At 70.1% G+C, this 57671-nt stretch carries 41 protein-coding genes and 1 pseudogene (1 of these 42 running past the window's edge); 28 read left to right on the forward strand and 14 right to left on the reverse strand.

Going from position 1 to position 57671, the window contains the following annotated elements; translation table 11 throughout:
* Positions 1 to 231 precede the first annotated feature (231 nt).
* On the forward strand, positions 232 to 1368 hold the full coding sequence (locus tag AB0I15_RS21275; RefSeq protein WP_358097919.1) for a PQQ-dependent sugar dehydrogenase: 1137 nt from the start codon (positions 232 to 234) through the stop codon (positions 1366 to 1368).
* Between the two features lie 91 nt (positions 1369 to 1459).
* On the opposite strand, the gene AB0I15_RS21280 is transcribed toward AB0I15_RS21275, so the two are convergent.
* Positions 1460 to 2302 (reverse strand): helix-turn-helix transcriptional regulator, encoded by an 843-nt coding sequence (locus AB0I15_RS21280; protein WP_358097922.1) that lies wholly within the window; start codon positions 2300 to 2302, stop codon positions 1460 to 1462.
* Positions 2303 to 2448: 146 nt separating this feature from the next.
* Between AB0I15_RS21280 and AB0I15_RS21285 the strand changes: the two genes are divergently transcribed.
* Both AB0I15_RS21285 and AB0I15_RS21290 read left to right on the forward strand, forming a co-directional pair.
* Entirely contained in the window at positions 2449 to 3486 is a 1038-nt protein-coding gene (locus AB0I15_RS21285; protein ID WP_358097925.1) for an aldehyde reductase, read from the forward strand.
* Between the two features lie 188 nt (positions 3487 to 3674).
* The gene (locus tag AB0I15_RS21290) at positions 3675 to 4856 is read left to right on the forward strand and encodes a hypothetical protein (RefSeq protein WP_358097928.1); all 1182 of its coding nucleotides are present in this window, start codon (positions 3675 to 3677) and stop codon (positions 4854 to 4856) included.
* Positions 4857 to 4993: 137 nt separating this feature from the next.
* On the opposite strand, the gene AB0I15_RS21295 is transcribed toward AB0I15_RS21290, so the two are convergent.
* Both AB0I15_RS21295 and AB0I15_RS21300 read right to left on the reverse strand, forming a co-directional pair.
* Positions 4994 to 6673 (reverse strand): ADP-ribosylation family protein, encoded by a 1680-nt coding sequence (locus tag AB0I15_RS21295; RefSeq protein ID WP_358097931.1) that lies wholly within the window; start codon positions 6671 to 6673, stop codon positions 4994 to 4996.
* 85 nt (positions 6674 to 6758) lie between these two features.
* Positions 6759 to 7028, reverse strand: coding sequence for a hypothetical protein (locus tag AB0I15_RS21300; RefSeq protein WP_358097934.1), 270 nt, complete (start codon positions 7026 to 7028; stop codon positions 6759 to 6761).
* A 303-nt stretch (positions 7029 to 7331) separates the two neighbouring features.
* Here AB0I15_RS21300 and AB0I15_RS21305 point away from each other — a divergent pair, with 303 nt between their 5' ends.
* From AB0I15_RS21305 to AB0I15_RS21325, 5 genes are all read left to right on the forward strand, one after another.
* Complete coding sequence (locus AB0I15_RS21305; RefSeq protein WP_358098426.1) at positions 7332 to 7757, forward strand: VOC family protein; 426 nt, start codon at positions 7332 to 7334, stop codon at positions 7755 to 7757.
* A 436-nt stretch (positions 7758 to 8193) separates the two neighbouring features.
* Positions 8194 to 8490, forward strand: coding sequence for a hypothetical protein (locus AB0I15_RS21310; RefSeq protein ID WP_358097937.1), 297 nt, complete (start codon positions 8194 to 8196; stop codon positions 8488 to 8490).
* Between the two features lie 238 nt (positions 8491 to 8728).
* A complete protein-coding gene (locus tag AB0I15_RS21315) occupies positions 8729 to 9445 on the forward strand; it encodes a helix-turn-helix domain-containing protein (protein WP_358097940.1) in 717 nt (238 codons plus the stop codon).
* Positions 9442 to 10110: an arsenate reductase ArsC gene (locus AB0I15_RS21320; protein WP_358097943.1), complete on the forward strand. Its 669-nt coding sequence runs from the start codon at positions 9442 to 9444 to the stop codon at positions 10108 to 10110. Before AB0I15_RS21315 ends, AB0I15_RS21320 begins: the two co-directional genes overlap by 4 nt.
* The gene (locus AB0I15_RS21325) at positions 10107 to 10847 is read left to right on the forward strand and encodes an MIP/aquaporin family protein (RefSeq protein ID WP_358097946.1); all 741 of its coding nucleotides are present in this window, start codon (positions 10107 to 10109) and stop codon (positions 10845 to 10847) included. The genes AB0I15_RS21320 and AB0I15_RS21325 overlap by 4 nt, the downstream gene beginning before the upstream one ends.
* 10 nt (positions 10848 to 10857) lie before the next feature.
* Here the strand turns inward: AB0I15_RS21325 and AB0I15_RS21330 are convergent, their stop codons facing one another.
* The 3 genes from AB0I15_RS21330 to AB0I15_RS21340 all read right to left on the reverse strand — a co-directional run bounded on the left by AB0I15_RS21330 (position 10858) and on the right by AB0I15_RS21340 (position 13145).
* Positions 10858 to 12111, reverse strand: coding sequence for a GNAT family N-acetyltransferase (locus tag AB0I15_RS21330; protein WP_358097948.1), 1254 nt, complete (start codon positions 12109 to 12111; stop codon positions 10858 to 10860).
* A gap of 12 nt (positions 12112 to 12123) precedes the next feature.
* Positions 12124 to 12459 carry a metalloregulator ArsR/SmtB family transcription factor gene (locus tag AB0I15_RS21335; RefSeq protein ID WP_358097951.1) on the reverse strand — a complete coding sequence of 112 codons (336 nt, stop codon included), beginning with the start codon at positions 12457 to 12459 and terminating at the stop codon, positions 12124 to 12126.
* 110 nt (positions 12460 to 12569) lie between these two features.
* Positions 12570 to 13145, reverse strand: coding sequence for a dihydrofolate reductase family protein (locus AB0I15_RS21340; protein WP_358097953.1), 576 nt, complete (start codon positions 13143 to 13145; stop codon positions 12570 to 12572).
* A gap of 213 nt (positions 13146 to 13358) precedes the next feature.
* Between AB0I15_RS21340 and AB0I15_RS21345 the strand changes: the two genes are divergently transcribed.
* From AB0I15_RS21345 to AB0I15_RS21365, 5 genes and pseudogenes are all read left to right on the forward strand, one after another.
* Positions 13359 to 13817 carry a SigE family RNA polymerase sigma factor gene (locus tag AB0I15_RS21345; protein ID WP_358097956.1) on the forward strand — a complete coding sequence of 153 codons (459 nt, stop codon included), beginning with the start codon at positions 13359 to 13361 and terminating at the stop codon, positions 13815 to 13817.
* A complete protein-coding gene (locus tag AB0I15_RS21350; RefSeq protein ID WP_358097959.1) occupies positions 13814 to 15106 on the forward strand; it encodes a hypothetical protein in 1293 nt (430 codons plus the stop codon). Before AB0I15_RS21345 ends, AB0I15_RS21350 begins: the two co-directional genes overlap by 4 nt.
* Positions 15107 to 15580: 474 nt before the next feature.
* Positions 15581 to 15712 (forward strand): annotated as a pseudogene (locus tag AB0I15_RS21355) (LuxR C-terminal-related transcriptional regulator); the annotation flags it as partial.
* A 213-nt stretch (positions 15713 to 15925) separates the two neighbouring features.
* The gene (locus AB0I15_RS21360) at positions 15926 to 17107 is read left to right on the forward strand and encodes an Ig-like domain-containing protein (RefSeq protein WP_358098429.1); all 1182 of its coding nucleotides are present in this window, start codon (positions 15926 to 15928) and stop codon (positions 17105 to 17107) included.
* A gap of 80 nt (positions 17108 to 17187) precedes the next feature.
* Entirely contained in the window at positions 17188 to 17370 is a 183-nt protein-coding gene (locus AB0I15_RS21365; RefSeq protein ID WP_358097962.1) for a hypothetical protein, read from the forward strand.
* A gap of 34 nt (positions 17371 to 17404) precedes the next feature.
* Here the strand turns inward: AB0I15_RS21365 and AB0I15_RS21370 are convergent, their stop codons facing one another.
* Both AB0I15_RS21370 and AB0I15_RS21375 read right to left on the reverse strand, forming a co-directional pair.
* The gene (locus AB0I15_RS21370; protein ID WP_358097965.1) at positions 17405 to 18283 is read right to left on the reverse strand and encodes a DUF4429 domain-containing protein; all 879 of its coding nucleotides are present in this window, start codon (positions 18281 to 18283) and stop codon (positions 17405 to 17407) included.
* A gap of 26 nt (positions 18284 to 18309) precedes the next feature.
* On the reverse strand, positions 18310 to 19758 hold the full coding sequence (locus AB0I15_RS21375; RefSeq protein WP_358097968.1) for a hypothetical protein: 1449 nt from the start codon (positions 19756 to 19758) through the stop codon (positions 18310 to 18312).
* A 611-nt stretch (positions 19759 to 20369) separates the two neighbouring features.
* Between AB0I15_RS21375 and AB0I15_RS21380 the strand changes: the two genes are divergently transcribed.
* On the forward strand, positions 20370 to 22154 hold the full coding sequence (locus AB0I15_RS21380; protein ID WP_358097971.1) for a thioesterase domain-containing protein: 1785 nt from the start codon (positions 20370 to 20372) through the stop codon (positions 22152 to 22154).
* A 49-nt stretch (positions 22155 to 22203) separates the two neighbouring features.
* Here the strand turns inward: AB0I15_RS21380 and AB0I15_RS21385 are convergent, their stop codons facing one another.
* On the reverse strand, positions 22204 to 23106 hold the full coding sequence (locus AB0I15_RS21385; protein WP_358097974.1) for a ParB/RepB/Spo0J family partition protein: 903 nt from the start codon (positions 23104 to 23106) through the stop codon (positions 22204 to 22206).
* Between the two features lie 724 nt (positions 23107 to 23830).
* On the opposite strand from AB0I15_RS21385, the gene AB0I15_RS21390 reads away from it, so the two are divergent.
* From AB0I15_RS21390 to AB0I15_RS21415, 6 genes are all read left to right on the forward strand, one after another.
* Positions 23831 to 24658, forward strand: a complete 828-nt coding sequence (locus AB0I15_RS21390) for a diiron oxygenase (protein ID WP_358097977.1) — start codon at positions 23831 to 23833, stop codon at positions 24656 to 24658.
* An 11-nt stretch (positions 24659 to 24669) separates the two neighbouring features.
* Positions 24670 to 25491, forward strand: a complete 822-nt coding sequence (locus tag AB0I15_RS21395; protein ID WP_358097980.1) for a hypothetical protein — start codon at positions 24670 to 24672, stop codon at positions 25489 to 25491.
* 14 nt (positions 25492 to 25505) lie between these two features.
* Positions 25506 to 25754: an acyl carrier protein gene (locus AB0I15_RS21400; RefSeq protein ID WP_358097984.1), complete on the forward strand. Its 249-nt coding sequence runs from the start codon at positions 25506 to 25508 to the stop codon at positions 25752 to 25754.
* 2 nt (positions 25755 to 25756) lie between these two features.
* Positions 25757 to 30715, forward strand: a complete 4959-nt coding sequence (locus AB0I15_RS21405; RefSeq protein WP_358098432.1) for an amino acid adenylation domain-containing protein — start codon at positions 25757 to 25759, stop codon at positions 30713 to 30715.
* 4 nt (positions 30716 to 30719) lie between these two features.
* The gene (locus AB0I15_RS21410; RefSeq protein ID WP_358097988.1) at positions 30720 to 31544 is read left to right on the forward strand and encodes a hypothetical protein; all 825 of its coding nucleotides are present in this window, start codon (positions 30720 to 30722) and stop codon (positions 31542 to 31544) included.
* 69 nt (positions 31545 to 31613) lie between these two features.
* Positions 31614 to 32357 carry a 4'-phosphopantetheinyl transferase superfamily protein gene (locus tag AB0I15_RS21415; protein ID WP_358097991.1) on the forward strand — a complete coding sequence of 248 codons (744 nt, stop codon included), beginning with the start codon at positions 31614 to 31616 and terminating at the stop codon, positions 32355 to 32357.
* On the opposite strand, the gene AB0I15_RS21420 is transcribed toward AB0I15_RS21415, so the two are convergent.
* Genes AB0I15_RS21420 through AB0I15_RS21440 form a run of 5 tightly spaced genes read right to left on the reverse strand, consistent with a single transcriptional unit; the run spans position 32339 to position 38219 of the window.
* A complete protein-coding gene (locus AB0I15_RS21420) occupies positions 32339 to 33715 on the reverse strand; it encodes an aspartate aminotransferase family protein (RefSeq protein ID WP_358097994.1) in 1377 nt (458 codons plus the stop codon). The genes AB0I15_RS21415 and AB0I15_RS21420 overlap by 19 nt on opposite strands.
* Positions 33712 to 35091, reverse strand: coding sequence for a methylaspartate mutase (locus AB0I15_RS21425; protein WP_358097996.1), 1380 nt, complete (start codon positions 35089 to 35091; stop codon positions 33712 to 33714). Before AB0I15_RS21425 ends, AB0I15_RS21420 begins: the two co-directional genes overlap by 4 nt.
* Positions 35092 to 35107: 16 nt before the next feature.
* Entirely contained in the window at positions 35108 to 35563 is a 456-nt protein-coding gene (locus AB0I15_RS21430) for a cobalamin-dependent protein (RefSeq protein WP_358097998.1), read from the reverse strand.
* A gap of 27 nt (positions 35564 to 35590) precedes the next feature.
* Positions 35591 to 36799 carry a fatty acid desaturase gene (locus tag AB0I15_RS21435; protein WP_358098001.1) on the reverse strand — a complete coding sequence of 403 codons (1209 nt, stop codon included), beginning with the start codon at positions 36797 to 36799 and terminating at the stop codon, positions 35591 to 35593.
* 4 nt (positions 36800 to 36803) lie between these two features.
* Positions 36804 to 38219: a pyridoxal-dependent decarboxylase gene (locus AB0I15_RS21440; protein ID WP_358098004.1), complete on the reverse strand. Its 1416-nt coding sequence runs from the start codon at positions 38217 to 38219 to the stop codon at positions 36804 to 36806.
* Between the two features lie 427 nt (positions 38220 to 38646).
* On the opposite strand from AB0I15_RS21440, the gene AB0I15_RS21445 reads away from it, so the two are divergent.
* The 8 genes from AB0I15_RS21445 to AB0I15_RS21480 all read left to right on the forward strand — a co-directional run.
* Positions 38647 to 39861: an ACP S-malonyltransferase gene (locus AB0I15_RS21445; RefSeq protein WP_358098007.1), complete on the forward strand. Its 1215-nt coding sequence runs from the start codon at positions 38647 to 38649 to the stop codon at positions 39859 to 39861.
* Positions 39861 to 40799 carry a 3-hydroxyacyl-CoA dehydrogenase family protein gene (locus tag AB0I15_RS21450; RefSeq protein WP_358098010.1) on the forward strand — a complete coding sequence of 313 codons (939 nt, stop codon included), beginning with the start codon at positions 39861 to 39863 and terminating at the stop codon, positions 40797 to 40799. The genes AB0I15_RS21445 and AB0I15_RS21450 overlap by 1 nt, the downstream gene beginning before the upstream one ends.
* 20 nt (positions 40800 to 40819) lie before the next feature.
* The gene (locus tag AB0I15_RS21455) at positions 40820 to 41089 is read left to right on the forward strand and encodes an acyl carrier protein (protein WP_358098013.1); all 270 of its coding nucleotides are present in this window, start codon (positions 40820 to 40822) and stop codon (positions 41087 to 41089) included.
* 11 nt (positions 41090 to 41100) lie between these two features.
* Positions 41101 to 42291: an acyl-CoA dehydrogenase family protein gene (locus tag AB0I15_RS21460; RefSeq protein WP_358098016.1), complete on the forward strand. Its 1191-nt coding sequence runs from the start codon at positions 41101 to 41103 to the stop codon at positions 42289 to 42291.
* Positions 42292 to 42309: 18 nt separating this feature from the next.
* Positions 42310 to 44226: an amino acid adenylation domain-containing protein gene (locus AB0I15_RS21465; RefSeq protein ID WP_358098018.1), complete on the forward strand. Its 1917-nt coding sequence runs from the start codon at positions 42310 to 42312 to the stop codon at positions 44224 to 44226.
* Positions 44223 to 50327 (forward strand): amino acid adenylation domain-containing protein, encoded by a 6105-nt coding sequence (locus AB0I15_RS21470; protein WP_358098020.1) that lies wholly within the window; start codon positions 44223 to 44225, stop codon positions 50325 to 50327. The genes AB0I15_RS21465 and AB0I15_RS21470 overlap by 4 nt, the downstream gene beginning before the upstream one ends.
* On the forward strand, positions 50320 to 54321 hold the full coding sequence (locus AB0I15_RS21475) for a beta-ketoacyl synthase N-terminal-like domain-containing protein (RefSeq protein ID WP_358098023.1): 4002 nt from the start codon (positions 50320 to 50322) through the stop codon (positions 54319 to 54321). Before AB0I15_RS21470 ends, AB0I15_RS21475 begins: the two co-directional genes overlap by 8 nt.
* Positions 54321 to 57671 carry part of the coding region annotated (locus AB0I15_RS21480; RefSeq protein WP_358098026.1) for an aminotransferase class III-fold pyridoxal phosphate-dependent enzyme on the forward strand (this coding region is incomplete at its 3' end). 2565 nt of the annotated region lie beyond the right edge of the window, so 3351 of the 5916 annotated nt are shown. The genes AB0I15_RS21475 and AB0I15_RS21480, both read left to right, overlap by 1 nt.

The raw sequence follows: 57671 nt of genomic DNA on the forward strand, positions 1-57671 counted from the left end.
GCTGACGGTGCGCGTGGTCACTCCTTCGCGGCCCTTGTCCCGGAGCAGTTGGGCCGTGGCGTCGATGATGCGCCGCCGGACCTCTTCCCGATCACCCACGAACCGATGATAACGGGATTCCGACATCGACAGTTGCGCGTTAGCGATAATCGCGTAATAGTGTTAGCGTTGATATCAAGACTGCCGGAGAGGTGACCGATGAACCGATCGCCGACCACGAGATTCGTTCAGATGCTCCTGCTCGCGGGGGCCATGAGCGTCGGCCTCGCCGCGTGCACGACGTCCGTCGCCGAGTCCGGCGCCGCTGCGACCCGGCCGAGCCGGCCGACGACCGCGCCGACTCCCGGCAGATCACCATCGTCGGCGGCGGTGGGGGAGCGCACGGAGCTGGTGACCGGGCTGCAGGCGCCCTGGGGCCTGGCATTCCTCCCGGACGGTTCCGCGTTGGTCTCTTTGCGGCTGTCTGGAGAGATCGTCCGCATCCCACCGGACGGTGGCGCGGCCCAGCCCGTCGGCAAGGTGCCGGGCGTCGTGACCAGCGCCGAGGGCGGGCTGCTCGGCCTCGCCACCTCGCCGCGGTTCGGCTCCGACTCGACCGTGTTCGCGTACGTGTCCGGCTCGCCCACCAACCGCGTGGTCGCGCTCCGGATCGCCCCCGACTATCGCTCGCTCACCCAGACCCGCGTACTGATCGACGGCATCCGGACGGCGGATCGGCACCACGGCGGCCGGTTGCGCATAGGGCCGGACGGCAACCTGTGGATCGGCACCGGCGACGCGTTCCTCCCCGAGAACGCCGCCGACGACGCATCACTGAACGGCAAGATCCTGCGGATCCGTACCGACGGGACGATCCCCGCCGACAATCCGTCCGGCACCGCCATCTACTCCGGCGGGCACCGCAACGTCCAGGGCCTCACGTTCGGCCCCGACGACACGATGTACGCCTCCGAGTTGGGCCATCGCACCTGGGACGAGGTGAACGTGCTCACGCCGGGCGCGGACTACGGCTGGCCCGAGACCGAGGGCGTCGCCGGCGACACCGGGCGGCCGCCCCTCTTCACCCTCCACCCCGACGACGCCTCCCCGTCGGGGATCGCCTATGCCGCCGGCTCCTTGTGGATGGGCGCCCTCGGCGGGCAGCGCCTCTGGCAACTCCCCGTCCAGGGGCCGCGCGCGGCCGGCGAGCCGATCGCGCACTTCGTCGGCGAATACGGCCGCATCCGCACCGTCGAGGTGGCCCCGGATGGCGCCCTGTGGCTCGTCACGTCCAACACCGACCAGGCCACCTGGGGCGGCACCGACCCCCGCCCCGGCGACGACCGCATCATCCGCGTCGAACTCCCCGAACTTCCCGCGCAGAACTGACGAAGCCGAAGAAGGGAACGACCCATCACGAAGATCGGGGGAGTCCCGGAATGCCCCGGCAAGGGTTGCTCAAGGAGGGGTCGCGGTCGCGCTATGACCTGATGGACGCGGAGTCGTCGCTGTGCGCGGCCATGGAGGCGAGGAGAGCGAGCTTTTCGCTGCTGTCCGTCTGGGGCTCGGGGTGGTAGACGACGAGCATCGCGCCCTCGGTGCCGCTGATGGCGAGTTTCTCGCGGTCGAGCCGGATGGCGCCGACCTGCGGGTGGTGGAAGGTCATGGTCGCTCCGGCGCGTGGGCCGACGTCGTGACGTGCCCACAGGCGGCGAAACCCTGGGCTCGCGAGCGTGAGCTCACCGACGAGCTCGATGACCCGTGGGTCGTCGATCTCGCCCCCGACCGACCGGCGGAACCCGGCGAGCAATCCGGCTGCGGCGCCCTCCCAGTCCGAGAAGAGGGCTTGTTCCGCGGGGTCGAGGAAGACGTCACGAAGCCGATTCCCGCCTACCTGCAGCCGCGGTGAGATCGCCGCGGCGAGCGGGTTGGCCACGAGCACGTCCAGGTACCGGCCTTCGATAAAAGCAGGAAACGGAAGCTCTGCAACAAATCGGGCGGTGCTCGCTGGAACGGTCTCGCGCCGGCCCTTCCCTCGATTCCGCCGCGGTCGCTCTGCCGCGAGGCCGAGCAGGTACGTGTCGTCCTCGAGCTGCAGGACACGTCCGATCGACTTGAGCACCTGGACCGACGGGTTGCGGTCGCGGCCCTGCTCGAGGCGCAGGTAGTACTCCGCGCTGATCCCAGAGAGCATCGCGACCTCTTCGCGGCGCAATCCCGGGACGCGGCGGGTTCCGCTCACCGGGATCCCGACCTGCTCGGGAGTGACGAGCTCGCGGCGGGCTCGGAGGTACTCGCCAAGAACGTTCGGTTCATCGGTCATACCGCCCACGGTAATCGCGGGGTGACTCCGCCTGGCCAGGCCCTGCCACTACCAGTGTCACGGGGAGCCTGGTCCGCCGGCGCCGGCCCGCGGAACGTTGATCCCGGCTGGAAGACGCAGCCGTTCACCTCGAAAGGAATGGGCCCATGACCCGGGAGCGCGTTCTCGTCACCGGCGGATCCGGCTTCGTCGCCGGGCACTGCGTCCTGCAGTCGCTCGAACGGGGCTACGACGTCCGCACCACCATTCGCTCCCTCAGTCGCGAGGACGAGATCCGTGCCGTTTTCGAGAGGGCGGGGATGCGCCGCGGTAACGCCCTGAGCTTCGTGGAGGCGGACCTGACCAGGGATGCCGGCTGGGCCGAGGCGGTCGAAGGCGTCGACTACGTCCTGCACGTCGCCTCACCGATCCACATCGAGAACGTGACGGATGAGAACGAGGTCATCACCCCGGCACGCGAGGGCACCCTGCGTGTCCTCCTGGCCGCTCGCGACGCCGGTGTCAAGCGTGTCGTGCTGACGTCGGCCTTCCACGCCGTCGGGTTCGGGCATGGCCACATCGACCACGTCTTCACCGAGAACGACTGGTCGCCCCTTGACGGGCCGGGCGTCGATGCGTACGGCAGGAGCAAGATCCTCGCCGAACGGGCGGCCTGGGGCTTCATCCGTGCTGAGGGAGGCCGCACCGAGCTGGCCACGATTTGCCCGGTGGCCATCATGGGACCCGTCATGGGCAGGGCCGTCTCCGGCGCGAACCACATCGTCCAGCGCATCCTGAACGGGGAGTTGCCCGGATACCCGGACATGTACATCCCGGTGGTCGACGTTCGCGACGTCGCGGCCGCGCATGTGGTGGCGATGACCGTACCGGGTGCAGCCGGCCAGCGGTTCCTCGTCGCAAGTGATGAGGCCGCTCTCGCGATGAAGGAGATCGGCGCCATCCTCCGCGAGCGTTTCGGCGACGCGGCCAAGCGCGTCCCGACCCGCTCCATCCCCGATGTGGTCGTCCGTCTCGCCGCGCTCTTCAAGGCGGAGTTCAAGCCCGTCGCCGCGGACCTCGGTTACGTCAAGCGCGTGTCGAACGAGAAGGCGCGCAGGCTCCTGGGACTGCAGCCGCGAACGCCTGTGGAGGCGATCATCGCGTCCGCCGAGAGCATGATCGCCAAATCGCTCGTCAAAGCCTGACCCGCTCCATCAACCGGGATCCGCAACCGCGTGCCGCACACCGTTGCAGGGGGCGGTGCTTCTCCATTTCCGACCGGTTGAGGAGGGCGGCCGACATTGACAGCATCGTCAAGTTAGCGCAAACATGGCCTCGCCCGATCAAGAACGCTTTGACAGCATCCGACCTTTACGCAGGGAGCAGGGGGCTCATGCTACGCCGACTGTCGATCATCTCCTTGACCGCGGTGATCGCCGTCTCCACGGCCACGTCGACCTCCGTGTCCGCCCAGGCACGGCCCGTGTCCGCTCGCGAGCTCGACCGCGCGTACGGCGCCCTGGGCGCCAACTTCAACCAGAACATCGACGCCCTGGACTACGCCGAACTGCGCAAGGCCGGGGCCAAATGGGTACGCGGGTTCTTCCCGATGCCCGCCACCGACCAGGGCGACCCCGGCGGGCACATCGCCATCCGCACCCTCAACGAGGCGTCCGGGCGCGGCTACCAGACCATCCTCAGCCTGAAGTTCCCCTACACCAGCACCTCCTTCCCCGCGCCCGGCAGCGCGAAGCTGGCCGCCGAACTGGCCCGGCTGGACAAGGTCCTGCCCACGGTGATGGGGAAGGTGGACATCCTCACGATCGGCAACGAGCCCTTCATCGAAAGCCTGCCCGCCGAACGCGACCAGCGCCTCAACACCTTCTACGAGGCCGTCGCCCGGCATGTCGTCGACCACCGGCGCAAGCAGTGCGGCACAGGCTGCGGCACCGCGCTCTACATGGGCGCGCTCAACCGGCTCGACCAGGCCGGCTGGCGTTCACCGGCCGCCGTGCGCTGGATGACCTTCGTCCGCGAGACGGCGGACATCGAGGGCGTGGACATCCACCCGCACCTCCCCGGCCCCAGGAGCGCCCAGCCGTTCCTGGACTTCATCCTGCCGAAGATGCGTCCCGAGCAGACGTTCCTGGTGACCGAGTTCTCCCTCGTCCGGTACTGGAAGGAGCACCTGCGGGACAAGATCCCGGCCGGCTTCGCCAGGCAGTACGGCTTCGCCCCTGGCACCCAGGTCTGGCAGGTCATCAAGGCCGCCATCGACGAGCCGTTCGCCGAGAAGAAGTGGGACGCCTTCCTGACGTCCAGCCCCTGGTTCAGGAGCCAGTCCGGCTTCCTGCGCGACCAGATGAAGCTGTACCGGGGCACCGGGCGGCTGGCGGTGGCCACGTACGGGTTCAAGCAGGACGACGCGATGGTCACGAACTTCGGGCCGGACAAGGACCCGTGGCTGCTCAACAGCGTGTTCGCGCCGTACACGGTCAAACCGCGTGCCTGGTCCGGGCTGTCGGGGCGGGGCTTCTCGCTGGAAAGCTTCAAGGCGGCGCAGAAGACCTCCTGAATCGCCCGCCAGCCGCCCGGCGAAGGCGAGCCATCCGGGCCACGGCAAGGGCCCCTACGTCCGTAGCCAGATGCCGGCCAACGCCGCCGTCCCTGTCCTTCTGCCTGACAACGGCGTGGCGGGAGGGGGGCGTGCGATCAGCCTTCTTCGAGGACGTGCACCTGAGGGAGAGCGCGGTGGCGGTGATGGGCTTGGGCGATCGCGGCGAGATTGTCGCGTCCCAGGGCACGGTAGGCCATGGTGAGCAGCTCGGTCGCATGGCGTTCGAGTTCGGGGTCTCCCGCGCTGATCCAGTGCAGGTCACGGCCAAGGGTGAGAGCGTCGGCGGGGTGTCCGGCGGCGCAGCGGCGCCGTGCCTCGGCGACGTGGGCTTCGCGGGCGGCCGGGTCGTCGGTCAGCTCCTTGCGCAGGGCCGTGCAGAAGTCGTAGTCGTTCCAGGGTTTCTGCCGGCCGCGCTCAATAGTGGTGTCACCGTCGACGAGCGCGCCGCCGCCGTCCAGGGTCTCGATCCGATCCGGAGCTCCGTGCTCGAGCACTTCTGGCGAGGGTTTGTAGGTGTCGTGGTAGTCGTTGCCCTGTTCGTCGCGGTCGCCGGTCTCGAAGGTCATCAGGGTCTCGCGCAGCAGCCGTAACCGATTCCGTCGTACGGCCACCTCGGGATCCATGGGATCGGCCGGCTCGTCATCCCCATCTCCGACGTGGCACCATCCCGTTTCGAGGGTGTGCCGGACGGCCTCGAGAGGGGTGCGCGATGGCAGGCCCACGCCGCCACCGTCGTTGTTGTAGTAGGAGGCGACGCCGGTGCAGGTGCGCCCGTCGTCGTACCAGAGCCCGAAATGCAGCCCGTCGGTGCCGCCGTGCATGAACGTGAGGAACTCGGGCGGATCGCGGTAGTAGCGGCCGTGGACGCGCACATCGACGCCGGCCCGGGAATCGCGAGCGGGATCATCGAACAGGTCCATGATCCCGAACGGGACCAGCTCCAGGTCGTCGAGGGCCTGCTTTTCGATCGGGCCCAGGGACAGCAGGAAGGCCCGGAACCGGAAGATCGAGTCGGGCAACTGCAATCCCCAGTCGCGGGCAAGGCGTTCCTCGATCGCGGCGCGCTCGTGCTCCACCTGGGCCACGGCGGCCGACCTCACCTGCTCGTAGTGTCCCTGTGGCCGGTTCGTCGCCTTCCACGCCGCGTAGTCTCGCAGGTCGGCGGCGGAACGCGACGCGGCCCGGCGACGGTGGGCCCGTTCCCACAGCCCCGGCGGCGGATCGGGACGCCCGAACACCGTTGCCAGCAACTGGTCTTCGGCCTGGGAGCGGTCGATGCCCGGATAGCGCGACCGGCGCTCTTCCCGGGCGGTCGTGGCCGGCATCCAGCGGCCGGAGTCGGCCGTCACCCGCCTTCTCGCCTCCCCGGCCGGCAGGGGAGCGATCTCCTGATCGAACGCGCGCAACGCCACCGTCCTGCGCCGTCGCACGTGCGCGTCCACCTCGGCGCACAACGCGGTGTAGGTGTCCCATTCCTGGGCTGGATCCTCCTCGGGAAGATCGGCCCGCTCGAGAAAGAACTCGAACTTCTCCCCATACCCGAGGTCGTCGTATTGCGCCGCGATCCGCTCCCGCAGCCCCGCGAGGACCTCCCTGTCGTCCTCCTCCTCGCCGAACCACAGCGCGGGGATGTCCTCGGGATGCTCCAACTGGTCCCGATGGAGCTCCACCGCCGTCTGCCGGCCGAATACGCTCACACGCGCCGTCAACCTGACACCGTCCACAGAGACGAGTTCCGCGTCGAAGCCGGCGAACGGGCCGTCGACGATCCTCACGAACTGACGCTCCACGATGGGTCCCCTGTCGCCACGGACGATCTCTGGGCAGCATGATAGAGATCGCCACCGACATGCGGGGACCTCAGGGCAGGGCGTGCATCAGAGCGGTGACATAGGCATCCAGCCGCTCCTCCACGGCACGCGTCGTCAACTCTGCCCTCCCCGCCTCCCTCCACGGCCGCGACACCACCCGCACCTCTTCTGAGCACGCCAGCCCGTCCCGCACCCGCCAGTACAGCCGCTCACCCGCGGTCGCGGCCAGCACACCGCCGGCCTCCTCGTACGCCTCCGCGAACCGCAGACCCCACGCCGGTCCGTGCAGGAGCGCGAGATTGGTGGAGCAGTGCGCCACGTCGAGATCCGCCGGCCCCCAGGAGGCCGCCGCCCAGGCGACGACGCCATCGCGCCATTTCCGATCACGACCACTCGAACCCGTCGGCGAACGCCCACAGCCTCAAGGCCGGCGTCACATCTGCGCGAACACCATTTTATCGCGATCTACCCGTGGCCCGCCTGTCAGACGTCCCCGCGGCCTGATCGCGCAGGCCCTCGGCACACCTCCCGTGTCGAGAACGTGCTGCCGGCTCCGTCCCAGGTACGCCAGCGGCCACAACGGGCCGCGCGACGAAGGAGAACCACCATGACGCTCCAGCGGATGGACAACGTCGGCATTGTCGTCGACGACCTTGAGGCCGCCATTGCGTTCTTCGTAGAGCTCGGCATGGAACTGGAGGGCAAGGCGCAGATCGAGGGCCTCTGTGCGGACCGCACCGTCGGGCTCGACGGAGTCCGCTGCGACATCGCGATGATGCGAACCCCAGACGGCCACGGCCGGCTGGAACTGGCGAAGTACCTGACCCCCGCGGCGATCGACGCCAGTCCGCACAACCCGCCGCACAACACGCTGGGCATGCATCGCGTCATGTTCGCCGTCGGCGACATCGAGGACGTCATCGCCCGCCTGCGCACTCACGGCGCCGAACTCGTCGGTGAGCCGGCCCAGTACGAGGACAGCTACCGGCTCTGCTACGTCCGCGGCCCTGAGGGAATCATCATCGCGCTGGCCGAGCGGCTCAACTGACAACCCGTCGCGGCCGACCTGCGACTGGACGGACCAAGAAGACGAACCTGGAACGGCACGGAGATCGTCGTGTGCACGCCGAAGAACGCCCCGAAACTCCAGGCCCTGCGCGAGAACCGCGGCCGGGCATAACTCGGCGCCGTCGACGACTAGTACCTCCGGACGACCACCACCTACGGGCACCGATCTCGAAGAGGCACCGGTCAGATCATCCGCGACGACCTGGTCGTCCGCTGCCGTGCCGGAGGCGATGGACAGGACCCGCGCAGCCCATGAGTGTGATCCACCTTAAAGCTCGCTATGGAACCTAAATCGGACTTCCGAACGTCCCTTTGATAGAAGGAATCAGCGATCGCCTACCTACCGTATCCGTTCCGTGACAGCCCGCAGGCCGACTCCGCTGGAGCACTCCCGTTCGACACAAGGAGTACGACTCGTGAATCCGCACGCACTTGCCCATCGGGCACACCGACACGGCTGGGATGTGGAGACCATTCCGCGATCCTCCGGTCCCGTGGTCATTCTGCAACGTGAAGGCTGGCGTCTGGAAATCGCATTCGATGGTCACGCCCCCAAGGAGGCCACCGCCAACCAACCCGGGCAAAAGGTCGGCAGCCAGCTCAACCTCCGCTCGATCAACGACTTCGTTCATCGGCCCGGAATGGATCGGTTAACCAAGCCATGCCGAGATCGGCGCCGGGCAACTCGCCGCAAAAGCGGCCAGGAAGGGTGAGCATCGCGCCGGACACGGCAAGCGCGGGGCCCAACGGCATGGCGAAGTCCAGCACCCCGGTGAACGCCCCGAGGGCGGCAGGTCGTAGGTGCTCGACAGCAGGCCCGAAGCCCTGGGCGGCCTTCGGCCTGGCTGACCACCGCGGGGCCGCCTGGGCCCCTGACTGCTAGGGATCGGCGGTGGCCGCGCTGCGGCAGGTTTGACATCACAGTTTATCTCAGCAAATATTGACTCAATCATGATTGAGATATCTGAGCTCGAGCAGCGAGCCGCCGGGCATGCCGCGCTGGGAGACCCGATCCGGCTGGCGATGGTCGATGAACTGCTCCTGGGCGACCGCTCGCCCGGCGAACTCGGCCAGGCCTTCAACCTGTCGTCCAACCTGCTGGCCCACCACCTCAAGGTGCTGCAGGACGCCGCGTTGATCACGCGGGCGCGTTCGGAGTCCGACCGGCGGCGCAGCTACGTCCGGCTGCTGCCCGACACGCTGGCCGGACTCACCCCCACGCCGTCGATCCCCATGGCGGCCGAGCGCGTGGTGTTCGTCTGCACCCACAACTCCGCCCGCTCCCAGCTGGCCGCCGCACTGTGGGGGCGGCGCAGCCACCTGCCCGCGGCCTCGGCCGGCACCGAGCCCGCCGCACACGTGCACCCACGCGCGCTGAGCACCGCCCGCCGTCACCGCCTGCGCCTGCAGCCTCGCGGCACCGCCCACGTCGGCGACACCGTCCGCGCCGGCGACCTGGTGGTGGCCGTCTGCGACAGCGCCTATGAACACCTGCCCGCCCGGCCGCCGCTGCACTGGTCGGTGCCCGACCCCGTCCCCGCCGACACCGACGACGCCTTCGAACGCGCCTACACCGACCTGTCCGGCCGCGTCGACCGGCTCGCCACCGCCCTGACCCCCGCCGTCATCCCGGTCGAGCACCACCGTCCCGCGAAGGACACGCCATGACGCAGCCCGTCTACCGCCGCGCCGACCTGACCATCGACCAGCAGCACGCCCTGCTGACCGCCGCCCGCACCCTGGCGGGCGAGTTCGACGGCACCTTCGGCGCCGAGACCATCGACCGGTTCCTGCACACCAGCTACGAGCAGTTCGCCGGCCGCGCCACGGTCGCCAACTTCCTGCCCCTGATGGCCGAGCGGTTCGCCCGCCAGCGGCTGCGCGCCCTGGCCCGCGTCGAGGGCAAGGACTCCTCCGGTACGCCGATCGTGCTGTTCCTGTGCGTGCACAACGCCGGACGCTCCCAGATGGCGCTCGGCTTCTTCACCCACCTCGCCGGCGAGCGAGCGATCGGCTGGTCCGGCGGCTCGGAGCCGGGCGAGCAGATCAACCCCTCCGCGATCGAGGCGATGCGCGAACGCGGCATCGACATCACCGGCGAATACCCCAAACCCTGGACGCACGAGATCGCCCAGGCCGCCGACGTCATCATCACCATGGGCTGCGGCGACGCCTGCCCCGTCTTCCCCGGCAAACGCTACGAGGACTGGAGCCTGTCCGACCCGGCCGGGCAGTCGGTGGAGGCGGTACGGCCCATCCGCGACGAGATCGAACGCCGGGTACGAACCCTGCTGGCCGAACTCGGCGTACCCGCGGCTGCGGGCAGCGCGTGAACGAGCTGGCGCGGCGAGCAGTCGCCGAAGGGGTCGGGACCGGCCTGCTGGTGACCTCGGTCATCGGCTCGGGCATCATGGCCCAGCGACTCTCCCCGGGCGACGCGGGCCTGCAACTGCTGGAGAACTCCACCGCCACCGCCTTCGCCCTGACCGCGCTCATCCTCATCATGGGCCCGGCCTCCGGTGCCCACTTCAACCCCGTCGTCTCGCTGGCCGACTGGCTGCTGGGCCGCCGCACCGGCGACGGCCTCACCGGGCGTGCCCTGCTGGCCTACCTGCCCGCCCAGGTCGCCGGCGCGCTCGGCGGCGCGGTGCTGGCCCACCTGATGTTCGGGCTGCCCGCCGTCACCGCCTCCACCCACCAGCGCACCGGAACCGGGCTGTGGCTGGGCGAGGTCGTGGCCACCGCCGGGCTGATCACCCTGATCTTCGCCCTGTCCCGCACCGGACGCGCCGCGCTGGCCCCGCCCGCCGTCGGCGCCTACATCGGCGCCGCCTACTGGTTCACCTCCAGTACCAGCTTCGCCAACCCGGCCGTCACCCTCGGCCGTACCCTCACCGACACCTTCGCCGGCATCGCTCCCGCCTCCGCGCCCGGCTTCATCGCCGCCCAGTTCGCCGGTGCCGCGCTCGGCTTGGCCCTGATCCGGCTGCTGTATCCGCAGCCGACCTCGCCATCGGCCGCCGCGCCCGCGAACCTGGCCACCGACCCCGTAACGTCAGCCCGGACCTGACGAAGGCGGATCAGATCCCGGTCACGGTGCTACGGCGTTCGATCATCAGCACGTCCCGCCACACGCCATGGTGGTGGCCGATGCGCTCCCGCGTACCGACCACCCGGAAGCCGAGCGTCTCGTGCAGGGCCAGGCTGGCGGCGTTCTCGCCGAAGATGCCGGACTGGACGGTCCAGACACCGGCGTCCTCGCCGGCGGCGATGAACGCCGCCAGCAGCGCCCGGCCGATGCCCTGCGCCCGGCAATCGGGGTGGACGTAGATGCTGTGCTCGACCACCCCGGCATACACCGGACGGGCTGAGACCGCCGAGGCGGCCACCCAGCCCAGCACCTGACCGGTGCCGGTGTCGCAGGCCACGTAGCGCAAGTGGGGCAGCCTGGCCGTTGTGAAGCCCTCCCAACTCGGCGCGAGGGTCTCGAAACCGGCCTGGCCGGTGTCCAGGCCGGCCTGGTAGATGGCCAGCACCTGGTCGGCGTCGCTGTCACGCATCGGCCGGATCTCCACCTTGACCGGGGCGGCGGGCTTGGCGGCCTGGACGATCGCCGAGTGCACGCCGTCGCCGTGGTCGGCGGTCAGCGTGATCCGTACGCCGGTGAACCCGGCCGCGGCCAGCAGCCGCCGGTAGCCGGCCACCGGCAGCGCCCCGGCCACACAGCCGATGCGCTGCTCGGCCGCCGCACGAGCGGCCGCATCGATCACGCCGTCGATCACGCCGCCGACCACGCCGTCGACCACGACATCACTGACGCCGAACCGGCCGCCCGGCCGCAGCACCCGGAACGCCTCGGCCAGCACCGCCGCCTTGTCGCCGGACAGGTTGATCACGCAGTTGGAGATGACCACGTCCACCGACCGGTCCGGCAGCGGCACCTGCTCGATCCGGCCGTACAGGAACTCGGCGTTGGTCACGCCGTCCTGCTCGGCGTTGCGCCGGGCCAGCTCCAGCATGTCGGAGCTGGCGTCCAGCCCGTAGACCTTGCCGTGTCCGCCGACCCGGCGGGCCGACAGCAGCACGTCGATACCGCCGCCTGAGCCGAGGTCGAGCACGGTCTCACCACGCCGCAGCTCGGCGACGGCCACCGGGTTGCCGCACCCCAGGCTGGCCCGCACCGCCCCGTCGGGCAGCACACCGAACTCGTCATACCCGGCCGCGCCGAAGCCGCCCCGCTCGAAGGCGTCCTGCCCGCAGTCCGCGACGACCCGGCCCGCTCCTGCGGCGCGGGCCAAAGCCGAATGGTGGTCGATGATCTCGTCGTACGCCATGGCGAAGCTCCTTCACTCGCAGGTGGGCGCGGCCGGCGCGGGGTTGCCCATGACCAGGTCAGCGGCGGTCGGGAAACAGCTCACACAGTTCTCATTGATCCGGTAAAGGCTGGACGTGCCCTGCTTGTCGACCAGGACGAACCGCACCTCGGCCAGGATCTTCAGGTGGTGCGAGACCGTGGACTGGCCCACCCCGGACGCGGTCACGATCTCACCCACGCTCATCGGCGCGCGCCGACGGGCCAGCAGCGACACGATCTGGATGCGGGTGGCGTCGGCCAGCGCCTTGAACCAGCTCGCGTACTCTTCGGCCTCCGCGCGCGGCAGCGGCCCCTTCTCTTCATTCATCGTCTATCGACGATATTCGATGTACGAGAAATATGGAAGCCACAGTCCTCGCGCCGCCTGCGGCAACGGGGGCAGCGGACCGACCGACCAGATCGCCGCCCCGTCGCCGATCAACCGTGTCGGGTCGGCCGATAGGTCAGCACCTGTGTGTGGCCGTCGAAGGTCCGGGCCTCGAGCAGTTCGAGGTCGAAGTCGTCCGTACCGTCGAAGATCCGGTCCACGCCGGTCGTCCCGGAGATCACGGGGAAGACCGTCACCTCGATGGTGTCGATGAGGCCGGCGTTCAGCAGCGCCCGGTTGAGCGTCAGGCTGCCGTGGGAGCGCAGCGGCACATCGGATTCGGCCTTGAGGCGCGTGACCACCTCGATGGGATCGCCGGACTCGATGGTCGTGCCCGGCCACGCGAGCGGCTCGGTCAGCCGGCTGGAGAGCACCGTGACCGGGGAGTCGAGCATGCGCGTGATCCACCCGTCGAACAGGCCGCGGTCGAAGCCCGCGTCGAGGAACGGCGCGTTCGACGAGTAGGTCTTGGCCCCGAGCACCATGCGCAGCGGGTCGCGGTAGGCGGCGGCGCGGTACGCGAGGAATTCGGGGCCCTGCTTGCCCCAGTAGCCGCCCCAGTCGCCGTTGTGGTTGGCGAAGCCGTCGAGCGTGGAGAAGATGTCGAAGGTGTACGTGGCAGTCATGATGGTCTCCTTGCGGGAGGTTGGTCGCGCGCCTTGTGGCGGCCTCACCCCTGCTACGAACACCACCGCCCCGATCCGACACGCCTCCCGGACTTCTTTCAGAACTTTCCGGGCTCCTCCGCCCAGTCGCGGGTGGCGAGCCGGCTTTCGTCGGTGTCCAACGATCTGCTGATCTCGTGCAACAGGTTGGGGCACTTGTCGTTCCTTGGGTTCGTGGAAGATTTCGACGAGTTCATTCAGGCACGGGGGGACGCGCTCCTTCGCTACGGCTACGTGCTTGCCGGTAACTCCGAAGAGGCGGTCGATCTCGTGCAGGAGGCGCTGGCACGGCTGGGTGATGCCTGGTTCCGTGTGCGCAAGAAGAACGACCCCGAGGGGTACGTGCGCACGATCATGGTCAGGCTGCACGTCAGGTCGTGGCGGCGGCGTCACCGTGAGGAGCTGGTCGCCGCAGTCCCCGAGCATGGTGGGCTCGGGGACGGCGGCCTGTGGGCCGCCCTTCAGGAACTGCCCCGCAAGCAGCGAGCCGTCCTCGTCCTTCGCTATTACGAGGACCTGCCGGACCAGGAGATCGCCGAGATCCTCGGCGTCTCCCGCGGGACCGTACGCGGCCAGGCCGCCCGCGCCTTGGACAAGCTCCAGATCGAGCGCGCTTTTCAGGAGGCACGATGAGAGACGAACAGGACCTGATCCAGACCCTGCGCGCAGCCGCCGACCAGGTGCGTCGCAGCGATCTCGCGGAGGGTGTGGCCCGGCGGCGGCGCACGAGGCGGACCAGGCAGCGGGTGCAGGTTCTGCTCGCGGCGGTGGCCGTGGTGGCGATCGCGGGCGGCGTCACGGCGGTCCTGCCGGGTGAGGACCGGCAGCAGCCTGGGCCCGCCGTGGAGGTCAGCCCCTCCCCGTCCGTTTCCGAGGCGTTGGTGCCCGCGACGAAGCCGGTCGCCGAGTTGTGGCCGCAGGCGATGCTCAAGGTCCCGTTGAAGAACCCGGACGGTTGGAAAACGTATCCGGTGACCGGTTTGAGCGCCACCGAGGTGCTGCTGGTCGCCAATTCCCGCTTCGAGAAGGCCGGGCGGCTCGAGACGTACGACTCGGCCTCGGGCAGGAGCCGTGTGCTCGGCTCCATCCCCAGCCCTGAGAAGAAGTACTACCCCCAGCTTTTCGCGGTGGGCGCCGAGTACATTGCCTGGTTCGGCGAGACGCCCCAGGACTCCGACGACTGGGCGGATTTCTGGATCATGCCCAGACAGGGCGGTGCGGCTCGGCGCGTGGGCGAGGTCGACGCCGACGTCGAGAAGATCGCCGTCACGGACGGCTTCGTCGTGTGGTCGGTGCGGAAGGGCGGCGTCTACCGCATGCCGCTGAGCGGTGGTGGTGCCGCCGAGCGGCTGCCCGGCACCGACGGGCTCCACCTGACTGCCTGGCCATGGGCCGCAGGCCGGGCCGGCGAACGCCCGGACGCGAACCAGAACCGTCTCGTCAATCTGGAGACCGGCCAGTCGTTCGACGTCTCGCTGCCCGCCGGTGTGGAGGCGATGCAGTGCAACGCCCAGTGGTGCGTCGGCGTCCTGGAGGGGCACGTGATCGTGCAGCGCATCGACGGCTCCGAGCGCAAGAGCCTGCCTCAGGGGCTGCGGCCGAACCGCATGCGCTCACTGATGGGTGACCGGTACGCGGTGTTCAAGGTGTACGACCCGGATCGGACCAAGACCGACGTGCCGATCGCCGTGGTGTACGACCTGGCGACCGGCGTGTCCGCCGGAATCGGCCGGCGATCGGCCGGCGTGCTGTCCGGCAGCATGACGGTGAGCACGTCTTCCTCCTCACCGTCCACCGCCGTCTACTGGGACGCCGACCAGGAGTCTTACGAAGAGTGCGGCAAAACCACCGGTTGCGCCGTCAAGACGCGTGGTGGCGGTAAGGAGTACACCGTGGTGAACCTGATGGCCGTCACCCGATAACCCCCACGCCCGCAGCCAAGCAACGGCAAGGCACTCGGCAACGGCGGCACCGTACGTGCCGCCAACGCTGGTGACCCGGATCAACCTCATGACCGGCCCCGCCGCGCGCGACGGCGGGAGCCTGCGGGCTGCTCTGGCCTCAGTGGCAGGGCACCGGCACCTCCAGTGCCCATGAACATTCCCTGTTCGACGTCGCCCGCCGCGGCCACGCCGTCGGCACGGCGGTCCTCGGAACGACCCTGCCGCCGCACGACGGCTCCACCGCGACGGTCCCGGTCACCAGGTCCGACGAGGGCCTCAAGGAAACGCGACGGCCCGATACGGATCACGACCCTCGGGGGCGAATGCTCCGTGAGCGTGGCACTGTTCTCCGCGCTCGCTCACCGCTACGGCGATGACCTGGCCATCGTCTGGATCGACTAACGCCCCGGGACATCGGCACCCCTGAGAGCGAATACCCCCGGCTACCACGCGATGGCCGTCCTGCGGTACCTGCCGGCGAACATGTTGCAACGCGACATCGCGGCTGAGCTGTACGTGACGCTCAACACCGTGAAGACACATTTCCGGGCTATCTATAGCAAATTAGGCGTCAGCGGCCGGAAAGCCGCAATTCAGGTCGGACGCCAGGAAACGCCACTTCCGCCCATGGGCGTCGGGATACCGCGGCTTTTCTCACCTGATCGACTTCCATTACGCCATCAGTCGGGGAATCACCGCATGATTACTGTCAGTAACGGGCATAACGCTCTTCGTCTCGCCAATTGGCTACCTAGTCCGAAATATGCCTGCGTGTCGGGTGAAATGGAGGCATCCGCTATGCGGAACAGCGGCACCCTACTCGTCAGCACGTCCACGATGGTGCTGCTCCTGAGCGCCGGTTGCACCACGGGCGACCCCGGCAGGCCGCTGGAGCAGCGGCAGGTGCAGGTGCCGCCGCCCAGACTGTCGATCATGCCGGCGGACGGCACGAAGAAGGTTCCGCCGGACACCGAGATCCGCGTCAGGATCACCGACGGCAAGATCGCCAGGCTGATCGTCGCCGACGCCGCGGGACGCGAGGTCAGCGGGAGCGTCGGCGCGGACGGGACGTGGCGGCCCACGTGGCCGTTGCGGCCGGCGACGACGTACACGGTGAGCGCGCGGGCCACCAGTGCCGACGGCGGGCAGATGGTCACGAAGCGGGCCACGTTCACCACGCTGAAGCCGAGGCGGGTGCTGGAGACCGGCATGTCGCCGCTGAACGGCGAGAAGGTCGGCGTCGGGATGCCGATCCAACTCCTGCTGTCGAAGCCGGTGACCGAGCAGAAGGACCGGGCCGCGGTCGAGCGCTCGCTGACGGTGCAGATGTCCCAACCGGTCGAGGGCGCGTGGAGCTGGGTGAGCGACCGGGAGGTGCAGTTCCGGCCGCGCGAATACTGGCCGAGCGGCGAGCGGGTCACGGTGGTCGCCCACCTGGCCGGCCTGCGGATCGGGCAGAGCCTGTGGGGCACCAAGGACCGTACCGTGACCTTCACCGTTGGCCCCGAGCACATCACCACGATCCGCAACAAGACCCACCGAGCGATCGTGCGCAAGAACGGCGAGGTCGTCAGAACCATCCCGGTCAGCTTGGGCAAGCCGGGCTATGAGAGCTATTCCGGCACCATGATCGCCCAAGAGAAGGCGGCCGACTTTCTCATGGACTCGAGCACCATCGGCATACCGGGCGAGTACTTCCACCACACCAAGTGGAACGTCAGGATGACCTACAGCGGCATGTTCTTCCACGCCGCGCCCTGGTCGACCGGCGATCAGGGGAGCCGCAACGTCAGCCACGGCTGCGTGAACGCCAGTACGGACAACGCCCACTGGTTCTATCACTTCACCCAGCGGGGGGACATCATCAACGTCACGGGTACGTCGCGCAAACTCCAGTTCGGCAACGGGCCCACGCCCTGGGCCAAGTCGTGGAAGGAGTGGCTGGCGGGCAGCGCCCTCGCCACCTCGACCGACGCCTGACGCCATCGCTCACTCCCGCACGAGGCACGCCACCGCGCTCTGCTGCCGGCTGCTATCACCCGATCGGAGGATGAGAGGGCGTGCTTCGTGCTCTGGACGTCCTGGAAACCAGCCGGAGTGCCTGGCGCGCAGAGATGGACGATTTCGCCGCCCGGCGACGCGTCGAGAAAAGGCGGCATCGCCGTTCGCTCATCAAGGCTGATCGCTTACGTTTCCACGATCTGCGCTGGCCGGCGGCTGTTTCCGCCGGCTGCACCGACTGAGCGAACTCATCCTCAACGATCGGTAGACCGCGGGTCAGAGGCGATCGAGGAGTTCCGCCTTCTTCGAGGTGAACTCCTCGTCCGTGAGCAGGCCCTCCCCGTGCAGCCGTCCGAGCTCGCGGATGCGGTCGTAGACGCTGCGGGTGTCGGCGTCCGGACCGGCGGTGAGCTGGGGGCGCTCGGCCTGGCCCGGCGTCGCCGTCCACAGGTGCGCCGTGACCGTCGCGGCCATCACCAGCGTCCAGGCGTCCTGCTTGGCGCTGTCCTCGGCGAGCAGGCAGGCGAAGTCCTTGCTCGGTTTGGCCGCCTTCGGGTCGGCGTCCTCCTCCCAGGTCACGATGCGCAGGTAGCCCTCGTCCAAGGACTTCTGCGGGAACCATTCGACGCGCCGGATGTCCGCCAGCGCGTACTCCATCCGGCGTTTCCTGGTCTTGCGGGAACTGGCTTCGTCGGACCACTCCAGCCGGATGGTCGTCCCGTCGAACATGGCCGTGCCCTCCGACGTCCGGATGTGCAGCGGTATGGGCGGGACGAGCGCGAGGGCGTACTCCTCCGGCCGGCGGCGGTCGTCGGCGAGCCGGGCGGCGTCGGCCGCGATCCGGAGCTGGTCGGCGTGGTATTCGGCGACGAGTTCCGTGTCGGATCCGCCGGTCAGCAGGAACGGCTGCCCCTTGTCGGCCAGCGGCGACCCGACGGCGGCGTAGGGGTCGGCGCGTTCGCGGAGCCGGAGCCGGAGCTGCCAGCCCTTCTTGCCCGCGGAGGTGAAATCGACCGCCGCGATGGCGGGCAGGGGGACCTCACAACGGCCGAGGGTTTTCAGCAGCGCGTGGGTACGCCACCTGGAGTCGTACTGAATGAGGACTTTCTGCTCATCGAACCGCCATGTCGCCGTTTGCCCCCGCAACTCGTCCATGCGTAGAAGTCTAGAAGCGACGCACGTCATTTCAGGCCGTCGAGAAAGGTCTTGGCCACCTTCGTCAGGGCCTGTCGCGCGACCGCCGGATCGAAGAACGGTGCCCGGTAGCCGGCGGCGTCGACGAGGCCGCCTCCGGTCGTCGTCCCCCGGAAGGTGACCTCGATCGTCCGGTTCCCGGCCAGGATCTTGATGAGGATGTCCATCGTGGGCGGCGCGCTCTTGTCGTAGCGCTTGGTGGTGCTGGAGACCACGACGAATGCCTTCTCGCCGAGCCCGGAGAGCTCCTGACGGGGTTCGTAGGCGATGTGGAGGCGATCGTCAGTGAGACCGCCCTTGGCGTGGTAGCGGTCGTACTTCTTCGCGTCGCGATCGAACTGGAACGTCGATCCGGTGTCGCCGCCGCCCCAGTCGACCACGCGGATGTCCAGTTGGCCGCCGCGAGCGGTGAATTCCTGCCCAGGCCGGTGCTTGACGGCCTCCTTGACCGACCAGGTGCAGGCGGTCTGCTTGATGCTGCCGTCACTGGTGCTGACGGACGGTCCGCCGGCAGCGGGGAAGAACGCCGACTCGATCTGTCGGGCGCTGACGATGCCGCAGGGCCCGGTGACCTTCACCTGGCCGGCACTCTTGGCCATTTCCGCGGTGATGCGCTCGGCGACCTTCCCGGCCGCGGCCCGCGTCTCGTCGCCGGAGGGGTACTTGGCGCCGGTCCGGTTGTCGCCGCCGTAAGTCACCTTGATCAACCAGGGCCCCTGCCGGACGAACACCTCCGCCTTGAGGCCGCTCCTCCCGATCGAGGTCTGGCTGTAGGAGGCGTCGCCGTACTCCAGCGCCTTGAGCTCGCCGAACGCCGAGCCCGAGGTCCTGCCGTCGATCCGCTTGCCGTTGCGGACGTTGACTCGCTGCTCGTGCGCCTTCTTGTCCTCGTCGAAGCGGTCTGTGGCGTATGCGACGGCGCTGCGCGTCTCTTCGCTCTTGGCTTCCACGGAGACGCTGAGCGAGCGATAGCCGAGGGCGCCGTTGCCGACGTCCATCTTGTTGTTCGTCCAGCCGCAGGCCGCCCGCTTCTCAGTGTCGGCGGCGGCCCCGGTGGAGGCGTTCTTCCCGCCGTATTCGGCATCGGCGACCAGGCTCTTACGGAGATCGTCCGGTACGGCGGCGCAGAGCTGATCGCCGGTGATCGCCCGGAGCTTCACCGCCTCGGCGGTCTTCGCCTCCTTGGCCGTGGGCGACCGGACCGGATCGCCTCGGCCGGAGGTCGGGTTCGCGGGCGGGCGGGGTTCGCCGCGACTCAGGAGCAGCCAGCCCCCCGCCAGTCCGCCGATCAGGACGACGCCGAGCACGACGACGACGGCGATCAGCAGCCCCTTCCCCCCACGTCCGTTGCCGTTTCGCCGGGGAGGAGACCACTGCCCTCCGGGGCCACCCTGCGGGTGGGGCGGCGGCCCGCCGGGGCCGGGAGGCCATGGCATGCCCGGTCCCGGCCCGCCTGGGGCCGGTCTGCCCTGTGCGGGAGGTGGAAAGCCGGGGGGAGGCCAGCCCTGCGCGTGGTGCCGGCCGCCCGGAGGTCCGGGCGTACCGGAGGGCGGGTAAGGGGTGGACATCGGCGAACCTCCAGAGCGGGCGAGCCTGCCACCCCTGACATGGCAGGCGAACGGGGAGAAGGCGTGCTTCGCCCCCTGCGCCCTGAATGCGAGCCTATGGATGGTGGGACCGCAGGCGTGTCAGGTGAACGTCCCTCACCGTGATCACGGTTCGGTCAACCGTTGGGGTTTCGCCCGAACAAAATGGGCGGGGGAGGCGGGGCGGCGTGCCGCCGTTCCCATGGGTGGGCTCGCTGACGACCTGGAAGGGCACGAGCAAGCGCTGGGAGCCTCGGTGCGAAGGCACGACCAGGCGATCACCTCACCGAATACGCGGAGACGTCGGGCCTTCAGGTGGCCGCTTGACGTGGATCAGCTCTTTCAGGGATGAATGAGCCTCATGCGGCGCCTCCCCGGGGCCGGAGGGCTGGGCCGGAACTCGCTGAGCCAGGGGAGACCGCGAACCGGTCTGGCGGAAACATAGAGGAGTTCGTGTTCTGATGGATTCCAGGATCGCGGATGAGGCGCGCGAGCTGACGTCGAGCCTGCGCCGGCTGGGCGTGCGGCTCCGGGTCGAAGACGGGAGCCTCCGCATGGAGGCGCGCCGGGGCGTCGTGGGACCGGAGCTGCTGGCGCGGGTCGCGGAGCGGAAGGACGCGATCATCCGGGTCCTGTCCGTTGACGTCGATCGGGTTCGAGCCTCCGGTGGGCCGGCTGCGCCGATTCATCTCGAGGACGTCCGCGTGGCGGGAGCCCTGCGAGGCGTCCGGATGGAATTCGGCGCTGACGTCGCTTCCGCGGTTCAGAGGGTCTGCGCCGAGAGCGGGCTTACGCCGTCGATGTTCTACCTCGCCGCTCAGGCACTTGCCCTGCGGGACGTCGGCGGTCGTCCCGAATCGGTGGTGGCGTTTCCGGTTGACGCGCGGGCGGAGGCCGGACCGTCCTCGACGGCCGCTCCACGGGCCGACCTCGTACTGATCCGGGTGGCTCCTGACGGTGAGCAGAGCATTCGGGAATACCTTGGGCAGATTCGTTCCCAGGTCACCTCCGCCGCGCGGAGGGATATTCACGACGATCCGGTGGTGGACGGATTCTTCGAGTACGTGTGCGCCGATGAGCGGCCCGCCGCCGGCTTGTTGAAGGCACGGCCCCACCCCGGCAGGGGCAACGCGGTCACCTTGAGCGTGGTCGACGAGCCCGGACGGATCGGGTTGGAGGTGGAGCGGGGGAGTGAGGAGGCCGGCGAGGATCTCTGCCGCAAGCTGGCGGAGAAGATCGGCACGCTGATCCCGGAGATGCTCGGAGATCGCGAACGGTCGCTCGCCACGCTGACGTCAGGAGCGGCTGCTCCCGTCGGCCTGGGCGGATCGCCAGACGGGTCCGGTGGCTCCGGCTCCACGACGCCTTCCGGGGAGGCAGACCGCGGCACTGGCCGCGACGCGCACGGTCTGTTCGGAGTCGTTCTCCCGCTGAGGCCGGCCGGCACGGAGCCGCCACTGTTCTGCGTCCACCCGGCGCTCGGGCTGAGCTGGTGTTACGTGATGCTGCTCGGCCACCTCGCCCAGGAACACCCCGTGTACGGCCTGCAGACGGCGTCCCTGCGGTCCCCGGGGTATCTCGCGTCGAGCGTCGAGGAGATCGCGGACGGCTATCTTCGCGAAATCCGCGGGATCCAGCCGCACGGCCCGTACCACCTTCTGTCCTGGTCGTTCGGTGGTCTTGTCGCACACCGGCTGGCGGTGCTGCTCCAGCGGTCAGGAGAGGAGGTGGCTCTGCTGTCCGTCATGGACGCCGCACCGCTTCCGGAGCTGGGGGAGGTCGGCGAGGAGGAGCTCGTCCGGGAGGCGCTCAGCACCCTGCTCGGCAGCGACGATGCGGCGGAGCTGGCGATGGCCGAGCTGCCCGCGGACGCCACGGCCGAAGATCTGAAGCGTCAGCTCAAAGCCCACAACCCGACCTTCCCCGAGCTCGACCTCGCGACGATCGAACGTCTCATGGCGTCGACGGTGAACCATTTCCGGCTGCTGCTGGGCCATGTGCCGGGAGTCTTCGACGGGGAGCTGACGTTCTTCGCCGGCACGTCCCGGCACCCCAGCCGGATCGCGTCCGATCCGCGGCGCTGGGACGGTCACGTACGCGGCGTCGATCGCGTTCAGCTGGACTGCGACCACCTGGACATGGCCGGCCCCGAAGCCATGGCGCGCATCGGCGCCCATCTCAACAGCCGGATGAAGTCCTGGAACAGTGAGAGGGCCGAGAAGGGCGCGGCCTCAAAGGACACCTGATCCGCCTCGTCGACCCGGGATCACACCGGCCCTCCGATGCCGGAGACGGTCACACGTCATCGATCATCTCGGCGATCTCCGACCACGTCCGGGCACACTCTCTCGCCACCTTGGAGATGGAGGCCATGCAGTGCGGCGGAATGCTCTCCGCGATCTCTGCCCACTGCGTGGTCGTCACGGTCCTGGAGTCCAGCCACCTGAGCACCATGCGGCCGGAATCGGAATAGCGAAGTGACGGGTCCCGCCGCAGGATGTCGATCACTCGTGGGAGGTCGATCCGGTCCACAACGCCACCGCCGTTCGTCGCCGCCCTGTGCTGGGACACACCCCCTCCGGCGGACCTCAATCGCTCAGGCACCGGGTTCTCACCCGCGAGCACCCGTCGGCGCACGTCCTGCGCGGTTGCGATCGAGATCCCCGCCGCTTGCGCGATTTCCCGGAGGGTGGCATCCGGGTGCTCGGCAAGCACCTCACTGGCGACCAATCGCCCCTTCGCGGCGTCCAGCGGCCGGACCTTACCGTCTGCGCCGGTCCTGGCCGTGGCCTCACCGGACCCGTCCTCCTGCCTGCGCATGGACGCCACGGTCGCCGCCGCCAATCCCGCCGACAATGCGATGGCCCGGTCGGAGAGATGCGGGTGCGACCAGATGATGCGTGCCGCGGCCATCTTCCGATCGGCCAGATTCAGCGGCAGACCATGTGAGACGTTCGCCTGCACCCCGAACCGGAATGCCTCGTCGGGGTCTCCATGAAAGAACCGCACCTCGATGTCGGAGCGGCCGACCAGACGGGCGGCGGTCAGACGGTGCATCCCGTCGATAACGCGCATGGTGGTGAAATGCACGAGTATGGGCGGAAGTGGGTCCTCGACCTCGGCCAGTGCGCGAACGTGGTTCAGATCGACCCCCTGGCGGCGTGGTGAATCCGCCTCCGTCAAATCATCGAGCCTCACTCGTACGATATCGTCGGCGACAAAACCGCTCCCTCGGTCCGTCGGCTCTGAAACGCTTCTCTTCAAAAAGCTTCCTCCCGATAATCACGGAAACCGCAGATCGCTGTGCTGATGGCCAGGTCCGTGCCCGGGGCTCGTCAAGTGGGATCACCGAACCGCGGACCATGCACAGCCGTCTCCCCTGAACGCGTGCGCGATCAGGGCCGAGAATACGGTTGGGCGGTATGTTTCCGGTATTGGGGAAACCCCTGTCGTCGCGGCCTGGGCTCCCTCGCGCGCAGCGGTTTTCCGTACGCAGCCGGGTGGCCGCCGCGCGATCCTCCCGACCGGCGGCGTGTCCGGCGATTTCCGACGGGCGGACACGATCGAGGATCGTCCGGCCCGACACCAATGGTGCGACGTCGTTCAACCGGTTGTTCTGAGCAGTTGAAAGTCGCGGGAGCCGGCAACGCCGCGGCGATTTCGTGGGCGTTCGACGTGGCGCTCGTCCGGGCTAACACGCTTGGGGCGGATATGGCAGTGTGCTGCCGCACGTGATGGACTGCGCTCCCTTGTGCCGAGGCCGGTCGCGACCTTTGTTGAATGTCGCGGCGGAATCTCAGATGAAACCGAACCCTGGAAAGTCCACGGTCGGTTGCGGAGCGCGGCCGAGAGATTTCATGACTGCGGATTGCGAGCCGGTGTGGATTCAGCGCTTGAGTGGACACAGGAGTTCTCCAGGGCCGTGAGCAGGCTCACGGAGGCCTCGGTCGAGGACTACTACAACCCCTATCGCGCCTTCCGGTGGCCGGACGAGATCAAGCCCGCATCGTTGTGGATGAGCAGGGAACTGCTCTCGGTCCACGGCACCGCGGTGGAGCGGGACATCCCGCCGGAGCAGCTCGTCGAGCTCTCTCGCTGGGAGAGCGTCAACCTCTACAGCTTGATCGCCCACGGGATCAGGGAGTTGCTCATCGAGGTGATGCGCCGCATCCACACCCCCGGCTATGAGATCCCGACGCCCTATTTCCACCACTTCATCGGCGAGGAGAACGAGCATATGTGGTTCTTCGCCGAATTCTGTCTCAGGTACGGCGGTCGCATGTATCCGGACCGGCGCATGGTCTTCCCCGCCGCCGAGCGCTCGCCGGAGATGAACAACCTCATCGTGTTCAGCCAGATATTGATCTTCGAGCAGATCGGTGATTTCTTCAACGCCAGGATGGCTGCGGATCAGGGCCTCCCGGACACCGTCCGGGAGGTCAACCGCATCCACCACCGTGATGAGTCCCGGCACATCGCCTTCGGCGGCCAGTTGGTCTCCGCGCTCTTCAACCGGGTCAAGGCAGGTCATCCGGCCGATGCCGTACGGGACGTCGCCGGTTATCTGCGTCGCTACATCGATCTCATCATCCAGATGTTGTACAGCGTGGACGCCTACCGCGACGCCGGATTCGCCTCGCCGTCACGGTTCCGGGCCACGGTGCTGGCCGACCCTGCTCGGCAAGTCGCGCACGATCGCATCACCGAACGAACCGTCTCCTTCTACCGGCGTATCGGCCTGTTCGACTGACAGGAGCCCTCATGGCCATGTTCCTCGCATCGGGAGTCGCGGTGCTCGACTCCGCCGAGGCCGAGATCTTCGGTGCACTGGACGACCGTTTCCGCCGGATCGCCGAGCACCTGGGCGCACGGCCGATCATCAGCCCCGCGATGTTGCCCGCCGAGTTGCTGACCCGGCTTGACTTCTTCGCGAACTTTCCCCATCTCGCGCTCCCGGTGGCCATGTACTCGGAGGAGGCGACCGCACGGCTGGCAGGTAAGGAGGGCGGGGTTCCCACACCCGAGGACGCTTTGGAGCCGACAGACTGCCTCCTGCCGACGGCCACCTGCTACGGGCTGCTCATGACGCTCCGGCAACGGGAGATCCAGACGTCGCGACTGCTCACCGCGATCGGCCGCTGCTACCGCAACGAGAAGGTCTACGACGGCCTGCGCCGCCTCAGGGCATTCCACATGCGGGAGGTCGTCTACGTGGGAAGCAGGGAAGGCGCGCTGGAACACCTGCGGAAGGCGGGAGAGCAGGTTCGCGACCTGGCCAGAGGGCTCGGGATCGAACTCGACGAGCTGCCTGCCACGGACCCCTTCTACCTGGACGAAGGCTCCCGGGCGCTGCTCAACCGGCTGGATCCTGTCAAGATCGAATTCGTGGCCCCGGACGGCACCGCGCTCGGCTCGGTCAACCGCCACCGCAACTTCTTCGGCGAGCGGCTCGGCATCGAGCACGACGGTGCCCCGGCCTACAGCAGCTGCCTCGCCTTCGGCGTGGAGCGGTGGGTCCACACCTTGATCCGAACTCACGGCGGGGCCGAGCGCGCTCTCGCCGTCGTCCACGGTTCGAGCTGATGGGAGACAAGGGCATGGACCTCAGAGAAACCAGGAACACCGAGGTGGACGAGATCGTCGCCTGGATCCGGTCGAAGAACCCCGACTTGGAAGGCGACCTTCTCCCGGGCACCGACCTCATCGAGACGCGGCTCCTCGAGTCGCTCGCGTTCCTGGAGTTCGTCGGCCTGCTGGAAGAGCTCTCCGGCGAACCGATCGACGTCGGCTCGCTGAGCATCGACGACTTTCGCACCCTGGACCGTATCGCCGAGAGGTTCCTGTGACGATGGCGCTCCGGAGCGTGGCGGCCACACTGCTGGCGACGCGTGTCGCTCGCTCCGGCCCGGAGGCGGCCGTGGTGTGCGGTCAGGTGTCCGTCTCACATCAGGAGCTGGACGCCAGGGCTGCCGCGGTGGCCGGCGCGCTGGCGCGCCGTGGGGCCGGGCGGAAGTCGATCGTGGCCGTCGCGGTGCCGCGCGGGATCGGCGCGGTGGCCGCGATGCTGGGTGCTTGGCGGGCCGGGGCGGCCTACCTGCCCATCGACCCCGCCTACCCGTCCGAGCGAATCGCGTGGATGCTCGAGGACGCTCGTCCCTCCGTCGTGGTGCTGGGATCCGACACGCGGATGGCGGTTGCGGCAGGACTGCCGACGGTCCACGTCGACGCGGCCGGACTCGCCCTCGACGACGGTGACGCGACGGGCGTCGCCGGCGCTCTCGACGCCCTGACGCCGGACGATCTCGCGTACGTCATCTATACCTCAGGCTCGACCGGGCGCCCCAAGGGCGTCATGATCACTCACGGGGCGCTGGCCGCCTTCCTCACCGCCATGGAGGGACTCTTCCCGCTCAAGCCGGCGGACCGGCTGGTGTCGGCCACGACCTTCGGCTTCGACATGTCGGTGCCGGAGTATCTGCTGCCGTTGCTGCGCGGCACTCGTCTGATCATCGCGACCGCGGACCAGGCCCTCTATCCGCCCGCTCTCGGCGAGCTGATGGCCGGGTCCGGCGCCACCATCATGCAGGGGACCCCGACCTTGTGGCGCCAGCTCCTCGCGGAGTGTCCCGGCGTGGTCGACGGCCTCGACGTTCTCGTCGGCGGCGAGGCTCTTCCGGCCGCGCTCGGCGCGGAACTCGCCGCCCGGGCCCGGCGGGTGACGAACCTGTACGGGCCCACCGAGGCGACGGTGTGGGCCACATCCTCGGCGGTCGGCAGGACAGGGACCGGCATCGCGCCGATCGGTGCGACCTTCCCCGATGTTGACGCGTACATCCTGGACGAACGGCTGAGCGCGGTCCCCTCCGGGACGGTCGGCGAGCTCTATCTGTCCGGGCTCCAGGTGGCGCGAGGGTACCTGAACCGCCCGGAACCGACGGCGGAGCGCTTCGTCGCGGACCCGTTCGCCGCCGACGGACGGCGGATGTACCGTACGGGGGACCTGGCGGTCCTGAACGCCGACGGCGTTCTGGAATATCGCGGCCGGACGGATGCGCAGGTCAAGATCCGCGGCTTCCGGGTGGAGCCGGGGGAGGTCGAGGCCGCGCTGGAGCACCTGCCCGGCGTGCGTCAGGCGGCGGTGGTGGCGCGGCCGGACGCCGAGGGGATCCCGCACCTCGTGGCCTACGTGGTGGGCGAGGGCCTGCGGACCGCCGCGCTCGTCCGAGGACTGCTGGCCGTGCTCCCGCGGCATCTGGTGCCGGAGGCGTTCCGGATCGTCGATCGGCTGCCGCTGACCCCGAACGGCAAGGTGGATCGCCAGGCACTCCCGGATCCGAGCCCCACCGCGCTGGACGACCACGCCGGCCGCGCGCCCGACGACCCCTCACATCGCGCCCCACGGACGGCCGTCGAAGAAGCGGTGTGCGGCCTGCTGGCCAGGGTGCTCGGGACCGGCCGCGTCGGGATCGGCGACGATTTCATGGCGCTCGGCGGCACCTCGCTGCACGCGGCCCGCCTGGTGGGCCACCTTCGCGCGTCGCTGGGCGTCGACGTCTCGGTCCGGCACGTCTTCGAGGCCGCGACCGTCGGCGAGCTCTGCGACATGATCGGGGACGTCGGCGAAGCCGCCCCGCGGCGGGGCTCGGGCGATCACGCCGGGCACGCGTCCCGTCCTTCCTACGCGCAGCAACGTCTCTGGTACCTGAACCGCCTGAACGAGGCGGACCTCGGCTACAACCTCGCCTACGGCGCGCGTTTCAGGGGCCCGCTCGACCCGGGCGCGCTCCGTGCCGCGCTCGCCGACGTCGTGGCCCGTCACGAATCCCTCCGGACGCTGTTCGTCGCGGAGGAGGGAATCCCACGACGCCGGCCGCTGGATGTGGCGGACCGCCTGCCGTGCCCGGCAGCCGAGCAGGTGAGCGCGGAGGACGTCCAGCGCGTGTTCGACGAGACCGCGGCGCACCGCTTCGACCTCGAGAGGGAGGTTCCGGTCCGGTACCGCCTGCTGCGTGTCGCGCCGCGGGACCACGTCCTGCTCGTCGTGGTCCACCACATCGTTTTCGACGGCTGGTCGAAGAGCCTGTTCGCCGACGACCTCGCCACGGCGTACGAGGCCCGGTCCCGGGGCGCGGAGCCCGGCTGGAAGCCGTCGCCCGCCGGTTATTCGGACTATGTCCGGTGGCAGGAGTCCGTGCTGGGTGATCCCGCTGATCCTGACAGCCGTTATGCCCGCGATCTCGCCTACTGGCGTGGCGCCATGGAAGGGATGCCCGACGAGCTGACGCTGCCGTCTGATCGGGCGCGGCCGACCCGCGGGAGCGGGCGAGGCGGGAGGGTCGAGGGCGAGCTCGGCCCGTCGTCGCACCGTGCGCTGATCGGTCTGGCCCGTGCACAACGCGCCAGCGTCTTCATGGTTCTGCAGGCGGCCTTGGGCGCGCTGCTCACCAGGCTCGGATCCGGCACCGCCCTCCCGATCGGGTGCCCGGTGGCCGGCCGGACCGAGCGCGCGTTCGATGAAGTGATCGGCTTGTTCGTCAACACCCTGGTCCTGCCGACCCGGACGGAAGGCGACCCGACCTTCCGCGCTCTCCTGAGCCGGATCCGCGCGAGCGATCTGGAGGCCTACGCTCACCAGGAGCTGCCGTTCGACCTGCTGGTCGAGGCGGTCAACCCGCCGCGCAGCGCGGCGCGCAACCCGCTCTTCCAGGTCATGCTGGCGCTGGAGACCGAGCCTGAGCCGCCGCTCAGGCTGCCGGGCTTGTCCGGCGAGCCGTTGCGGGCGGGCCTCGATTACAGCCGTTTCGACCTGACGTTCATCGCCACCGAGCGGCAGGACGGCGGGCGGGAGCCGGCAGGGATGAGCCTGGCCCTCGAATACTCCGCGGATCTCTTTGACCGCGAGACGGCCGAGCTGATGCTGCGCCGGTTCGCACGGCTGCTCCGGTCAGCCGTCGAAGCACCCGATCGGAGATTGTCAGCGCTCGACCTCATGGACGAGGCCGAGCTGGGGCAGGTGCTGGGCGATGTCGCCCAAGGCGCCAGGAAGTCGTCGGCGAGCGATGCCCTCGCCCTGGTGGAGTCGGCCGTGACAGCCGGCGGGGCGCATCCCGCCGTGGTCTGCGGCGAGGTCGTGCTCTCCTACGCGGAATTCGGTGCGCGTGCCGACGAACTGGCGCACGCCTTGACACGGCACGGTGCCGGACCGGAGACGCTGGTGGCGATCGCGCTGCCGCGCGTCGCCGGGGCTGTCGTCGCGATGCTGGGAGCCTGGAAGGCGGGAGCCGCCTACGTGCCCGTCGATACCGGGTATCCGGCCGAGCACATCCGCTGGATGCTCCAAGACGCGCGGCCCGCCGTCGTGGTGCTGGAGGCGGGCAGCGCCGTCCCGGTTCCGGACGACGTCCCCGTCGTGCGCGTCGACGAGGCAGGACGGATTGTCGGGACGGACACGGTGTGCGTACGTGCCCCGGGAGCCGGTGACGGCGGCAGCCGAGCGCCGGATCGCGCGGCCTATGTGATCTACACCTCGGGGTCCACAGGTCGCCCGAAGGGTGTGGTCGTTTCGCATGCGGCTCTCGCCAACTACCTGCGGTGGGCCGCTGAGACGTATCCGAGCATGCGCGGCCGGGTACCGGTGACCTTCTCCTTCGGCTTCGACGGCGCGGTCACCCAGCTCTGGGCACCGCTGACAGCCGGTGGGACCGTGGAGCTCGTCGACGTCCCGTCCTGGTTGATCGACGAGCCCGATCCCACCGCCGAGCGCCCGACGTTCCTGGAGCTGACGCCGAGCCAGTTCCCTCTCCTCGGCGATCCGGACGACCCGCGATGGCCGACCCGCGACCTGGTCCTCGGCGGTGAGGCGCTGCATGGCGCCACCCTGGCCGAGTGGCGGCGGGCGCATCCCCGCGTCGATCTGACGAATCTCTACGGGCCGACCGAGGTCACCGTCGCCTGCACGTTCCACCGCATCGCCGCAGGGGAGCCGATCGGCGCGGGCGCGGTGCCGATCGGACGCCCGGTGTGGAACGTCCGGTTGTACGTGCTCGACGAAGCTCTGCGCCCGGCCCCGATCGGTGTCCTGGGGGAGTTGTACGCTGCGGGGGCCCAGCTCGCGCGCGGCTACCTGAACCGGCCGAAGCTGACCGCGGAGCGCTTCGTCCCCGACCCCTTCGCAGCCGATGGGAGCCGGATGTACCGGACCGGGGACCTGGCACGGTGGACCGCGGCGGGCGTGGTGGAGTACGTCGGGCGGGTGGACGACCAGGTGAAGATCCGCGGCTTCCGGGTGGAGCCGGGTGAGGTCGAGGCGGCGCTGGAGCGACTTCCGGGGGTGCGCCAGGCAGCCGTCGTGGCCCGCTCCGGCTCCCGGGGAAACCGGCGCCTCGTGGCGTACCTGGTCGGTGACCCCGTGCCACCCGCCGTATTGTCGCGGGCGCTCGGCGCGATCCTGCCCCGGCACCTGGTGCCCGACGTGTTCGCGTTCGCCGATCGGCTGCCACTGACGTCGAACGGCAAGGTGGATCGTCAGGCCCTGCCCACGTCAGTGCCGGAGACGGAAGGGGCGGAGGGCGACCCTGGGCGGGAACCGCGATCGGGCGCCGAGAAGGCGGTGCGCGGCCTGTTCGCCGAGATACTCGGGGCCGACCAGGTGGGCATGGACGACGACTTCTTCTCCCTGGGCGGCAATTCGCTCAACGCCGCGCGCCTGGTCGGCCGGGTCAGGACACTGCTCGGCGCGCGGATCGGGCTTCAGGACCTGTTCGAGGCGCCCACCGCGGCGATGCTCGCACAGCGTTGCGAGGCCTGAGCCGATGACCCCGTTCGCCAAGCTCAGCACTGCCTCGGGGCTGCACATTCAGTGCCTGCGACCCGCGCCCGACGGCGGGCAGGCACTCCTGGTGGTCGAGTTCCTCGGCGTGGAGGGCGGCGGCACCCTGGCGGGCGATCTGGCAGCCGGTACGGCGGACGTGGGCGTCTACCGCCTCGATCCGGTCTCCGGCATGGCCGACTCGCCGAACCGTTCGCTGCCCGGCATCCCGGCCCTCGCCGAGGACTACGCCGCCACCCTGTGCGCCTCCCTGTCCGCCGCCGGCTCCGGCGTTTTCCACGTGGTCGGATACTGCGGCGGCGCGGCCCTCACCACGGCGATCGTCTCCGAGCTGGCGGAGCTCGGCGCGGACGTTCGACGCTGTGTGCTGCTCGCTCCCGGCTTCCCCGGCGCGGGCGATGTGCAGGCGGAGTTCGACGTGATGCTCGCGAAGGTCGGCGACGGCGACGGCTTCGTCCTCCCCCTGGGGGCCGCGCCCGCCGACACGGTCCAGGCCGCGGCCATGACCCGTCTCGACGCCGGCCTGGCGGCCCTGGCCGACCACCTCGAACTGGAGCGGGACGAGGCTGAGGTGTTCATGGCGGACCTGTCTGACCGCTACCGGGCCTGGCTCGGCTTTCTCCTCATGTCGGCGAGCGCGGACACCTCCACCGGCTTGCGCTGCCGCACCATCGAGATCTCACCGCCGAACCATGTCGCCGGCGGAGGTCCCGAGCGGGAGTTCGTGCCGTGGCCGGCTGCGGCGACAGGATCGGACCTGCTCACCGACCCGCTGCTGGTCGAGTACGTCGCCCGGATCACGCGGTGATCGATGGGCGGATCGGGAGCGAACTCGTGGTGCTCCTCGGCGCCGTCGAGCCCAGGGAAGCAGCCCCCGATGCCTGAGGTCGACTGCGAGGTCTGGTACGTCCGCGCCGCGACCGTGCCGGAAGAGCTGGTGGCGCTGTTGGACGAGCGGGAACTGCTGCGTCGAGGGCGACTGCGTGGAGCGGGCGACCGCCGTCGATTCCTCGCCGCATGGGCGCTGGCCCGGCTCGTGCTGGCCGAGCGGTGGGGTTGTGCTCCCTCGGATGTCGCCTTCGACCGTACGTGCCGGTATTGCGGAGGCGATCACGGCAAGCCGAAGCTGGTGGATCCGGTCGAATCGGAGGTGGATGTCTCGATCTCCCACACCGGAGACCTGGCCGTCCTGGCCGTGACGTCGCGGGGCGCCGTCGGCGTCGACGTCGAGGACGCCTCGGCTCGCGAATCCGTCGGCCCCCACCTCGAGTCGTCCCTGTCCGAGTTCGAGCTCAGGGACTTTCGCGCGCGAGGCGGCGGCTACGCCGACTTCGTGGTCCGGTGGACCAGGAAGGAGGCCATCCTTAAAGCGGTGGGCAAGGGGCTGGCGGTGCACCCGGCCCACGTGGAGGTGACGGGCTCGCGCACATCGCCCAGGGTGCTCGCCCTTCCCGCCGTGCTCGGGAGGCCGGACTCCTTTTCACTGATCGACGCTCCCTTGCCGGCACCGTATCGAGCCGCGGTGGCGATCGTCGGCCGAGCCGCCACCCTGCGGGTCCGCGACGGCGCGGACCTGATCGGCGCCGTCGCGGACCGTGGGGATCACGCGCCTTCGGCGTAACGATCCGCGACCGCGAGTGCCTCGTCGAGTTTCGCCAGTCCCTCCAAGGCTTCGGCCTCGGTCGTGTTGCACGGTGGCACCACGTGGATCCGGTTGTGGTTCGTGGCCGGCCACAGCCCGAGCCGGTGGCAGTCCGCGATCACCGCGGCCATGGGCGCGGCCGCGGCTCCTGACGAGGCGTAAGGCACGAGCATCTGACGGGTGTCCCGGTCGCACACCAGCTCCAGCGCCCAGAAGACGCCGAGCCCGCGGACCTCGCCGACCGACGGATGGCGCTCGGCGAGCCGGCGCAGCTCCGGGCCGATCACGGCCTCGCCGAGCCAGGCGGCGTGATCGATGATGCCCTCCTCCTTCATCGCGGTGATCGTGGCGACCGCCGCGGCGCAGGCCAGTGGATGGCCGGAGTAGGTCAGGCCGCCCGGAAAGGGGCGGGTCCTGAACGTGTCGTAGACCGCGTCCGAGACGACGACCCCGCCCAGCGGCACGTAGCCGGAGTTCACGCCCTTCGCGAAGGTGAGCAGGTCCGGCTCTATCCCCCAATGGTCCACCGCGAACCATGCGCCGGTGCGGCCGAAGCCGGTCATGACCTCGTCGGCGATGAGCAGAATGCCGTGCCGGTCGCACAGCCTCCTGACCCCGGCCAGGTAACCGGAGGGCGGCACCAGGATTCCGGCGGTCCCGACGACCGGCTCCAGAATGATCGCGGCGATGGTGGAGGGCCCTTCGAATTCGATGACCTCCGCCAGATGCGCGAGTGCGCGCTCGCACTCCTCGGCGTCCGTCCGCGCGTTGAAACTGGACCGGTACAGGTAGGGCCCGAAATAGTGGACGACATTGGCGTCTGCGTGCCCGGCGTGCTGGTTCGGCCACCTGCGCGGATCTCCGGTGAGGGCGATCGCCGTGCTGGTCCCGCCATGGTAGGAGCGGTAGGCCGCGAGGACCTTGGGACGGCCGGTGTGCAGGCGCGCCATTCGTACGGCGTTCTCGTTGGCCTCCGCACCGCCGTTGGTGAAGAACACCCGGTTCAGCTCACCCGGCGCCAACTCGGTGATGAGCCGGGCGGCATCGTTGCGTTGATGGTTGGCCAGCGTCGAGGCCAGCATGCAGAGCCGGCCGGCCTGAGCCTGGATCGCCTCGACGACCTTCGGGTGCTGGTGTCCGATGTTGAGGTTGACGAACTGCGAGGAGAAGTCGAGGTAGCGATTGCCCTCGTAGTCCCAGAAATAGCGGCCCTCGGCCCTGTCGACCGGAATGGCGTCGACGTTTCCCTGCGTCGACCAGGACTGGACCAGGTAGCGCCGGTCGGCGGCGGTGACAACCGCCCCGAAGGCGGGATCGGGCGATCCGGAGGTCGTCACGGCAGTGGCCTTTCGTCGATTGCGGGCAAAACAGTCCGCTCCTTGTCGAGGAAGTAGTTGATGTCCCGGGTGATCCGTTCGATCAGGCTCGTGGTACGACGGGCGGCCCCCGTCCGGGCGGAGAGCTGCCGGGCGTGCCGCGAGCGGGTGGCGCTCGAGAACGGCAGCGCCCCGGGGTCGGCGTAGCGGACCGCGCCGCCGCGGTCTCGGGCCGGCACCACGTCCGAGTGCGCGTGGACGCTGGCGCTGAACGGGATGTCGAGCCGCCCGGTCTGGAACGCCTCCACCACGCCGCCGAGCAGGTCCTCGCCGGAGAACAGCGGCTCAACGAGCTCGCCGACCTCCTGCAGGATCCAGGACTCCTCTTCGGCTACCCGATCCTCGTCCACCCGGACGAAGTCGAGCAGGTCGCTGGTCCCCAGGATCGTGTTGAGGATGCCTTCGGCGTTGGCGGCGGCATCCGGGATCCCGTAGCTCTCCTTGGCCGTCTTGCTGACCACCTTGCTCGCCCTGCCCAGCCGGGCGGTCAGGCCGCCGTACATGATCAGAAAGTTCGCGTACTGCGGGGTGCGGGGAAAGGGCCCCATGAACTCGTGCAGGACCGGGAAGACTTCGACGTCCGTCCCGAGATAGCGCCGCCCCAGCATCCTGATGGCGCGCAGCGCGGCGATGTCCTGGTGCATCTCCCCGGACTGCGGGTAGGCGGGCGACACGCATCTGACGCCCTCGCGCGCCGCGGCGGCCGCCTCCAGCAGGGTGATCGCCAAGCTGATCGAGGGCGGCATGAGGACGGCGCTGAGCGTCCCGAACAGTTCCCGGTCGACGAGCACGCCGTCCTTGGCAAGGGCGCCGCATACCGCGTCGATCCGCTGCCAGGATCCGAGCGTCGTCTTGAGCGGAACGTCCTTGGAGTAGGGCAGGTTGTAGCCGATCCCGCCACCCTCGAACGCCGTGACGCCGGAGGCCAGGGCGATGGCGAACAAGTCGCGGGCATCCGGCGAGCCGTGCCGTACCTGAAGGGGGTGCGGGACACGGCCGCGGAGCTCGCGCCCACGCCGCCAGCCGTGCGTGACCAGCGGATAGCCGTTCAGGTCGTCGGGGGAGTCACGTAACAGGCGTTGCGCGGTGGCGTACTGCCCGAGCCGGGTGTGCGAATCGACGGTGACGGTGAGGACGTCGGCTCCGGTGGTGCCGAGCTCTTCGAGCAGCCGCAGCATCTCCCGATGGTCACCGACGCCGCAGCGGGGCTGGACCGCCGGGCGTCCGGTGGCGTCCGCCATGCGCAGGACGTCGACGATGTGCGGGCCGGGTTCGCGGAGCCCTTCCATGATCTGCTCCCACCGCGGCAGCGTGGCCTTGAGACGCGAGGAGAGCATGAGATCGTCCAGCGGGCTAGCGGATTCGCGCGTCATGGGCCGGGGTGGCATGGGTGTTCCGCGCCGAGCGCAGCATGTCCAGGAGAGGCACGATCCGCGAGGCGTCGGCCAGCAGATGATCGACGCCGAGGGCCAGGAGCCGCCCTCGTTGCTCGCTCGTGGTGTCCTGACCGACCGAAACGTTGCCGCCGACTATCACCGGGCAGCGCAGGCGCCCTGCCGCCCGCAGCGCCGGCAGTTCGGCGAGATCCTGATAGGCATGTCCATTGAGGCTGCCGATGAGCACGGCTTCCGCGTGCGGGTGCTGGTCGCAGGCGGCGGCGAAGTCGCTCAGCGGGGTGCACACGCCCAGGTTGATCACGGTGAAGCCCTGCTCGCGCAGGTGCATCGCGATCAACTGGTTCGCCACGGCGTGGGCGTCGCTTTCGGACACGCCGAGGATGATCAGGCGCTCTCCGGTGTCGGCGGTCATGAAGTCTCCTGGGGGTTCGTCGTCGGGTCAGTCGTCGAAAGCGGCGAAGACGTCGTGGTGCTCGACCAGGGCCAGCTCTCGTGAGTACGCTCGTGGATCGGCCGCGCGCAGCGAGTCGAAGACGACGTCGATCGCGGGGACCAGACCCCAGACGTGCCGGTAGGGCGGATCGCCGGGCGCCGGCGAAGCGAGCCGGGCCTCCCGTTCGAAGATGTACTCCGCCCAGCGCCGATCCATCGGGTGCCGGTGGTGGAAGTCGTGGCAGACGGTGTCGCCGGTCAGCACCAGATAGCGGGCGGGGAAGTGGACGAACGCCAGGCGGGCGGACCAGCGCAGCCAGGCCAGCGCCCGGCGACCGCCCGGCAGGCGGGGATCAGGGGCAGGCTCGCCGATGAAGATCGCGTTCGTCAGGCCGTGGAAGTAGGCCCGGCCGCGACGGCCGGCCTGACCGGGAGCAGGGAACGTGTGCTTGACGCATAGCCGCAGGGTGTTGCTCACCTGGAACAGAGCGGTCACCGGTACGACCCAGGCGATCAGAAGGAACGGCCACAGCCGCAACCAGGTCGCCAGGCCGGCCGCGGTCGCATAGCCGGCGAACGTCCAGACGCGCTCCGTGCGTTCCATTCCCTTCACGAGCGAGCGGATCCGTGACGTCAGGAACCTGACGTGGAACACGGGAGAGGCCAGCAGGCGGAGCACGCGGGACCACATCTCCCGGCGGGACATCCCCGGCCGGAGCTCCAGCCCGATCAGGAAGGCGCGGACCGTGGGATCCCGGACCGTCATGTGGTGCAGCGCGTGGTGGTCGGCCACGTGCTCGGCACGGTAGTCATCGAAGCGCTGGACGATCAGCAGGGCGGCGATGACGCGCCCGAGCAGGTCGTCGAGGCGCCGCCGGCGCCACATGTTCCGATGCGCGCACTGATGGTAGATCATCATGCGCAGATTGCGGAGGCCGTGCAACGTGACCGCCCACCCCGCCGGCAGCGCGACCAGGGCCAGGCCACCGGACGCCAACGCCAGGCAGGAGATCGCGAGCCCGGCAGCGGTCGAGCAGATCGCGTTGACCAGGTGGCCGGTCGCGGTGAAGCGAACCGGTCGTTGCCCGGCGTGGGGCTTGCCGGTGAGCAGGGTCAGGGGGAGGGCGAAGACGGCGGGCAGGCGGCGCATCGACTCGCGTACCTCGTCCACGGGCTCGGAGATCCGCAGAGCCGGGGTCTCTGCCTCGTGCTTCATCGGGTCAGCCCTCCGCTTCGATCCTCCGGGCGGTCGTCAGGAACATCGCGATGACCTCGTCGACCTGCTCGGAGGGCGTCTCCGGGTTCAGGAACAGCAGCTTGAGATGGACCCGCTGGGCGCCTGCGGCGTCCACCAGGTGCGTGCGGGCCAGCAGGAGACGCCCGGTGGCCATCAGCTCGCGCCGCGCGGCCCCGTTGACCTCATCGGCCTTGCCGGGATCGTCGGTGAGATACCGGAAGAGGACCGCGCCGAGCGGAGGCTGAGCGACAAGCTCCAGGCGAGGTTCGCCGCGGATCCGTTCCGCCGCGTGGACGGCCAGGTCATGGCAGGCGTCGACCATGGCGCTCAGGCGCTCCCGGCCGAGGCAGCGGAGCGCAACGAGGATCTTGAAAGCGTCCGCGCGGCGTGTCGTCTGCAGCGACTCGCCCTGAAGGCCGTGATAGCCCTGCTCCGTGTCGTCGGCAGAGGTCAGGCAGGTCGTGGTCGCCAGGCCGAAGGAACCCCGCAGGTCATCGCGGGACTTGACCAGCAGCATCGCCGAGGAGCTGGGCAGCCACCCGAACTTGTGCAGGTCGAGGGCGACCGAGTCGGCCTCCGAGAGGCCGTCCAGCATGGGGCGCAGCCGCTCGGAGAACAACGCGCCCGCTCCGTAGGCGGCGTCGGCGTGCAGCCAGAGATCGTGTTCGCGCGCCACCTCCGCCAGCTCGCCGAGCGGGTCGATCACGCCGAGGTCGGTCGAACCGGCCAGGGCGACCAGCGCCACGGGCAGATCCGTGTCGGGCAGGCCGGACAGCACCCGGCGGGCGTCCGCCGCGCTGGTGCGGCCGTCGGCGTCGACGGCGACCGGGATCAGCTGGTCCTCGCCGATTCCGAGGATCCGCAGCGCCCGGCCGATCGAGAAGTGGATGGCTTCCTGCGCGAGCACGACCGGGCGGCGATGGAGACCGACCAGCCCTTCCCGGCCGGCGCGATGGCTCAGCCGGCGAGCCAGGACCGAGTCCCGGGCCATGGTCATCGCCATCAGGTTGGAGACGCTGCCGCCCGAGGTGAGGGTGCCGCCGGCGCCGGGGCCGTAGCCGATGAGGGTGGCCAGTTCGGCGGTGACGAAGCGCTCGATCTCGAGCGCGAACGGGCCGCTCTCCCAGGCGTGCAGGGACTGGTTCAGAGTGGCCACGACAAGCTCGGCCGCTGCCGCGACGGCCAGCGAGGGAGGCTGCATGCGGGCCAGAGCCGCCGGGTGGGTGAGATCGACCGATCCGGCGGCGAAGGCGCGGGTGGCGTCGGTGAGGACATCGCAGGGCGTTCCACCGTGTTCCGGGAGGAGCGGTCCGGACATCAGGGCCTGAGCCGACGCGACCACACCGTGGTGGCCACCGGCAGGACCGGGGCCCGTGCGGTCACGCAGCACCTCTGACATCACGTCCAGAGCGAGTTCGCACAGGGTTCGGAGGTCTTTGAGTCCATCGGGGGTTCCAGCGAACGGGAGCGCCCAGGCCGGGTTTTCTGGTGCGGCGGTCACGATGATTGTTCTCTTTCTCCTCGACCTGATGATGAAGCCCTGTCGCAGAAGTTCGCTGTTACGGGTGCGGGCCGGTGGAAATCGCAGTGGGCGCACCGTACAGGATGGCGAGTTCTGTCATCAATGGACTTCTCCGGCGCGGTTTCCGCGCTCACGCGGCTGGTCAGTGCGGGCCCCTCCGGTGGGCGACGTCCCAGGTCACGTGGCCGCTCGATGACATTCTCCCCTTGTTCAACTGCTGAGATCGCCGGTTGAACGAGGGGATGAGGCGTGGTTGACTCCCGTCTCGGCAATCGACCGAACGAGCTCATCACGGAGGTGAGGAATGCCGATTCCGCGGCCGAGGCTGGCATTTCTTTTTCCTGGAGTGGGTTCCCAATATCCCGGAATGGCGGCCAAATGGTCCCGGCAGTACGGCACTTTTCGGGAGACGCTGAGTGAGGCATCGGACGGGCTCGGTCTCGACCTGGCCGAACTGTGCGAGAACCCGGCGGCCGGCGACCGCCTGAACCGGCAGGTGGAATCGCAGCTCGCCCTCCTGGCGATGGGGGTCGCTCTGTACCGGGTGTTCCGCGAGGAGATCGGCCTCCCTGCCACCCACCTGGCCGGGCACAGCCTGGGCGAGTACACCGCCCTGTGCTGTGCCGGCGCGCTGCCGCTGGCCGAGGCGGTGCGGCTGGTCCGGCTCCGGGGCGAGGCGATCAGCAGGGCCGCCGCGGGGCTGGACGGCGGGATGATGTGGGTCCTCGATCTGGACGCGGACAGAGTGGAACGGGTCTGCCGGCACTGGACCGAGGACGGTTTCGCGGTCTATCCGGCCATCGTCGACGGGCCGCGCCACGTCGCGATCTCCGCCCGCGGCGCGGATCTGAAGCGCGCGGCCGCCGAGTTCGAGGCGCGCGGCGCACGGGTGTTCCCGCTTCGCGTCAGCGGGCCGTTCCACAGTCCGTTGATGCGCCCGGCGGCCGAGGAACTGCTGGAAACGCTGGCCGGCGTGACGATCGCCGAGACCGCGGTCCCCGTGCTCTCCGGCGTCGACGCTCGACCGCACCCCGGTGGCGCCGCCGGCGCGGCGCTCCTCGCCGAGCAACTCGTCCGGCCGGTGCGCTGGGACGACGTGCAGAGCCGCCTGCTCGCCGACGGTGTGGGAGCCGCTGTGGAGCTGGGTCCCGGCCGGGTCCTGAGCTACATCGCGGCCAGAGACGGTGGACGGCTGCGAGCGTGGCCGGTCGATGATCACGCTGGCTTCGACGCCGTCGGGGCCGAACTCGTCCTGCGGCCGGACGACGCGCCGCGCGTGCTCGACTCCTGCCTGCGGGTTGCCGTCAGCACGCCGGCGCGACGCCACGGGCCTGACGTGGTGCGTCATTTCCGGCTCCTGGAGGAGCGGAGGGCTTCGCTCGAAACCGAGCCCGCAGGGGTGGAGGCGGCCTTCGCCTGCCTCGGCGTACTGAACGACCTGCTGACGGCCAAAGGGCTCGACCGCGCGGAGCGGAGGCGTTCCATCGCCACGGCCGCGGGCGGGCGGGTGTGGGCCTGATGGCGGACGCACCCTGGACCGGCGCCATGGATGTCTCACCTGCGGCCGAGGAACGGGCGGACGAGGTCTCCGTCGAGGAGACCCCCGATGCCTTCGGCCCGGTCGGCGTCGTCGGCGCAGGGGAGATCGGCCTCGGCGTGGCCGCCGATCTGGCGCTCAACGGGTTCCGCGTGGTCCTTGTCGACAACGATTCCGCTCGACTCGCCGCCGCGGCCACGAACCTGGTCAAAGTCATCCGGTTCGCCCCGATGCTTCGCCCCGGTTTCCCCACCGGCCCTGCGTCCGCCGTGGCGGCGGTGACCGCCACGGCCGACCCAGCCGAACTGGCGTCGTGCCGGTTCGTCGTCGAGAACGTCACCGAGCGGTGGCAGGCCAAGCGCGAGGCGCACCGCGCGCTCGACGCCGTCCTCCCCGAGGACGCCGTCGTCGCGGTGAACACCTCCAGCATTCCGATCAGCGAACTCGCGTCCGAGACCGTGCGCGCCGAACACGTGATCGGCATGCACTTCATGAATCCTCCGTACCTGACGTCCGCCGTCGAGGTGATGCGCCCCGCTGCGGCCTCGGAGCGGACTCTCGGGAGAGTGGAGACGCTCGCCCGGCTGCTGCGCAAGAAGACGATCGTCGTCGGGGACTTTCCCGGCTTCGTCAGCAATCGGATCTCGCATCTGTTCCTCAACGAGGCCGCTCGTGTCGTCGCCGAACACGGAGTGCCGCCGAAGATCGTCGACCAGGTGTTCCGGGACTGCTTCGGACACCGGATGGGTCCGTTGCAGACGGCCGATCTGATCGGGCTCGACACGGTCGTCGACACCCTGGACCGGTTGCGCGAGGCCACCGGCGATCCGCGATTCGAAAGTTGCGAACTGTTGCGGTCCATGGTCGGCGAAGGCCGGCTGGGCCGGAAATCCACCTCGGGCTTCTACACCTACGAATGAGAAAGCGGAAGGACATCGAGATGTCGGAGCTCGCGCAAGGGGCCGTCCAGCAGGTGGTGGCGGCCTTTCTCAACAAGCACGATGCCGGCCTCCATCCCGCGCCGGATGACGAGCTGTTCGCCTCTGGGGCGGTGAACTCCTTGTTCGCCATCGAGCTGGTGGGCTTTCTGGAGTTTCGTTACGGCATCAAATTCACCGTGGACGATCTCGACTTGAACAATTTCGCCTCGCTACGCCGTATCGCCGAGACCGTGCGCGCCAAACAGGCCGCCTCGGCCGGTGCCGCCTGAGACCGGTCGTCGTGGAGAACCTGCTCACCGAGGCCGAGGCCGGACATCACCGCGAGGTGCTCTCCTCGGTCGGCGCCACCTGGGCCGCGGACAGCCGCACGTGGGAGCGTGACGAGAGGCTGCCCGAGGAGGTCGTCGCGTGGTGTTCCGCGGAAGGGCTGCTCGGGGCGATGATCCCCCGGGAGTACGGCGGGCTCGGCTGGAGCGCCGTGGAACTGGGCCTGCTGTACGAGGCGCTGGGCAGGGTGAGCGCGTCCCTGGCCTCCCTGGTCAACGTCCACGGGATGGTGGCGCAGACGCTGGTCAGGTGGGGGAGCGGCCGGCAGCGCGAGGAGTTGCTCCCCGAGCTGGCCGCGGGCCGTAAGGTCGCCGCGGTCTCGATGACCGAGCGTCAGGCGGGCAGCGACCTGAGCCGGATAGAGACCACGCTGACCGGGCAGGGCTCGGGACACGTTCTGGATGGGACGAAGCTCTACACCACCTTCGGCCAGCGCGCCGACCTCTACCTGGTGTACGCGCGCGCCGCCGGCGGCCCGGTCTGGTGCCTGCTCGACCGTACGAGCCCCGGCCTCACGATCTCACCGGTCACCGGGCTGCTCGGGCTGAGGGCGGCCCAGGTGGCCCGGGTCGACATGCGCGGCTGCCCGATCGAGCCGGACGCCGTCGTGGGCAAGCCGGGGTTCGCTCAGTCGATCCTCCTGCCCCACACCCTGGAACACGGCCGGTACGCCGTGGCCTGGATGGCGGTCGGGATGCTCTCCTCGGCGCTCGCCTCGTGCTCGGCCGCGGTTCTGGAGCGCCGGGCGTTCGGGCACGCACTCGTCGAGTACGGGCAGATCCAGAACATCGTCACCGCGATGGGGGTCGACCTCGAAGCCGCACGCGCTCTCTGCGTCCAGGCGTCGCGTGCGCTGGCGGCGGGCGATCCCACCTCCACCCGCAGGGTCCTGATGGCGAAGTACTTCGCCTGCCAGGCACTGGAGCGGCATGCCGCCCAGGCCGTGCAGGCCATGGGCGCGCGCGGGGCGCTGGAGGACGAGGGCGCGTCGCGCATCTATCGGGACGCCAAGGTGCTGAACATCATCGAGGGTACGCCGCAACTGCTGGAAAGGCTGCTCACGCCGCAGATCGCGCGGGAGGCGGCCGGGCCGTCGTGGGACGACGGGCTGCCAGGCACCGGCTCTCACGGCAGGAAAGGGTAGAGCCGCATGATCCCAGCTTTGACGCGGGCAGTCGTGCGCGCGGTGGCCGAACACTACGTCGACCGTACGCATGTGTGTGTCGTCGAGGTCGAGGGCCGATCGGTCGAGATCGGCATCGACCCGGACGAGTCCTTCGACGCGCTGGCCGCCCGCGTCGCCGGCGCCCCGGAGTCGTCCGTCGGGCCACCGGTCGTGGGGATGGCCTCCGGCGGCGGAGGTGCGGCCCTGAGCGGGATCATCGCGACGCTCCTGCCCCAGGTCCTCGCCGACGGATCCCGGCCCATTCGCACGTACGCGCTGCTCGGCGACGCTGAGCGCGACCGGATCCGCGACGAGTTCAACGCGACCGACGTGCCGTTCCCCGACGACCTGACGATCCATGACCTGCTGAGGGCCCGGGCGGAGGATCGCGCGGATCGGATCGCCGTCAGCACGGACGACGGGACACTCACCTACGGTCGACTCACCGATCGGGCGGAGCGCCTCAGCACGTTCCTGGCCCAGCGTGACCACGGTGCGCACGGTGCCGTGGGCGTGTTGGCCCGACGATCGCTGGATCTTCCCGTCGCCCTGTTCGGGATCCTCGGCGCCGGCCTGGCATACGTGCCCATGGACCCGGGCTCGCCGCCGGAACGGCTCAGCCGGATGATCGGCAAGTGTGGGATCACGACCGTCCTGGCCGACCGTGACTGCCCGGTCGCCGCGCGCCTGACCTCGCAGGAGGGCGCCACGCCTGAGGTCTTCGCCCTGGACGCCGCAGAGCTCTATGCCCGAACCGGCGCCACGAAACCGCCCGAGCCTCGCGACCTGTGCTACGTGATCCATACCTCGGGCTCCACGGGCGAGCCGAAGGGCGTGATGGTCGAACACCGTTCGGTGATGAACCGCTTGGCGTGGATGCAACGACGGTTCCCCCTGACGGCACAGGACGTCGTCCTCCAGAAGACGCCGATCGTCTTCGACGTCTCGGTCTGGGAGCTGTTCTGGTGGCTGCTCGGCGGAGCACGGATGCACCTGATGCGCCCAGGCGCGGAGCGGTTTCCCCTCGCCATCGAGGAGACCATCGAGAAACACGGTGTGACCGTCGTCCACTTCGTGCCCTCGATGCTCAACGTCTTCCTCGCCCACCTTCGGACCGAGGCCTCGGCGCACCGGCTCGCCGGACTCCGCCTCCTGTTCTCCAGCGGGGAGGCGCTCCTGCCTCCGACCGCGGCGGCGTTCGACGAGCTGGTCGGACGTCACGGAGCACGGCTGGTCAACCTGTACGGACCGACCGAGACCACGGTCGACGTCACGGCCTTCGAATGCCCGGCCGGGCCGCCGCCGGACCGGATCCCGATCGGCAGGCCCATCGACAACACCCGGATGTACGTGCTGCGCCACGGTCAGCAGGTCCCGCCCGGCGTGTACGGAACGTTGTTCGTCGCCGGGGCCGGGGTGGCCCGCGGCTACCTGGATGACCAGGCCCGGACCGCGGAGCGGTTCCTTCCCGAACCAGGTCACCCCGGACAGAGCATGTACGACACCGGCGACATCTGCCGCTGGACGGTCGACGGCGAGCTCGAGTACCTCGGTCGCGACGACCTCCAGATCAAGATCCGGGGCATCAGGGTCGAGCTCGGCGAAGTCGAGCACGCGCTGCTCGGTGTGCCCCACGTGGCCGGCTGCGCGGTGTTCGCGGACGGTGCCGACCCCACGCGGGTCGTGCTGCGGGCGGTGCTCACCGAGGCGAAGGGAAACACGCGCATGGGGAATCGGCCTGTGGGGCTGACCGGGGGCCGGCTCCGTGCCGAAGTGGCCCGGAGACTGCCCGGCCATCTGATCCCCGCGACCTTCGACCTCGTCGAGGCCTTGCCCCTCACGACGACCGGCAAGGTCGACCGGACGCTCCTGGCCCGACCGGAGTTCCTCCAGATGCACGGGACGCGGCTGTGAACTCCGTGCCTGCCTCCGTTCCGGAGCGATCTGTCGCCGTCATCGGCATGGCCGGGCGCTTCCCCGGCGCGGCCGACGTCGAGGAGTTCTGGAAGAACATCGCCGAAGGCCGGAACCGCGTGACCCACCTCACCCGCGAACGGCTCCGCCGGTCCGGGGTTCCGGCCGCCTGGGTGACCGATCCGGACTACGTGCCGATGGCGGCCGTGCTCGAGGACGCGGACTGTTTCGACGCCGGCCTGTTCGGGTTCTCCCCGCGTGAGGCCGGACTGCTCGATCCACAGCAGCGCGTGTTCCTGGAGCTCGCCTGGACCGCACTGGAGCACGCCGGCAGGCTCGGCGCGCGCGGAGGGCAGGACAGGATCGGGGTGTTCGGCGGCTCCGGCGGAACGTTGTCCGGGTACGGCCCGGCGATCATGTCCGGGGGGTTGCCGCCCTATCCGGCGGTGACACAGGAACATCTCGGCAACGAGAAGGACTTCCTGGCGAGCCGCGTCTCGTACCGGCTCAACCTCACCGGGCCGAGCCTGACCGTCCAGGCCTCGTGTTCCACGGCACTGACGGCCACCCACCTCGCCTGCCGCAGCCTGATGGACGACGAATGCGACATGGCGCTCGTCGGCGCGGTGTCCATCCGGTGGCCACAGCACGTGGGGTACTTCCACAGGGAAGGGGGCATGCAGTCGCGCACCGGCCGCGTCCGGCCGTACGACGCCGCGAGCGACGGCACGGTGATCGGCAACGGCGGTGGGGTCATCGTGCTCAAGCCGCTCGCCGACGCGCTGCGCGACGGCGACCCGGTTTACGCGGTCGTCCGCGGCACCGCTGTCAACAATGACGGCGGCGAGAAGCTGGGCTACGCGTCGCCGTCGATGTCCGGCATCCTGAACGCGGCGAGCCGGGCCATGGCGGTCGCCGGCGTCGCTCCGGAGACGATCGGCTACGTGGAGACGCAGGGCTCCGCGACGGTCCTCAGCGACGCCACCGAGATCGCGGCGCTCCACCAGGCCCTTGGCGGCACGCGGTGCGCGATCGGCTCGGTCAAGGCCGCCGTCGGCAACCTGGACGTCGCAGCGGGCATCGCCGCCCTGATCAAGTCCGTGCTGGCCGTCCACCATGGGCTGATCCCGCCGAGCCCCTACTTCGCGGCACCGCATCCGCGCGTTCGGCTCGGCGACGGCGGGCTGTTCGTGAATCCCGAGCCGTTGCAGTGGACGGACGCGGTCCGCCGAGCGGGCGTCACGTCCTTCTCGATCGGTGGCGCGAACGCCTTCGCCGTCCTGGAATCGGCCCCGGAACCGAGCCGGCGTTCACAGCCGCTGCCCTATGAGGTGATCTCACTCTCGGCACGGACGGCGGATGCCCTGCGGGAGACGGCATCGCGCTGGCGCGATCGGCTGATGGCGGCCGAGCCGGCCGAGTTCCCCGACCTCGCCTACACCGCCGCGGTCGGGCGTCGCCGGCTCGGACATCGCCTCTCCGTGGTGGCCGCCTCCCCGGCCGAAGCAGGGGCACGCCTCGGCGCGTGGCTCGACGAGCGGGCATACGACGAAGAGGCCGGCGCCGTCGACCACGGGCACACCGCGACCGGGCCGCCCAAGATCGCCCTGGCCTTTCCGGGGGAGGGCGCCCGGTTCGCCGGTTCGGCCCAGGAACTCATGACCACTTGCCCGGCCTTCCGCGGCTTCCTGAACCGGATGGCGGCGCTGTTCACCGAACTCACCGGCCTTTCGCCACAGGACGCGCTGTCCGCTCCACACCTGGGCTCACGTCCCGAACTCGGGCAACCGGCATTTTTGCTGACCGAACTGGGCCTGGCCGAGATGTGGGCGTCGTGGGGCGTGCGGCCGAGCGCCGTCGTCGGGCACGGCCTGGGCGAGTACGGGGCCGCCGTGGTGGCCGGAATCCTGACGCCCGAAGACGCCTTGCGCCTGGTGGCGGCCCGCGGGCGGATCGCCGCCCGGCCGTCGCCGAACACGCGGGCGGCAGAGCTCCTGGCCGAGGCGGCTCGCGCGTTCGAGCACCACGCGCCCGGCCTGGCCATCGCCTCCACCGTCACCGGGCGTCTTGCCCGCGCGGACACGTACGAGCCGGGCTACTGGGCCCGGCACCTGACGGCTCCGGCGCGTTGCGACGACGGGGTCTCGGCCCTCGTCGAGGCGGGTGCGACCGTGTTCGTCGAGACCGGTCCCGGAACGACGCTCAGCGGCTCGACCGCTTCCGCACCCGGCGCCGCGCGGCCGGGCTGGATCCCGGCCCTGCCCGAAGGGGTCGCGGCGTCGGCGGCGATTCAGGAGGCACTCGTCCGCCTGGATCGGATGGGGGCGGACGTCGACTGGGAGGCGTTCTACGCTCCGCACACCCGGCGAAGGATCGCGGCCCCTTCGTACCCGTTCGAGAGGGTTCCCCACTGGTATGCGGAAGGCACCGTGCCATCGCCTCGTGCGGAGACGGCCGAAGCGGGCGACGACGTGGCCGTCCGGAGCTCACCGGCCCTTCCGGCCCGGGACCGGATACGCACCGTGCTGGCGAGCCGTCTGTCGCGCCAGGCCGAGCCCGACGCCCCCCTGGTGTCGCTCGGGCTGAACTCGCTGGCGGCGGTCGAACTGCGGGCGACGCTCCGGGCCGAGTTCGGTGTCGGCGTGACGCTGGTCGGCCTCCTGGGCGATCTCACTCCGGCGGCGCTGGAGAGACTGGTGACCGCCGCCGAGCAGGAGGACGGCGAACCGCCCACCGCCGTGGAAGGGCCGCTGAGCTCAGGCCAGCACGCCCTGTGGATCACCCACCAGACCCGTCCGGACGGCGCCGCCTACAACATCGCGTTCGCGGCCCACTACGCCGGAGCCCTTGACGCCGCGGCGCTCCGCCGCGCGCTCGTCCGCCTGGCGGGGCGGCACACGTCGTTGCGCACCACCTTCCACGACCGGGACGGGGAGGCCTACCAGCGGACGCACGGCGAGCTGGATCCGGAATTCCACGTGATCGACGCAGCGGCCTGGGACGGGCCACGGCTGTCGGCCGAGGCCGATGGGCTCCGCGCCCGGCCATTCGACCTCGAGTCCGGCCCGCTGGTCCGCCTGACGCTCCTGACGACCGGGCCGGAGGCCGGGGTGCTGCTGCTCGTCGTCCACCACCTCGTGGCCGACATGTGGTCCCTCGACCTGATGCTCGACGAACTGGCGGCGCTCCACCTCGCGGAGACGGGCGGGCCGCCGGCGCGCTTCGACGACCGTGTCGCCACTTACGCGACCCATGTCCGCCGTCAGCACACGTACCTCGACAGCGATGACGGGCACAGGGCCCGCGCGTACTGGCATGCCAAACTGGCCGGCGCTCCGGCGATGACGGCGTGGCCGGCCTTCGGCCGTGAACCGGGTGAGGACGTCGGCGGCGCCTCGTCGATCGGCTTCGTCCTGGGACCCGAGCCGGCCGCGCGGGTCAGAGCCCTCGCCGGTGCCGGACACGCGACCCCGTTCGCGGTCTACCTCACCGGTCTCCAGGAACTGCTCCGGCGCTACACCGGACAGGACGACGTGCTGGTGGGCGTCCCGGTCTCCGGGCGTACGGATCCGGACCTGCGTGACTGCGTCGGCTACTTCGCCGATCCCGTGGTCCTCCGGGGCGACCTGCGCGGCCGGCCGAGCGTGCGCGAAGCCGTGGCCCGCAACCAGCGCACCGTCGCCGAAGCGCTGGAGTATCAGGAGTATCCGTTCGAGGCGCTCGTCCGTGAGCTGGCACCGTCGCGGGAAGCGGGCCGGAACCCGCTCTTCCAGTGCATGTTCGTCTACCAGGAGGCCCGGCGTTCGCCGGAACTGGCGGCGATCCACGCCGGAGGAGCGGGACCGGCGGCGGGGCCGGTGCCATGGGCCGGCCTGGAGCTCCGGCCGTTCCGCGTGGCACAGCAGGAAGACCAGCACGACCTCAGCCTCGTGCTCTTCGAGGACGGCGAGAACGTCCTCGGCAGCCTGCGCTACCGGCGCTCGGTCTTTCCCGACTCGGCCGCCCGCCGGGCCGTCGAGGACTATCTGGCCATCCTGCGGGCCACGACCGACGAGCCGGACGCGGTCATCGACGACCTTGTCACCGAGCCGAGGTCCGGCGGGTCCGGCGGGTCCGGGGCGATGCCGGCCGGCATCGCCGCCGACGACAGCGTCGTGGCCCGCTTTGCCGTCGCGGCCGCCGCCCACGCGTCCCGTCCCGCGGTCCGCTGCGACGGCGTCCAGCTCGACTACAGGGCGCTGGACGATCTGTCGTCGCGCTGGGCGACACGGCTCCGCGGCCTGGGCGCCGGGTCCGGCCGCCGGGTCGCGCTGCTCCTGCCGCCGGGCGTGGACACCGTCGTCGCCGTGCTCGCCGTCCTGAAGAGCGGGGCCGCCTACGTCCCGCTCGACCCGATGAACCCCGTCCAGCGCGTACGCGGGATGGTCGAGGACTGTGGCCCGGTCGCCGTCCTGACCCACCAGGCCTCGGTCCGCGGCCTCGAGGGGATCGCGCCACACGTGCTGGCGATGGACGGCTCCGCGCCGCTCTCACCCCCCGACCCCGGGCCCGGGCCGAGAGCGGGGGACCTGGCCTACACCGTCTACACCTCCGGGTCGACCGGCGAGCCGAAGGGCATCGACGTCGAGCACCGCCAGGTGCTCGGTCTGCTCGACGCGATGCGGCGGCATGTCGCGCCCGATCCGGACGCGGTGTGGACGCTCTTCCACTCGACCGCTTTCGACGTCTCGGTGTGGGAACTGTGGGGCGCCCTGCTGTCCGGTGCGTGCCTCGTCGTGATCCCGGCTCCTGTGGCCCGCGACCCTGAGCGGTTTCTCCGCCTTCTGGTGACCGAGCGAGTCACCCATCTGAACCAGACCCCTTCGGCTCTGCACGGGCTCGACGCGGCCGTCGAGCGCGCCACCCCGGCCGGCCTCATGGTCCGCCACACCTTCTCGTGCGGGGAACTGCTGCCAGGACCGCTCGCCCTGCGCTCGCTCGCGTGGTGCGGAGAGCTGTGGAATCTCTACGGCCCCGCCGAGGCGACCGTGTGCGTGACCGCGCGCCGCGTTCGTCCCTCGGACTGCGCGGGAAACGGGGTGCCGGTCGGACAAGCCCTTGACAACGCGACCGTGAGCGTTCGCGACGCTCAGGGCCGTGAGCTGCCGAAAGGCATCATCGGCGAGCTGCACATCGGCGGATCCGCGCCGGCGCGCGGTTACGCCGGCCGTCCGGAGCTGACCGCCGCCCGTTTCGTGAGCGCCCCCGATGACCCGGGCGGCCGCAGGTACCGGACAGGCGATCTGGCCTGGGTACGGGCCGACGGCCAGCTCGAGATCCTCGGCCGGATCGACAACCAGGTGAAGGTCAACGGCTACCGGATCGAGCTGGAGGAGATCGAGGCCTGCCTGGAGCGCGACCCCATGATCGCCCAGGCGGCGGTCTTCGTGGAGGGGTCCGACGCTGACGACAGGCGGATCACGGCGTGCGTCGTCCCCGCCGACGGCCGGCCGGCCGGGGAGAGCGCGTTGCGCGCGTCGCTGCGGTCCAGCCTGCCCGAGTACATGGTGCCCGCCGCCATCGAGTTCGTGCCGAGCCTGCCGTTGACGATCAACAAGAAGGTGGACCGCAGGTTGCTCGCCGAGCGGGCGAGCCGTTCCCGCCCCGCCACGGCCCGTACGGCGGCGGTGGCCGTCCAGGGGCGCGGCGAACGGGAACGGCTGGTCGCCGAAATCTGGGCCGAGGTGCTGCGACGCGACACGGTTCGCGACGGCGACAACTTCTTCGACCTCGGCGGGAACTCCCTGCTGTTGCTCCAGGTGCACCGGCGGCTGGTCCGTGCCGTTGCGGGGCGAGCGCTGACGGTCGCGGATCTCTTCCGCCATCCGACCGTGTCCGCACTCGCCGCGCGCCTGTCCGCGGGAGCCGGGGAAGCCCTGACCGCGGCGAGCGGTGGCGAAGGGGCCGGCGACGTCGGCGCACGCCGCGCCGAGGTCCGTCATGGGGCGGCGTCCCAGGGCAGGCGGCGTGCCACTGCGCGGATGGCCGTCCGGGGCCGAACGGAAGGGCTTCCTGATGAGGAAACGGGCATTCGGCACGATTGGGGAGCTGGGGATGACTGAGCTGGATGGTGTCGCCGTCATAGGCATGCAGGGCAGGTTCCCTGGGGCGCGCGACATCGACGAATTGTGGGCCCGGTTGTGCTCCGGCGACGACATGGTCACCGACTATTCCGAGGCGGAACTGCGGGATGCCGGCACGCCCGAGGACCTGCTGAAGGATCCGGCGTTCGTCCCGGCCGGGGTGCCACTGCCCGACGCCTACGACTTCGACACCGCGTTCTTCGGCTACACCCGCCGCGAGGGCGAACTGCTGGACCCACAGCACCGGCTGGCCCTGGAGACCGCGTGGCGGCTCCTCGAGACGATCGGCTACGCGCGCCAGGGCGAGGCGGCGATCGGAGTCTTCGCAGGGGCGTCGATGAACACCTATCTGCACAACGTCCTGGCTCGGGAGGTCGACCTGCTGACGGCAGAGGGCACCGAGCTGATGCTGGCCAACGACAAGGACTATCTGGCGCCCCGGTTGTCCTACAAGCTCGGCCTCACCGGCCCGAGCGTCACCGTCCAGACGGCGTGCTCGACGTCGCTGAGCGCGATCCATCTGGCGGTTCAGAGCCTGCTCGCGGGTGAGTGTGATCTGGCGCTGGCGGGCGGGGTCTCGGTGCTCGCCAATCCGCATCCCGGCTACCTCCATCGGGAGGCCATGATCCTTTCCCGGGACGGCAGGACCCGGGCGTTCGACGCGGACGCCAGCGGAACGGTGTTCGGCGACGGCGTCGGCTTCGTGGCGCTCAAACGTCTGGCCGACGCTCTCGACGACGGCGACACCGTCATCGCGGTGGTGAAGGGCTCGGCGCTCAACAACGACGGCGCGGCCAAGGTCGGGTTCGCCGCGCCGAGCGTCGAAGGCCAGCGGGCCGTGATCGCCGAGGCTCTGGCGGTCGCCGGATTCGACGCGGCGACCGTGTCCTACGTCGAGGCCCACGGCACCGCCACCGCGTTGGGCGACCAGGTAGAGCTCGCGGCGCTGAGCGAGGTGTTCGCCGCGACACCCCGCGAGACCCCATGCCTGCTGGGCACGGTCAAGGCGAACATCGGGCACCTGGCGGCGGCCGCGGGTGTGGCCGGATTCATCAAGGCGGTGCTGGCACTGCACCACGGTGAGATCCCGCCCCATCCGCATTTCCGCCGCGCCGGTGAGGGACTCGCGGACGGAGCGTTCGAGATCAACACCGAGTCGATGCCGTGGGAGCGGACCGGCGGATGGCCGCGCCGAGCCGGTGTCAGCTCGTTCGGGATGGGCGGGACGAACGTGCACGTGGTGCTGGAAGAGGCACCGGAGGCGCCCCAGCCGCGATCGGGACGCGCCCAGTGGGAACTGCTCACCGTCAGCGCCCGGGACGAGGCCGCGCTCGAGGAGCTCTGCGGGAGTCTCGCCGACCGCCTGGACACCGGGGACGACGGCCCGGCCCGCAGGCCGGGGGAGGGACATGACCTGTCCGATGTCGCGTTCAGCCTCGCGGCCGGCCGCCGCGCGCACCCCTGCCGATACGCGGTGACAGCGGCCGATGCACGCGCCGCCGCCGAGGCCCTGCGCAGGGTGGGCCGTCGGCAGACCACCGGCCCCGCGCACGCCGTGGGACGGACGGCGCTCATCCTCGGTGACGGGCCCTTCGCGGGACTCGGCGACGCGGCGGCCTTCGGCCCCATCCGCGCGACGCTCCGCGATTGTGCCGGCATCCTCACCGGGCTCGACGTCGAACTCGACGGAGCGCTGCCGGCCGATGCGCGGCTGGCCGATCTCGTGTCCCGGCTCGCGATCGGCTCGCTCCTGACCGGCTCGGGATGGGAACCGGACGAGATCGCCGGCGACGAGAACATCGCGGCCCACCTGCGCGGAACCGCCGGCCTGGCGGAGACCGTGCGCCGGATGGTCGCCGGACCGGCCACCGCGACGGTCGGCTGGGAGGGTCTGAAAGCCGATGTCGTGGTGGTGATCGGCGAGGCGTCCGCACATGTTCCCGGCGGCGTCGTCATCGGCTCGCACGACGAGCCCGGTGCCTCCCGGTCCGAGCAACTGCTCCGCGCGGCCGGGCGGCTGTGGACGGCGGGGGTTCCGATCGAGTGGACTTCCTGGCGTCCGGGAAAACGCCGGAGGGTGCCGTTGCCGGTCCACCCTCTGAGGCGCGAGCGGCTCGCCGTCGCCGCGCCGAAGCGGAGGCGCCGTCCGGAACGCGACCCCGTCCCCGAGAGATGGCTTTACACCGAAGCCTGGCAGCGGACGGTCCCGGCGCCGTCCAGACCGGACCCCGCGGCGCGCTGGCTGGTGTTCGAGGATTCCGGCGGGGCAGGACCCGGTGTGGCGGCCGAGCTGACACGGCTCGGCCACGAGGTCACGAGGGTGCGTGCCGGCCGGGTCTTCGGACGCTCCGCACCTGATGCGTTCATCGTGGACCCGGCCACGCCGGACGGCATGGGGGCGTTGTTCGCCGCCCTGACCGCCGAAGGCCGATTCCCCGAGCACATCGTGCACTTCTGGACGCTGGACGGCGACATCGCCGACGAGGCGGCGTTCGACCCGGACCGGGACTTCGCATTCCAGGCCGTGCTCGATGTGGTGACGCAGGCCGCGCGACACGCCGCTCCCGGCGCACGTACCGCGATCACGGTGGTCACCACGGGGGTTCACCGGGTCCTCGGTGGCGAATCGATCAGCGCGACGGCGAGCATGGCCGACGCGGCGGCCTTGGTGGCCCGTCAGGAATTCCCGAAGCTGGATGTCCGGACGATCGACATCGACCGGCCGGATCAGACGGTGGGCCTGGCCGACGCGTTACTCGGCCACACGACCCACAGGGCACTCGCCTTGCGTGGCGGCTTCCTCTGGGTCAAGCGTTACGTCCCGATGGCGGACTTCGCGCCGCTGGTACCGGCGGGTGCCGGTGGCGTCCATCTCATCTCCGGTGGCCTGGGGCGTGTCGGGCTGGCGCTGGCGGAGAAGCTGGCCGCATTCGGCGACACCCGCCTGATCCTCACCAGGCGATCTCCCTTCCCCGACCCCCGGGAGTACGACGGCTGGCTCGACGACCACGGCCCTGACGATCCGGTCAGCATGGTCATCGAACGGATCCGGCGGATGGAGAGTCTGGGCGCGCAGGTGTACGCCGTCTCCGCCGACGTCGTGGACGAGCAGCGGATGCGTGCGGTCGTGGCAGAGGCCGAGCAGCGCTTCGGCCCGATCGGCGCCTGGTTCCACGCCGCGAGTGTCCGGCCCGCCGCGGCCTCGTGCCTGATCGGCGGGGCGGACCCGGCCGGCCGGCGGCAGGTCTTCAGGCCGAAGACGCAGGGCGCGCTCGTCCTGCGCCGGATCTTCGGGGGCCGGATCCCAGGTGTGCTGATCTCCTCGCTCTCGTCGGTTCTCGGCGGTGTCGGATACGCCGCCTACGGCGCGGCCAACGCGTTCCTGGACGCGCTGGCCCGGGCCGACGACACTCTGACGAGCATCGCCTGGGAAGGCTGGGCCTTCGACGACGACCCCGCCGCCGTGTCCGCCGAGCAGAGGGAGCTGGCGGGTCTCGCCCTCACTTCGGACGAGGGCGCCGAGACGTTCGGGCGGATTCTGCGCCAGGCGGGGTCCTGCTCAGTGGTCTTCGTGTCGACCGAGGACCTGGATGCTCGCGTCCGGCGCTGGTCGCCTCCGCGTCCTGATCCGGTCGAGGCGACCGCCGCGCCCACCGTCCGGTTGGAGGGCGACGATCTCAGGCGAGTCTTGGCCCGGCTGTGGGGCGAGGAACTGCGGAGCGAGATAGACGACTACGACGCCAACCTCTTCGACCTGGGCGGCGACTCGCTGCTCGCGGTCGAGCTGGCCGTGAGGATCGAGGAGGAGCTGGGCGAGAAGCTCACCGTCGCCGACCTGCTCGGCGCGCCGAGCATCGAGCAACTGGCGGGATTCCTGCGCGGCGGCGCCTCCGGCACGCTGGCGGAGGCCGTGGACGAGCGCGTGCGGCGGCGCACCCAGGGCAGGGCCGGCGTTCGCGGGAGAGCGGTCTGATGGGCGCTCAGGGCGACGAACGGATCGCCATCATCGGCATGGCCGGACGCTTCCCCGGCGCGGACAGTGTGGAGGCGCTGTGGCGGATCCTCGACGAAGGGCGCGACGCGGTCACCGACTACTCGGACGCCGAGTGCCTCGCCGCCGGCGTCGCGCCCGAGCTCGTGGCGCACCCGGACTACGTCAAGAGCGGCGCGCACCTGCGTGGCGCCGGCATGTTCGACGCCACGTTCTTCGGCTACACGGGTCGCGAGGCGGAGCTGATGGACCCGCAGCAGCGGATCTTCCTCGAGGTCTGTCACGAGGCGCTGGAGGAGTCCGGGCATGGGCCGACGACCTTTTCCGGCCCTGTCGGGGTCTACGGAGGCCCACGCAGCTCCGACTACACCAGGCTGCTGACCGGTCCAGAATACTGCGATGTCGCCGCGGACTTCGCGAAAGCCGCGAACGCCCCGGACGGCCTCACGACCAAGGTCGCCTACAAACTCGATCTCACCGGCCCGGCCCTGACCATCCAGACCGCCTGTTCCACCTCGCTGGTCGCCGTGCACCTGGCCTGCCAGCAACTCCTCGACGGCGAGTGCGACATGGCCCTGGCCGGAGGGGTCTCGTTGCGGCTGCCGCAGCACGCCGGCTATCTCTACCGCGAAGGCGGAACACTGTCACGCAGCGGCCGTTGCCGGTCGTTCGACGCGGCGGCCGACGGCCTGATCTTCGGGGACGGCGCGGCCGTGGTCGTCCTCCGCCGGCTGTCGGACGCGCTCGCGGACGGGGACAGGATCCTTGCCGTCATCCGTGGGTCGGCGGTCAACAATGACGGCGCGCGCCGCGCGGGGTACGCCGCCCCAGGACTGATGGGGCAGGCACGGGCGATCCGCGAGGCGATCCTGGTCGCCGGGCTCGAATCCACCGACGTGACCTATGTCGAGGCACATGGCGCGGGCACTCCCTTGGGCGACCGGGTGGAGTTCAACGCCCTGATGCGGGCGTTCGACACCGACGAGCGCGGTTTCTGCGCTCTTGGGTCGGTGAAGGCGAACGTCGGCCACCTGGACTGTGCCGCGGGGGTCACCGGCCTGATCAAGACCGTGCTGGCGATCCGGTACGGCCGCATCCCGGGCAACCCGCAACTACGTTCGCCCAACCCCGAGCTGAACCTGATCGAGTCGCCGTTCTACCTCGCCGCGGAGAGGACGGATTGGCACCCTCCGTCCGGGAAGCGAATCGCCGGGGTCAGCTCCCTGGGCATCGGCGGCACCAACGTCCACGTCGTGGTCGCGGAACCGCCCGTGCCACCGCCGCCACTCCGGTCGCCGGCGGGCCGGCACCTGGTCGTACTCTCGGCCCGCAGCCCCGAGGCGCTGGAACAGGCGAGCGATGACCTGCGCCGGTACCTGGAGGAGCACGCGGACGCCGACCCCGCCGATGTCGCCTTCACCCTGCAGACCGGCCGGCAGGCGCATCGGCACCGCAGAGCCGTACTCGCGGACGGCTGCGCCGGTGCGGCCCGCGCACTTCGGGACGGCGACTTCGTGACGGACAGCACCACGCTGCCCCGGCACCTGGCCGATCTCGTGGACGGCTGGCTGAGCGGCCGCGAGGTCTCCTGGCAGCCGCTGCACGCCGGCCGGTCCAGACGGCGGCTCGCGTTGCCGACCCACCCGATGTTCCGCAGGCACTACTGGCCGGTCACGCCGGCAGAGCAGGCCGAATCGCCGGCCCCCGCCGGGCTCCCTGAGGAAGAGACCAAGACCATGGACGCTTTTCTGGTCGAGCTGACGACCCTCGTCGCCGCCCGATTCAAGGTCGATCCCGCCCTGCTGGATCCCGACGTGCCCTTCTTGGAAATCGGCGCCGACTCGCTGGCCCTGCTCAACGTCCTGGCGCCGATCGAGGACCGGTACGGGGTCCGGCTGTCCATCCGCCAGTTCTTCGGTGAGGTGCGGACCTTGTCCGAGCTTGCCGACCACCTCAAGAAGACGTCGACGAGACGCGAGCCTCTCGCGGCCGGTGAGCCGGTGGTTCCGCAGAGTGCCGCCGTCACAGGGGCCCAGCCCGCGCCCTCCGCGGTGGAACGTCTTCTCGCCGAACAACTGCGCCTCATGCACCACCAGCTCGAACTCATCGGCGGCACCGCCGCTGCGGGCCCCGATCGGTCGGGCGCGGCGGGCGTCCCCGACGTCCAGGCGGTCGCCGTGCCCGTTCCGGCCTCGCCCGTCACCACGCGGGAACCCGCTCCGGTGGCCCCGCTCGCTCCGGGGAGGCGGCGCAAGGACGGCCGCAGCGCGGTGGACCCGACCCGCCGCGACGAATACCTGCGACGCCTGGCAGTGCGCTACACGGCCAGGACCGCCAGGTCCAAGGCCTACGCGGAGAGGTTCCGTGAGGTCATCGCCGACAGCCGCTCCACGATCGGCTTCCGGATGTCGACCAAGGAGATGCTCTACCCGATCGTCGCCGGCCGCGGTCGGGGCGCGCGGCTGTGGGATGTCGACGGCAACGAGTACATCGACCTGACCTTGGGGTTCGGGGTTCACCTGTTCGGCCACAACCCGTCTTTGGTGACGCAAGCGATCGCGGAGCGGATGGAGACCGGCTTCAGCCTCGGCCCGCGCAGCGAGCTGGTCAATGACGTCGCCGAGGACGTCCTCGCCCTGACCGGCATGGACCGGGTGGCCTTCCTGAACAGCGGGAGCGAGGCGGTGATCACCGCGTTGAAGCTGGCCCGCGCGGCGACCGGCCGGGAGAAGATCGTCATCTTCGAGACGGGTTACCACGGCCACTCGGAAGGCGTCTTGGCCGCGCCGAACTGGGTCGGGGGCGAACTGCGCGCCAAGCCACTGGCGATCGGCGTCACCCAGGGCGCGATCGACAACGTCTACGTCCTCGATTTCGGGACCGAGCAGGCGCTGGAATTCATCGACCGGCACGGCTCCGAACTGGCCGCGGTCCTCACCGAGCCGGTCACCACTCGGCACCCCGGCGTGCAGCAACCGGACTTCCTGCGCCGCCTGCGCGAGCTGACCTGGAAGCACGGCGCCAAACTGATCTTCGACGAGATGGTCACCGGCTTCCGCTGCCACCCCGGCGGCGTGCAAGGGCTGTACGGCATCGAGGCCGACCTGGCCACCTACGGGAAGATCATCGGCGGTGGCATGCCCCTCGGCGTGGTGGCCGGACGTGGCGGGACGATGGACGCGATCGACGGCGGCGGCTGGCGTTTCGGCGACGGCTCCTACCCGACAGCGGAGTCGACGTTCTTCGGTGGCACCTTCAACCAGCATCCGCTGACCATGGCGGTGGCGAAGGCGACGCTGGGCGAGCTGCGGCGGCAGGGCCCGGACCTCCAG

The sequence above is a fragment of the Nonomuraea sp. NPDC050643 genome (assembly GCF_040654715.1).
GTDB lineage: Bacteria > Actinomycetota > Actinomycetes > Streptosporangiales > Streptosporangiaceae > Nonomuraea.

Excerpts from the sequence above, each read along its gene's own strand:
- AB0I15_RS21275 (WP_358097919.1), top strand. The coding sequence starts at position 232 with ATGCTCCTGCTCGCGGGGGCCATGAGCGTCGGCCTCGCCGCGTGCACG.
- AB0I15_RS21280 (WP_358097922.1), bottom strand. The coding sequence starts at position 2,302 with ATGACCGATGAACCGAACGTTCTTGGCGAGTACCTCCGAGCCCGCCGC.
- AB0I15_RS21285 (WP_358097925.1), top strand. The coding sequence starts at position 2,449 with ATGACCCGGGAGCGCGTTCTCGTCACCGGCGGATCCGGCTTCGTCGCC.
- AB0I15_RS21290 (WP_358097928.1), top strand. The coding sequence starts at position 3,675 with ATGCTACGCCGACTGTCGATCATCTCCTTGACCGCGGTGATCGCCGTC.
- AB0I15_RS21305 (WP_358098426.1), top strand. The coding sequence starts at position 7,332 with ATGGACAACGTCGGCATTGTCGTCGACGACCTTGAGGCCGCCATTGCG.
- AB0I15_RS21315 (WP_358097940.1), top strand. The coding sequence starts at position 8,729 with ATGATTGAGATATCTGAGCTCGAGCAGCGAGCCGCCGGGCATGCCGCG.
- AB0I15_RS21320 (WP_358097943.1), top strand. The coding sequence starts at position 9,442 with ATGACGCAGCCCGTCTACCGCCGCGCCGACCTGACCATCGACCAGCAG.
- AB0I15_RS21330 (WP_358097948.1), bottom strand. The coding sequence starts at position 12,111 with ATGGCGTACGACGAGATCATCGACCACCATTCGGCTTTGGCCCGCGCC.
- AB0I15_RS21335 (WP_358097951.1), bottom strand. The coding sequence starts at position 12,459 with ATGAATGAAGAGAAGGGGCCGCTGCCGCGCGCGGAGGCCGAAGAGTAC.
- AB0I15_RS21340 (WP_358097953.1), bottom strand. The coding sequence starts at position 13,145 with ATGACTGCCACGTACACCTTCGACATCTTCTCCACGCTCGACGGCTTC.
- AB0I15_RS21350 (WP_358097959.1), top strand. The coding sequence starts at position 13,814 with ATGAGAGACGAACAGGACCTGATCCAGACCCTGCGCGCAGCCGCCGAC.
- AB0I15_RS21360 (WP_358098429.1), top strand. The coding sequence starts at position 15,926 with ATGCGGAACAGCGGCACCCTACTCGTCAGCACGTCCACGATGGTGCTG.
- AB0I15_RS21370 (WP_358097965.1), bottom strand. The coding sequence starts at position 18,283 with ATGGACGAGTTGCGGGGGCAAACGGCGACATGGCGGTTCGATGAGCAG.
- AB0I15_RS21375 (WP_358097968.1), bottom strand. The coding sequence starts at position 19,758 with ATGCCATGGCCTCCCGGCCCCGGCGGGCCGCCGCCCCACCCGCAGGGT.
- AB0I15_RS21380 (WP_358097971.1), top strand. The coding sequence starts at position 20,370 with ATGGATTCCAGGATCGCGGATGAGGCGCGCGAGCTGACGTCGAGCCTG.
- AB0I15_RS21395 (WP_358097980.1), top strand. The coding sequence starts at position 24,670 with ATGGCCATGTTCCTCGCATCGGGAGTCGCGGTGCTCGACTCCGCCGAG.
- AB0I15_RS21400 (WP_358097984.1), top strand. The coding sequence starts at position 25,506 with ATGGACCTCAGAGAAACCAGGAACACCGAGGTGGACGAGATCGTCGCC.
- AB0I15_RS21405 (WP_358098432.1), top strand. The coding sequence starts at position 25,757 with ATGGCGCTCCGGAGCGTGGCGGCCACACTGCTGGCGACGCGTGTCGCT.
- AB0I15_RS21410 (WP_358097988.1), top strand. The coding sequence starts at position 30,720 with ATGACCCCGTTCGCCAAGCTCAGCACTGCCTCGGGGCTGCACATTCAG.
- AB0I15_RS21415 (WP_358097991.1), top strand. The coding sequence starts at position 31,614 with ATGCCTGAGGTCGACTGCGAGGTCTGGTACGTCCGCGCCGCGACCGTG.
- AB0I15_RS21425 (WP_358097996.1), bottom strand. The coding sequence starts at position 35,091 with ATGCTCTCCTCGCGTCTCAAGGCCACGCTGCCGCGGTGGGAGCAGATC.
- AB0I15_RS21430 (WP_358097998.1), bottom strand. The coding sequence starts at position 35,563 with ATGACCGCCGACACCGGAGAGCGCCTGATCATCCTCGGCGTGTCCGAA.
- AB0I15_RS21435 (WP_358098001.1), bottom strand. The coding sequence starts at position 36,799 with ATGAAGCACGAGGCAGAGACCCCGGCTCTGCGGATCTCCGAGCCCGTG.
- AB0I15_RS21440 (WP_358098004.1), bottom strand. The coding sequence starts at position 38,219 with ATGTCAGAGGTGCTGCGTGACCGCACGGGCCCCGGTCCTGCCGGTGGC.
- AB0I15_RS21445 (WP_358098007.1), top strand. The coding sequence starts at position 38,647 with ATGCCGATTCCGCGGCCGAGGCTGGCATTTCTTTTTCCTGGAGTGGGT.
- AB0I15_RS21450 (WP_358098010.1), top strand. The coding sequence starts at position 39,861 with ATGGCGGACGCACCCTGGACCGGCGCCATGGATGTCTCACCTGCGGCC.
- AB0I15_RS21455 (WP_358098013.1), top strand. The coding sequence starts at position 40,820 with ATGTCGGAGCTCGCGCAAGGGGCCGTCCAGCAGGTGGTGGCGGCCTTT.
- AB0I15_RS21475 (WP_358098023.1), top strand. The coding sequence starts at position 50,320 with ATGACTGAGCTGGATGGTGTCGCCGTCATAGGCATGCAGGGCAGGTTC.